Here is a 46,151-nt window from a genome sequence, read left to right as displayed (position 1 = left end):
CACCTAGACCCATCGCAACCGCCGGAACATCCACCACTGCCCCACCGCCAGCCCCAGCACGACGATGCAGGCGAACAGGAAGCCATAGGGGTTTTCTGCCCCCGGGATACCGCCGACATTGATGCCCAGCAGCCCGGTAATAAAGCTCATGGGCAAGAAGATGCAGGTGATGATGCCAAAGCGGTACATCGTGCGGTTCATCCGCTCGCTGCGCCGGCGGTCTTCGCTTTCCAGCACCAGCGCAGCACGCTCGCGGGTCAGCTCCAGCTCTTCGAGGTAGCGGATCAGGCTGTTGTTCAGCTCGTTCCAGTAATCGGCATCGGCATCGGCAAACCAGCTCCATTTGCTGCGCGACAGCTGGGCGTAGATGTCCCGCTGCGGGGCCAGGAACCGCCTCAGGCCCGCTGCACGCCGGCGGATCTGCTGCAGGCTGCCGTTTTCCGGGGTGTACCGTTCGTCGGCTTCGACCTTTTCTTCTTCCAGGTCGACCAGTTCGGACAGGTCGCTGACCAGGCCCTGGACCTTTTCAGTCAGCAGTTCGCCCATCAGCAGCAACAGCTCGGAAGCCGACTTCGGCCCCCTGCCCTGCTCCAGCAACTGGAGAATCTCGTCACTGGCGCGCAACGGCCGCAAGCGCAGCGAGATGACCCGCTGCGCCTGGGCGAAGATGCGCACCGAGACCATGTCTTCGGGCTCTGCGCCCGGGTTGAGGTTGACCCCACGCAAAAACAGCAACAGCTGTTCGTCAGCCATGGGCAGCAGGCGCGGCCGGGTGTTTTCTTCCAGCAGCAGCTCGCAGGCGAACTCGCTCAGGCCGCTGTCATGCAGCAGCCAGGTGCGGGTTTGTGGATGGCTGCGGTCCCAGTGCAGCCACAGGCTCTGCTCCGGTTGCAGCTGCAGGTCGTCCAGTTCGGTACGGGCAATCGAGCGCGCGCCGCCTTTACCATCGAGCACCAGGGCATGCACCAGCCCCCACTGCGCGTTGTCTTCCTCGAACATCAAAGCTCCATCAGCGCGTGCGGCGCATCACTCCGGCATTTTCAGCGGGCTTGGCGAGACCAGCACGCCATTGTTGTCGGCATACACATACTCGCCCGGGCGGAAGGTTACCCCGGCGAAGGTCACCGCCACGTTGAGGTCACCGATGCCGCGCTTGTCGGTTTTCATCGGGTGACTGGCCAGGGCCTGCACGCCGACGTCGGTCTGGATCAATACGTCCACGTCACGCACGCAGCCGTAGATCACCAGGCCTTCCCAACCGTTCTTGGCGGCCTTTTCGGCGAGCATGTCGCCCAACAGCGCGCGGCGCAGCGAGCCACCGCCATCGACTACCAGCACCTTGCCCTTGCCGTCGAGTTCGACCTGCTCCTTGACCAGCGAGTTGTCCTCGAAGCACTTGATGGTGACGATCTGGCCACCGAACGAGTCGCGGCCGCCGAAATTGCTGAACATCGGTTCCAGCACTTGTACCAGGTCCGGGTAGGCGTCACACAGGTCGGGCGTTACGTAATGCTGCATGGGAGGCTCCTGTCAGTCACAACGAAAGCGGGTATCGGCCAAGGCTACACCTTGGAGGCTGTCGCAGTCATCCGGGACCAAGCAGTCATTTGTATTCATCCTGTACCGGCCCTTGCGCGGGCACCCCCGCTCCCACAAGAACACCACTGCCCTCAAGGCCTGTGGAGTACTTGTGGGAGCGGGCCTGCCCGCGAAGGGGCCGGTACAGGCAATGAAAGATCAACTGGCTGGCAAGGGATCCGCTGCCACAGTGGACTCATGCACCGGCAGCAGCGGGTTGCGCAACCAGCGCTCCACCAGCGGCCACACCTGCACCTGCGCGGCCTTGCTCACCAGCATGTCGACATGCCCGAAGGCGTCGAAGCCTTCCTCACGCCCCAGCCGCAGGAACTGCTTGCGCTCACCCCCCAACTGCTCGAACAGCTTGCGGCAGGCCCACACCGGGTCCTGGAAGTCCCCCTCGCCAGCCACCGCCAGCAGCGGCACATCCACCTCTGCCAGCCCCGCCCACCAGTCGTTCTGCTTGTCGCCAAAGCGCCCGAACAGGCCGTGCCAGCGCATGCTCTCCAGCGCCAGGCCGATCGGCTCATCCTCCGGCCCACGCTTGAAACGTGGCCCGGATATCTGCCCCCAACGCTTGAGCACCAGCTTCGCGCCCCACGCCAGCGGCGGCACTTTCAACGGCCAATAGACGCGGCTGATCTGGGTGCCGAACAGCGCCACGCTGGCCACCTCCCCGGCAGCCAGAAAACCACCACCCAAGGCGGCCGCCAAGGTAGTGCCGCCCAGGGAATGGCCAATCCAGTGTGGCGCCTGGCCCGACTGCTCGCGCACGAACGCGGCAATCAGCGGCAGGTCATCACGGGCATAGGCGGCTACGTTGTTGTGCTGCCAGGCGTGGTTACGCGGCGACAGGCCATGGCCGCGCATTTCCGGGATCCACACATCGAAACCGGCACGGGCGAGGTAGGCGCCCAGGCCAACCCCTTTGGGCGAGTACCAGAAACGCCGATTGGAAAAACTGCCGTGCAGGAGAATGACCGGCACGCCCAGAGGCTGGCCCTGATCGGCCAGCCCCAGACGGGTAATGGCAAGCTCGACGCTAGGGTCAGGGCCATTGCCGGCCTTGATCCGGTACACGTCTTCGCTGAGGTCGCCGCGGCGCTCGGCACTGAGCAGGGCCACGGGAAATAGAATGCTGCTGCTTTGCATAAGGTTGCTTGGTGCACAAAAAAGGGCGGGAACCATTACTGGAACACGCCCTGGAAAAAACCAGGCGGGGGTACGCCAGACGTCCCCCCGCGTTTCACCGGGTCAGGCTGCGCCCTGGCCCTCGGCCAGGAAGAACCAGGTCTCGAGTACCGAGTCCGGGTTCAGCGACACGCTTTCGATGCCCTGCTCCATCAGCCATTTGGCCAGGTCCGGGTGGTCCGATGGGCCCTGACCGCAGATGCCGATGTACTTGCCGGCCTTGTTGCACGCGGCAATGGCGTTGGCCAGCAGCTTCTTCACCGCAGGGTTACGCTCGTCGAACAGGTGGGCGATGATGCCCGAGTCACGGTCCAGGCCCAGGGTCAGCTGGGTCAGGTCGTTGGAACCGATCGAGAAGCCGTCGAAGTACTCTAGGAACTCCTCGGCCAGAATGGCGTTGGACGGCAGTTCGCACATCATGATCACGCGCAAGCCGTTGTCGCCACGGGACAAGCCGTTTTCGGCGAGCAGGTCGACGACCTGGCTGGCTTCGCCCAGGGTACGCACGAACGGTACCATGATCTCGACGTTGGTCAGGCCCATCTCGTTGCGTACACGTTTCAGGGCACGGCACTCGAGCTCGAAGCAATCACGGAACGACTCGCTGATGTAACGCGAAGCGCCGCGGAAGCCCAGCATCGGGTTTTCTTCTTCCGGCTCGTACAATTTGCCGCCGATCAGGTTGGCGTACTCGTTGGACTTGAAGTCCGACAGGCGCACGATGACCTTTTTCGGGTAGAAGGCCGCAGCCAGGGTGCTGATGCCTTCGACCAGCTTCTCGACATAGAAGCCGACCGGGTCGCTGTAGCCAGCAATACGCTTGTCGACGCTGTCCTTGAGCTCCGGCGGCAGGCCTGCGTAGTTGAGCAGCGCCTTGGGGTGCACACCGATCATGCGGTTGATGATGAACTCCAGACGCGCCAGGCCGACACCGGCGTTGGGCAGCTGGGCAAAGTCGAAGGCACGGTCGGGGTTGCCGACGTTCATCATGATCTTGAACGGCAGCTCCGGCATGGCATCAACCGAGTTCTGCTTGATGTCGAAGCCCAGCTCGCCTTCGAAGATGAAACCGGTGTCGCCTTCGGCGCAGGACACGGTCACACCCTGGCCGTCTTTCAGCAGCTGGGTGGCGTTGCCGCAACCGACCACGGCCGGAATACCCAGCTCACGGGCGATGATCGCCGCGTGGCAGGTACGGCCGCCGCGGTTGGTAACGATGGCACTGGCGCGCTTCATCACCGGTTCCCAGTCCGGGTCGGTCATGTCGGAGACCAGTACGTCGCCCGGCTGGACCTTGTCCATTTCCGATACGTCGTTGATCACCCGCACCTTGCCGGCGCCGATGCGCTGGCCGATGGCGCGGCCTTCGACCAGTACGGTGCCTTTTTCTTTCAGCAGGTAGCGTTCCATGACGTTGGCGCTGGAACGGCTTTTCACCGTTTCCGGGCGTGCCTGGACGATGTACAGCTTGCCGTCGTCACCGTCTTTGGCCCACTCGATGTCCATCGGGCGCTGGTAGTGCTGCTCGATGATCATGGCCTGCTTGGCCAGCTCATTGACTTCGTCGTCGCTCAGGCAGAAGCGCGCACGCTCGGCACGGTCGACTTCGACAGTCTTGACCGAACGGCCGGCCTTGGCTTCTTCGCCATAGACCATCTTGATGGCCTTGCTGCCCAGGTTGCGACGCAGGATGGCCGGGCGGCCGGCCTGCAAGGTTTGCTTGTGCACGTAGAATTCGTCAGGGTTCACCGCACCCTGCACCACGGTTTCGCCCAGGCCGTAGGCGCCGGTAATGAACACCACGTCGCGGAAGCCCGACTCGGTGTCGAGGGTGAACATCACGCCTGCAGTGCCGGTTTCGGAGCGGACCATGCGCTGCACGCCAGCCGACAGGGCGACCAGCTTGTGGTCGAAGCCCTGGTGCACGCGGTAGGCGATGGCGCGGTCGTTGAACAGCGAGGCGAACACTTCCTTGGCCGCGCGGATCACGTTGTCGACGCCACGGATGTTGAGGAAGGTTTCCTGCTGGCCGGCGAACGAGGCGTCCGGCAAGTCTTCGGCGGTGGCCGAGGAACGCACGGCAACGGCCATGTTGTCGTTGCCTGCAGCCATTTCTGCGAAGGCGGTTCGGATTTCCGAATTCAGACGCTCCGGGAATTCGGCTTCCATGACCCACTGGCGGATTTGTGCGCCGGTTTTGGTCAGGGCATTGATGTCATCCACGTCGAGCGCGTCGAGCGCGGCGTGAATCTTGTCGTTCAGGCCACTCTGTTCGAGAAAATCGCGGTACGCCTGCGCCGTAGTGGCAAAGCCGCCCGGCACCGATACACCAGCACCGGCAAGGTTGCTGATCATCTCGCCCAGGGATGCGTTCTTGCCCCCCACATGCTCTACATCATGGACGCCGAGCTTATCGAGGGAAACTACGTACTCTACCAAGGTGATCTCTCCACTAACTGTGTTGGAAAAGCTCAAAAAGGCGCCCGCCTGTCTTCGGTGACTTGGCCGGGCGTTTGTGGCCTGTACCTGGAAAATAGCGCCTGCAAATGTGGCAGAATGTCGAAGCCGCATTCGGCAAACCGAACTTATCATATCCAAGATTCGTCATCAGCTTAAGGCCCAGATCGCAAATGAAACGAACCGCGTTCTTCATCTCCGACGGCACCGGTATCACTGCCGAAACCCTGGGCCAGAGTTTGCTCGCGCAATTCGAGAGCATTCCGTTCAACAAATTCACCCGTCCGTACATCGATTCGCCAGACAAAGCGCGGACCATGGTCCAGCAAATCAACGCTGCGGCCGAGCGTGACGGGGTGCGCCCGATCATCTTCGACACCATCGTCAACCAGGACATCCGGGAGATCCTGGCAACGTCGAACGGCTTCATGATCGACATCTTTTCTTCGTTTTTATCCCCGCTGGAGCAGGAATTGACCGCCCATTCGTCGTATTCCGTGGGCAAATCGCACTCGATTGGCGGCAATTCCAACTACATGGAACGCATCGAGGCGGTGAATTTCGCCCTGGACAACGACGACGGTGCGCGCACCCACTACTACGACAAGGCCGACCTGATTCTGGTGGGTGTGTCACGCTGCGGCAAGACCCCCACCTGCCTGTACATGGCCATGCAGTTCGGCATCCGCGCCGCCAACTATCCGCTGACCGAAGATGACATGGAGCGCCTGCAGCTGCCGGCGGTGCTGAAAAAGCACCACAGCAAGCTGTTCGGCCTGACCATCGACCCCGACCGCCTTACCGCCATCCGCCACGAACGCAAGCCCAACAGCCGCTATTCCAGCTTTGCCCAGTGCGAGTTCGAAGTGCGCGAGGTAGAGAGCCTGTTCCGCCGCGAGAACATTCCCAACATCAATTCCACGCATTTTTCGGTGGAAGAGATTTCGGCGAAGATTCTGGTCGAGAAAGGCGTGGAGCGCAGGTTCAAGTAAGCCTGAACCGGCCCTTTCGCGGGCGCGCCCGCTCCCACAGGTCCTGCGCCAATCTCGAACCCTGTGTGATACCTGTGGGAGCGGGCATGCCCGCGAAGAGGCCAGCACAGGGATAAAAAAACCCGGCATCTCTGCCGGGTTTTTCATTTCAGCTCAGGCTCAGGACGGCACCACCGCCGCCTGCCCGCTCATGGCCAGGTCGACCAGCTCGCGGTTGGCCACCGCGTACATCGCATAGTCGGTGCCGGTGGCATTGCGCAGGTCGTCCAGCATGGCACGCCAGCGCTCCACCATCACCCGGTGCTGCTCGGCCCACAGCGCCACACGGGCGTCCATGTCATCCGGCGCATCGGCCATCTGCAAGACCGAGATGGTGATCGCCCGCTGCTGCAGGTCGATGTCGTCGCGGAACGCTTCGCGGGCCAGCGCCTGCCAGTTGTTCTCCACCGGCAAGTTGCTGATTTCCTGCAGGTACCAGGTCAGGTCCAGCGAACTGCCCACGGCGAAGAACGCCTTGGCCACTTGCGCCGGGTCATGGCCGGTGACGTCGGCCGCTTCGATGATCGGCAGCAGGGTGTACAGGTGGCTGGTACCCGCCACCATGCGCGCCAGCAGCTCTGGCACACCGGCGTCGACAAAGCCCTGGTAGCGCACCATCCAGCGTTCGCGGGTCGGGCCTTCGAGCAGTTCATCAAGCTTGAGCCCGAGTTGCGCGATTTTCGGCCCGAAGTGCGCCGTATCACGGCCGGCGTCCTGCTCGTTGCGGCGGCTACGCAGGAACCAGCGCGTGGCACGGCGGCCCAGGCGCATCAGTTCGTCCATCAGGGTCAGCTGGACTTCTGCCGGTACCTGGTAGTCCAGTGCCTCGATCTGGCGGAACCAGTGTGGCAGGTGGAAGATGTCGCGCACGATCACATAGGCCCCGGCCACGTTGGCCGGGCTCATGCCGGTCGACTCCTTCAGGCGCTGGACGAAGGTGATGCCCATGTTGTTGACCAGGTCGTTGGCGATCTGGGTGCTGACGATTTCGCGCTTCAGGCGGTGGCGGCGCATGGAGTCGGCAAACTTGCTCACCAGCGACGGCGGGAAGGCGGTTTCCATGTCGCGGGTGAGGTAGTCGTCGTCCGGCACCAGCGACTTCAGCAGCTGTTCCTTGAGGTCGATCTTGCTGTACGAAATCAGCACCGACAGCTCGGCGCGGGTCAGCCCATGGCCGGCCGCCAGGCGTTCGGCCAGTTGCTCTTCGGACGGCAGGAACTCGATGGCGCGGTCCAGCTTGCCACGGGCTTCCAGGTCGGCCATCAGGCGTTTGTACTCGGCAATCCGCTCGCGGGCACGGCGGGCCGCCAGCGACAGCGCCTGGGTCTGCTTGTAGTTGTTGCCCAGCACCAGGGCGCCCACTTCGTCGGTCATGCTACCGAGCAGCTGGTTACGCTGCTTCTCGGTCATGTCTCCACCCTGCACCACTTCGTTGAGCAGGATCTTGATGTTGACCTCGTGGTCGGAACAGTCCACGCCGCCGGCGTTGTCGATGAAGTCGGTGTTGGTGGCGCCGCCGTTCAGGCCGAACTCGACCCGGCCAAGCTGGGTCATGCCCAGGTTGCCGCCCTCGCCCACCACTTTGCAGCGCAGTTCGTTGCCGTTGACCCGCAGCGCATCGTTGGCCTTGTCGCCGACATCGGCGTGGCTTTCGCTGCTGGCCTTGACGTAGGTACCAATGCCGCCGTTCCACAGCAGGTCGACCGGTGCCTTGAGCAGCGCGTTGAGCAGCTCGGTCGGGGTCAGGCGGTCGGCTTCGATGGCGAAGCGCTCTTTCATCTGCGGGCTGATGGCGATGCTTTTGGCACTGCGCGGGAAGATCCCGCCGCCTTCGGACATGATGCTGGTGTCGTAATCGGTCCATGCCGAACGCGGCAGGTCGAACAGGCGCTTGCGCTCGGCAAAGCTGGACGCAGGCTCCGGGTTCGGGTCAATGAAGATGTGCAGGTGGTTGAACGCCGCCACCAGTTGCAGCTTGTCGGACATCAGCAGGCCGTTGCCGAACACGTCGCCGGCCATGTCGCCCACGCCAATGACGGTGATCGGGTCTTCCTGCACGTTGATGCCGCGCTCGCGGAAGTGGCGCTGCACGCCTACCCAGGCGCCGCGTGCGGTAATGCCCATCTTCTTGTGGTCGTAACCGGCCGAACCGCCCGAGGCAAAGGCGTCGCCCAGCCAGAAGCCGTAGTCGATGGCGATGCCGTTGGCGATGTCGGAGAAGGTTGCAGTACCTTTGTCGGCCGCCACCACCAGGTACGGGTCGTCATCGTCGTGGCGCACCACGTTGGCCGGTGGCACCACGCCGCCGTCCTTGAGGTTGTCGGTGATGTCGAGCAGGCCGGAAATGAAGATGCGGTAGCACGCCACGCCTTCAGCGGCGATCTCGTCACGGCCGCCACCCAGTGGCAGGCGACGCGGCAGGAAGCCGCCCTTGGCGCCGACCGGCACGATGACCGAGTTTTTCACCTGCTGGGCTTTTACCAGGCCCAGTACTTCGGTACGGAAGTCTTCCTCGCGGTCGGACCAGCGCAGGCCGCCACGGGCGACGTTGCCAAAGCGCAGGTGCACGCCCTCGACACGTGGCGAATAGACGAAGATTTCGAACTTGGGCACCGGCTTGGGCAGTTCGGGGATCAGCTTGGGGTTGAACTTGAAGCTGAAGTACGACTTGTTCTGGCCGTTGGCGTCCGGCTGGTAGAAGTTGGTGCGCAGGGTGGCCTTGATCAGGTCCAGGTAGCGGCGCAGGATGCGGTCTTCGTTGAGTACCTGCACGTCGTCCAGCGCGGTCAAAATCGCTTGTTCCAGGCGCAGCTGCTTGTCGTCCAGGTCTTCCTGGGTGAGCTTGCGGGCCAGGTAGAAGCGGGTCTTGAACAACCGGGTCAGCTCGCGGGCGATGTCGGTGTGGTTGTTCAGGGTGCTGGCGATGTAACCCAGGTCGAAGCCCAGGCGGATCTGCTTGAGGTAACGGGCGTAGGCGCGCAGCAGTGCCACATCACGCCATGGCAGGCCGGCAGTGAGCACCAGGCGGTTGAAGGCGTCGTTCTCGGCGTCGCCGCGCACGATGTGGATGAAGGCGTCCTGCAGGGTATCGTTGAGCTGCTGGATATCCAGGCTCAGGCCTTCGCTGTAGGTGAAGGCGAAGTCGTGGATCCAGTACTCGCGGCCATTGGCATGGCGCAGGCGGTACGGGAACTCGCCAAGCACGCGCAGGCCGAGGTTTTCCAGGATCGGCAGCACGTCAGACAACGCCAGTGGCGTATCGGCGTGGTACAGCTTGCAGTGCAGGATGCGCTCGCCAACCTGGGTCAGCGGCTGGTAGAAGCTCATCGCCAGCGGCTTGCTTTCCGACAGGTTCAGCACGTGCTGCAGGTCGACCACTGCCGAGTGCGCGGCGAAGCGCTCACGGTAGCCCGCCGGGAAGCCCTTGGGGAAATCGGCCAGGATGTTGGTGCCCTGGGCTTCGCCGAAGTTCTCGACCACCAGCGTCGAATAGTCGTCATGCCACGAGCGGCAGGCCTGGATTACTTCACGCTCCAGCTGCTGCGGGTCGATGTCGATGCGGTTTTTCGGGTCTACCCGCAAAATCAACTGCACGCGTGCCAGCACCGACTCGGAGAAGAAGGTCCAGAACTCGCAGTCGCTGGCCTTCAGGCGCTCCATCAGCACTTGCTGGATCTTCTGCCGTACTTCGGTGGAGTAGATCTCCCGCGGCACATAGGCCAGGCAGTAGCAGAAGCGGCCGTACGGGTCCTTGCGCAGGAACACGCGAATCTTGTTGCGCTCCTGGATCTGCACGATCGCCATGACGGTGGTGAACAGCTCGTCGATCGGCGTCTGGAACAGGTCGTCGCGCGGCAGCACTTCCAGTACCTGGGCCAGTTCCTTGCCCAGGTGGGCCTTGGCGTCGAAGCCCGAGCGGCGCTCGACTTCAGCCACCTTCACGCGGATATACGGAATGGCATGCACGCTTTCGCCATACACCGACGAGGTGTACAGGCCCATGAAGCGGTGTTCCTTGATGACTTTGCCGTCGGCGTCCAGCTGGCGGATCGACACGTAGTCCGGGTAGGCCGGGCGGTGCACGCGGCTGGGCAGCGCGGCCTTGGCGAACGACAGCAGCAGCGGTTCGTTGAGGTAAGCCACGGCGTAGTCTTCGATGCGCAGCTCTTCGGCCGTCAGGCCTACGCGCAGGCGGCGCGGCAGGCCGAGGAACGACGGCTCGTCGTAGACCATCTGGCCGCCGTCGGCGTCGCGCTTGACGGTGAATTCTTCATAGCCCAGGAAGGTGAAGTGGTTGTCCAGCAGCCACTCGAGGAAGGCCTTGACCTCGCCCTTCTCGTTCTGGGCAGGGCCAAAGGCGGTCTGTTCCACCTGCGCCACAACTTCACGCAGCTTGGCCTTCATCGGTTCGAAGTCGGCCACAGCCACCCGTACCTCGGCCAGCACCTGCTCGATCTCGCGGGTCAGCACCGTCAGTTCGGCAGCGTTCGCGCAGCGGTCAATCTCCAGGTACATCAGCGACTCATGGCGCACGTCTTCGCCATGGGTACCCTTGGGCAGCAGTTCCAGCAGCTCGCCCTTGACGCCACGGCGCACGCTGAGCACGGTGGTTTGCAGGGTGTGGATGCTGTAGCCGCGGCGGTTGAGCTCGGTGCGCACAGAGTCGACCAAAAACGGCAGGTCGTGGTGCAGCACTTCGACCACGGTATGGGTCGACTGCCAGCCGTTGCGTTCGTAATCGGGGTTGTACACCCGCACTTGCGGATATTCGGGGTCGAAACGTTCGATGATGCGCCAGGCTGAGAGGGTGCAGCCGGCCAGGTCGGAAAGCCTGCGCTGGGTGAGTTCGTCCAGAGAGATGATGCCGAAGAACTGTTCGGCGAACAGCGCCACTTGTGGCAGGGACTGTTCGCTGATGTGCTGCGCCAGGGCCGCTTGCAGTTGATGCTGGAAGTCAGCTTTGCTGGCTGCGGTGAAAAACGCCATCTGTGGTACTCCGCTTGGGCTTTGTAATAGTTGAAGCGTCGCTGCGTGCGCCGTGTACGGATCAACGATAGCCAACCCGTGGCAAGGCGGACGGTAAAACCAGGCGTTGAACGTGCGTGGGCACGCCCAGGGCTCGCCGAAGCTTAACGACTGATCGGTCATCTACGCTTGCAGCGCTGCGACAATTTCGGTCAAGGGGCGGTAACTTTACGTTTATGCCTGTACGCAAGACTGTCAGAATTCCCTTCCGTTTCCTTTGATCCGAGCCTGCTCATGCAAATCAACACCGCCTTGCTGTTCGCCACCCCTTGCGATGACGAGGAAGACAACATGGCGACCCTGTGCTGCCACAGCGACAAGGGTCAGATGTTTCTGCTTACCCGCTACCCGGACGAAGACACCGTCGACCTGACCCTGGATGACGAGCCGTCGACGCTGGATGGGCTGAAAGTGACACTGAGTGCCAAGCGCCTGCTGATCGAAGTGGCGGCCGGCGACCAGGATGCGTTGAAGGGGGACGAGGTGCTGGAGATCAACCTGACCAGCGACCTGAGCGACCTGGATGAAGTGAAAGAAACCCTGGAAAACATCCTGGCCGGGACCGGCACCTTCGTCTGCGAAATTTGAACGCGGTCCCTTGTGGATACAACTGTCTTGCACATCACTCAGGCTGCCGCATCACTTTGTAGGAGCAGCCTTGTGCTGCGAAGAGGCCGGTAAGGCTCAAGACTATCTGCGGCTGCAATGGCCTCTTCGCAGCGCAAGGCTGCTCCTACAGGACTTGTGTTTGGCTTGAAATCAACACAGGTCAGGTGGGAGCACACCAGGCCTTAAATCAACGCTGCCTGCATCTGCTGCGCCTGCACCCGCAGCGCCTCGCAAAACGGCTCCACCGCTGCCGATGCCGGCCGGTGGTCCGGGCGTATCAGCATCACCTGGTACGGCACCGACACCCGCAACCTGCGGATCGGTAGGCCGCCCTGCGCCGCCTCCAGCCCGCTCAGCGGGTTGATGATCGCCACCCCAAGGCCTTGCCTGACCATGGCGCACACAGAGGCGGCACTGGTAGTCTCGATCACCGTGCGGCGGTTCACCCCCGCCGCACGAAAGTGCTGGTCCAGGCGCTGGCGGTAGGTGTCCAGGCTGGCCAGGTTGATAAAGTCGACCTCGTGAAAATCACTCAGCTCCAGCTCGGCCTTGGCCTGCAACGGGTGATGCTCGGGCAGCACGCACACCATGTTGGCGCTGAACAGCAGTTCACCATAAGCGCCGCGCGGTATCTGCTCGACCTCGGTCAGGCCAAGGTCGTGCTGCTGGGCAACCAGTGACTCCTCCAGCAGCGGCGATTCCTGCGCCACGATGCTTACGCTCACACCCCGGTGCTGCTGGTGAAAACGCTGGCAGGCCTTGGGTAGCAAAGTTTGCGAGAACAGCGGCAGGCAGGTGATGGCCAGCCGCCCCTGCTCGAAATTGCGAATGGCCTGGGCAAAGCGATCGATCCGCTCCAGCCCGACGTAGGCACGCTCGACCTCTTCGATCAACAGCAACGCCTGGGCCGTCGCCACCAGGCGCCCACCCTCGCGCTCGAACAGGTTCAGCCCGGTAACCTGCTCCAGCCGCGCCAGCTCGCGGCTGACAGTGGGCTGCGAGGTGAACAGCAGGCGCGCCGCCCCTGTGACACTGCCAGCGGCCATGATGGCGCGGAACACTTCGATGTGGCGGACGGACAGTTTCACGGCAACACCCGGTGAGTCGACAATTGGTATATCAGATATGAATAGATGGCAGAAAAATAGCTATTTTTCTGAATTCCCGGATTGATTCATCCTCGTGGCCTTCCTTATACGAGTACCGCCACCATGACCGCACCCTTCACCCTCCTGGCCGAGGCGGTTCGCCAGCACGGTTCGCCGCTGTGGGCGTACGACGCCAGCACCATCGCCGAGCGTGTCGAGCAACTGAACGTATTCGACACCGTGCGCTTCGCCCAGAAAGCCAACCCCAACCTGCATGTGCTGCGCCTGATGCGCGCCCATGGCCTGGTGCTGGATGCCGTGTCGCTGGGTGAAATGGAGCGGGCCTTCGCCGCGGGTGCGAGCGTGGACGGTGACCCTGCCGGCGTGGTGCTGACCTGCGACGCGCTGGACCGGCCAACCCTGGACCGCGTGGTGGCAGAGAAGATCGAAGTCAACGCCGGCTCCATCGACATGCTGCGCCAACTGGGTGAGCGCTCGCCCGGCCACCGCGTGTGGGTCCGCATCAACCCGGGCTTTGGCCATGGCCACAGCCGCAAGACCAACACCGGCGGCGAAAACAGCAAGCACGGCATCTGGCACGAAGAGCTGGACGAGGCGCTGGCGTGCATCAAGGCCCATGGCCTGCACCTGGTAGGCGTGCACATGCACATTGGTTCCGGCGTGGACTACCAGCACCTGGAACAGGTGGCCCGCTCGATGATCGAGCTGATCGGTCGCCTGGGCGTGGACATCGAGGCCTTCTCTATCGGTGGCGGCCTGTCCACCCCTTACCGCAGCACCGACAAGCCGGTCGACCTGCAACGCTACGCCCAGACCTGGGCGGTGGCGCGCAAGGAAATCGAAGCGATGCTGGGCCACCCCGTGCGCATGGAAATCGAACCAGGGCGCTTCCTGGTGGCCGAGTCGGGCTACCTGGTGGCCGAAGTACGTGCCGTCAAGCAAGTGGGCCGCAATACCTTCGTCATGATCGACGCCGGCTTCAACGACCTGATGCGCCCGGCAATGTACGGCGCCTACCACGGCATGACCCTGCTCGACGCCAGCGGCCAGCCGGTGGACCGCCCACGGCAGCCGACCGTGGTGGCCGGGCCATTGTGCGAATCGGGTGACGTGTTCACCCAGGATGACCAGGAACTGACCCCGCAGGACCTGCCCCAGGCACAGGTGGGCGACCTGCTGGTGATTCATGATGCCGGCGCCTACGGCGCGTCGATGTCGTCGAACTACAACAGCCGGCCGCTGCTGCCGGAGTTCCTGATCGAGAACGGGGCGCTGCGGATGATTCGCCGGCGCCAGACGGTGCTGGACCTGCTGAGCCTGGAGGCCGGGTTCTAACCACCGCGCTCCAGCATGCACGCAACCCCTTGTAGCAGCGGCCTTGTGTCGCGATAGGGCCGCAAAGCGGCCCCACAAATGTAGCCGTGATGCCGAAACCCGGGGGCCGCGTTGCGGCCCTATCGCGACGCAAGGCCGCTCCCACATGTACTGCATCAGCCTGAATCCTGCGCGGTACCTGTGGGAGCGGGCTTGCCCGCGAAGAATGCAACGCGGTGAATGGCACCGGCTGCGCCGGTGTTCGCGGGCACGCCCGCTCCCACAATGATCGCGCAAATTTTCAGAGTTTGAACAAGACAGTTGCTTCCACAGGGTGTGTGCTCGCGATCCTTGCATTAAGCCCCTTCTCTCGCGACAATGCGATCAATTCCCATTAATATTGCGGTCTTGACGCATGTCGACGCTCGATCCCCAGGCCCTGCACCAGCTGTACAGCGAAAACAACGGCTGGCTGAAGGGCTGGCTGCGCGCCCGCCTGGGCAACGCCGCCGATGCCTCCGACCTGGCGCATGACACCTTCCTGCGGGTAATGACCGCGCGCAATCAGTTGCCGATCCGCGAGCCGCGCAGCTACCTCAGCGCCATCGCCCGCTCGCTGCTGATCGACAAAGCCCGCCGGCGCGCCATCGAAAAAGCGTACCTGCAAGCCCTGGCCCTGCGCCCGGAGCCGGTAGAGGTATCGCCGGAGGTGCGCTTGTCGATCATCGAAATGCTGGTGGCCGTGGACACCCTGCTCGACGAACTCGGCGCCAAGACCCGCGCCATCTTCCTCGCCGTTCAACTCGAAGGCCTGACCTACGGTGCTGCGGCCGAGCGCTTCGGCGTGTCGGTCACCACCGTGAAGAACCACCTGATCAAGGCGATGACCCGCTGCCTGCTCGCAGTCGAAGGCTGAGGGCAATGGACCTCAAGACACTCGAAGCCGCTGCCACCTGGTATGTGCAGCTCAACGATGGCGCCAGCAACGAGGCCCGCACCCACGCCTGGCGGCAGTGGCTGCAGGCCAGCCCGCAACACGCTGCCGCCTGGGCGCGGGTAGAAAAACTGCAGCGGCAATGGGCCATGGTGCCACCGCAGGCGGCGCTGTCCAGCCTGGGCGCGGCACAAGCACAGCGGCGCGATGTGCTGAAGGTGCTGAGCCTGTTGCTGGCCATGGGTGGCGGTGGCTGGCTGGCAGCCGAGCAGGTGCCCTCTCGCGCCTTGCTGGCCCAGCAACGCACCCGTGGCGGTGAACGCCGCGCCCTGCAGCTGGAGGATGGCTCGCAGCTTGAGCTGAACGTGGATACCGCGCTGGATGTGCGCTACGACGCGAAAGTACGGGCGATCCAGCTGTACCAAGGGGAAATCCTGGTGCGCCCGATCAGTGGCCTTCAGCAGCGCCCGTTCATCGTGCACACCGAAGACGGCAGCGTGCTCGCCCGCAGTACCGAGTTCAGCATCCGCAAACTTGCCCAGCAGACGCGCGTGGGCGTGCTGCAGGGTTCTGTCGAAGTACGCCCGCAGCACCACCCTGATCGGGTGCTGCAACTGCAGGCCAGCCAGCAAGTGCGTTTTGACCGCGACGACTTCGCCACCGCCCATGCCCTGCCCGTCGATTCGACGGCCTGGCTGCAGGGCATGCTGAGCGTGAACGACTGGCAGCTGGGCGACTTTGTCGAAGAGCTGGGGCGTTACCGGCAAGGGGTGCTGCGCTGCGCCTCCTCGATCCGGTCCATGAGCATTTCCGGTGCCTTCCGCATCGACGATACCGATATTGCACTGGCCAACCTGCCGAAAACCCTGCCCGTGAGGGTGCGCTACCTCAGCCGTTACTGGGTGAGCGTGGAACCCGCCTGAGTAACCACCCAAAAATAATTTCACCCACACCTTGCTGATTTCGATTCTCGCCCGTCCCTGACACAAGCCGCGACGACAGCGACTTTCTGCCATGACACGGAAGGATCACGCAATGCCCCATCTGCACCCGACCCCTGCAACCAAGCTGAGCCAGGCCGTGCGCCTGGTGCTGTTCGGCATGTCCCTGGCCAGCGCGCCGGGGCTGCTGCTGATGCCTGCCCAGGCCATGGCCCAAAGCCAGACCGCCTACCACGTCCCCGCCGGCCCGTTGGGCAATGCCATCACCCAGTTTGGCGTCCAGGCGGGCGTGACCATTTCGTTCGACACCGCACAAACGCACAACCTGAGCAGCGCAGGCCTGGAAGGCAGCTACAGCGTCGATGAAGGGCTGATCCGCCTGCTGGCCAACAGTGGCCTGCAGGCGCAACGCCAGGGCAATGGCGGTTATGTGCTGATACTTGCAGACAACGGCTCGGCGATGGAACTGGGGCCGCTCACCATCGACGCCAACCGGCTGGACGCAACCAGCGAGGGCACCCAGTCGTACACCGCCCACGCAGTGACCATCGGCAAGGGCGTGCACACGCTGAAGGAGACCCCGCAGTCGGTCACCGTGATGACCCGCAAGATGCTCGACGACCAGAACCTCAACACGCTGGAACAGGTGCTGGACAAGACCCCGGGCATCACCGTGTACGACTCGCCCATGGGCGGCAAATATTTCTACTCCCGCGGTTTCAACCTGGACGGCCAGTACCAGTACGACGGCGTGCCGCTGGACGTGGGCGGCAACTACGTGCAGGCCAACAGCTTTTCCAGCGACATGGCGTTCTACGACCGCGTCGAAATCCTCAAGGGCGCGGCCGGCATGATGAAGGGCTCCGGCTCTTCCGCCGGCGGCGTCAACTTCGTGCGCAAGCGTGGCCAGGAAAAGGCCACCACCACCGTCACCCTGTCTGCCGGCAGCTGGGACAACTACCGCGGCCAGGTGGATGTAGGCGGCCCGCTGAACGCGTCGGGTACCGTGCGCGGTCGCGCCGTGGCGACGCTGCAGGACCGCCAGTACTTCTATGACGTGGGCAAGCGCCAGGACCAGATACTGTACGGCGCCATCGACTGGGACGTCACCGCCGACACCACCCTGGGCGTTGGCCTGGCCTACGAGGATGTCGATGCCACACCGTGCTATGCCGGCGTGCCACGCTACGCCGATGGCAGTGACCTGAAGCTGTCGCGCTCCACCTGCCTGGGGGCCAGCTGGAACGACCTGCAAAGCCAGCGCATTACCGGTTTTGCCGACCTCAAGCACCGCTTCAACGATGACTGGACGCTGAATTTCGCTTCGGTCTACACCCACAACAACCAGGACATCGAATACGCCTACTCTGAAGGCACGGTACCGGTCGGCGCCACCACCGCCAGCATGAACGTCCGCGCCGGGCGTTTCGACTACGACCAGGACGACTACGGCTTCGATAGCTATGTGGATGGCAAGTTCGAGGCGTTCGGCCTGCAGCACGAGCTGATCATCGGCGCCAACGCCAGCCGGCAGAAAACCCATGATTACTTCGCGCTGATGCTGCTGGACGGCAAACAGGACCCGTTCGCCCCCACCGCGAACTTCCCACACCCCTCCAAGGGCGATTACCTGGTCAACCCGACCCGCGGTGGCAGCGTGCCAACCGACTCCACTACCACCCAGTACGGCACCTATGCCAACCTGCGCCTGAAGCTGGCAGAGCCACTGACCCTGGTGCTGGGCGCGCGGGTCAGCTGGTACCGCAACAAGAGCGACTCCTATACCCAGTTCTACGATTACTGGGTGAATAACCGCAGCCAGGAAAACGGCCAAGTCACGCCGTTCGCCGCCGTGCTGTACGACCTGAACGACCAGTGGACCGCCTACGCCAGCTACGCCGACATCTTCCAGCCGCAGAGCGACAAGGTGAACGCCGAGCGGCAGTCACTTCAGCCCAAGACCGGTGCCAACTACGAGGTTGGCATCAAGGGCGAGCTGCTGGGCGGCGCGCTGAACACCTCGTTCAACCTGTTCCGCACTGTCGAGAAGCACCGCGCAGAAAGCGACTACAACGAAGCCTGCCCGTCAGGCGACGGCTATTGCTACACCGACAGCGGCAAAGTGCGCGCCCAGGGCTTCGAGGCCGAGATCAGCGGCTCGCCGATCGAGCGCTTGCAACTGCTTGCAGGCTACACCTACACGCAGACCAAGTACCTGAATACCATTGAAGACACCGACCCGACCGAGCTGACCTTCACCTCCAGCTTCATCCCGCGGCACATGCTCAAGGTGTGGGGTGACTACCAACTGGGCGGTGCACTGGAGCGCTTCACCGTCGGCGCCGGCCTGAACAGCCAGAGCGAAAACTTCCGTACTACCGGCACTACCCGTGTCGAGCAGGCAGGCTACACCGTGTGGAACGGCCGCGTGCAGTACCGCATCGACTCGAACTGGACTGTCGCCCTCAACGGCAACAACCTGTTCGACAAGAAGTACTACGCCACCATCGGTGCGCCGGCCTGGGGCAACTTCTATGGCGAACCGCGCAACTTCATGGTGACCTTGCAAGGCGCGTTCTGATACCCACGCTACGCCTTGCACCCACTATGAATGGGAGCAAGGTTCGTGGGGCAGCGCTCCATCACAGGCAAACGTGTTCCAGCACCTGGTCGATACCGTCCAGATCATAGATCCAGCCCAACGGCATGTCTGCCTGGGTGGGGCCAGGTGTAAGCACCATCAGGTCGCGGACGCCATGCAGCATCAGCGGCAGGGCCGAGCTGGCAGGCGCCAGTAGCACACCCCGCTTGCGGTTGACCGACCAACGCTCGGTGAAGGCCTTGCCTTGGCCGAAACGGAAGGTCAGCGGCCAGCTGTCGATCGACGCTGCCGACGGCGCCAGCATGTGCGGCAATGCATCGAGGCTGATGCTCCCCCTGCCCTGTTCGCACCTGAACATGAAGGCGCTGCGCGCCAGGCGCTCGGTGTCGATCATGTACATGGCCGGGATGTGGGCGACCACCAGACCGGCTTTGCCTGCACTGGCCTGGCTACCTTCAGGGGCCTGTTGCTGCAAGGCCCAGTTGCCGATGAATTTGACGCCGCTTTGCAGGGCGATGGTTCGGCATTCTGCTGCGCCCGGGCCGGCCATGATGTCGCAGAAATCGGCAGAAGCGACCGGCGAGAACAGCGCCAGGGCGGCGATCACGAATTTGAAGGGTTTCATGGTGTTTTCCAGGCAGGCCTCAACCGAGGGATTTCCATTGGTCTTGACCCGCTGTCGCCTCGGCTGGCTTGCTGCGTGCGCGCTTCAACACCGCAGGGATCCAGCGAGTGACAAAAAAGCCAATGTGCGCAGCCAGTGCGCTGCAGAGGAACATCGGGAGCAGGTTGTCCACGAAGGTGGCCAGCCAGTGGTGAGCGGCTTCGCCGTGGGCCACCAGTGCGGCGAGTATGAATGCGGTGACCAGCATGATGACGTATTGCCGATACAGCCCGCACAGCGCGCCCATTGCCAGCGCGGCCATGGCGAGGGCAAACCCTACGTGGTCCATTTGTAACATTCCTTGACGTCAAAAAGGCGTCAAAAATAGCATCAAAATGACATCAGTCAACCTTGAATGCCTTGCACTAGACACTGTTGTAAGCTGGCCCGAAACCGGCATCGTCTACTCGGCCGAATGCGCGCCGCAACCCCTGTAGGAGCGGCCTTGTGTCGCGATGGGCCGCAGAGCGGCCCCGGCAATGTGTGCAGCTTGGCTGAAACCCTGGGGCCGCTGCGCAGCCCATCGCGACACAAGGCCGCTCCTACAAGGGCCGCGTACGCCCATGAATTTTGTTAGCAGACAGGGAAATCGCTCATGCGTCCGAATAAAGCCTGCCCCGTGGTCCTTTCGTCCACGTTGCCTCCAAAAATCCTGCTGTTCCGCCACCCCTTGGCTGGCGTGCAACTGGTCAAAGGCACCATCGAACAAGGCGAGGCGCCGGCCGCAGCCGCCTTGCGTGAGTTGAGCGAGGAATCAGGCATCACCAAAGCCACGCTCAAGCAAGACTTGGGCTGCTGGGATGCCGAACACCTCGGGCAGGTGTGGTCGTTTCACCTGTGCCAGGTGGAAGGTGCCCTGCCCGAGCACTGGTCCCACCAGACACAGGATGACCATGGCCACCTGTTCACGTTCTTCTGGGCCGCGTTCGACAACCTGCCCTACAACGACTGCCATCCAGTCTTTCAGCGAGCATTGGTCTATCTGAACAACGCCCTGGAGCCCTTGCAAAGCGATCGCGGCTAGAGTCCGATGAGCAGGCTTGAGCCGCCAGTGTCGGTCCTTTCGCGGGTACCGCGCCATACCTGAGGGTAGCGCTGTACCTGTGGGAGCGGGTTTACCCGCGAAAGGGTCGGGACTGGCGAACTCTCTTCCGAAGCCCGACTCAGGCTGCATTGCCCCACCCTGCGCAATCCGGGTAACCTTCCGCATTCTTCCCTTCCGGCCTCCCCTGCCGTGTACCGCCCAGGCGTTAAATCGCGAAGCGGTCATTCATGATGCCGACACCCGCATGGCCGCCACCCAATGGCGTGCCCATCCGCCATCTATACATTCAGGATGACCCCATGATCATTCGCCAAGGCATTGCTGCAGACTACCCGCAGCTGCTCGACATCTGGCTGCGCGCCGTACGCGCCACGCACCACTTTCTGCAACCGTCCGACATCGACGCGCTGTTGCCACAGCTGCGTGACGTGTACTTCCCGGCCGTCGAGCTGTGGGTTGCAATAAACACCGATGACCAGCCGCTGGGCTTTATCGGTTTCAATGAAAACCACGTGGAAATGCTGTTCGTCGACCCCGAGCGCCATGGCCAGGGCATTGGCCGTGCACTGCTGGATTTTGGCCGCCAGTCGCGTAGCGCGATGAGTGTCGATGTCAACGAGCAGAACCCCCAGGCAACCGGGTTTTACCAGCACTACGGCTTCGTCCAGACCGGCCGCTCGCCGCTGGATGGCGAAGGCCGGCCGTTCCCCTTGCTGCATATGAGCCTGCCCACCCAGGCATGACCAGAAGGCGCACACCGCGATGGGCCGGTCCATCAGGCCATGTGTCGCAAAAAAAGGGCCGCAAAGCGGCCCCCCGAGGGCAGCCGTTCAGCGCAAGGTATTTTTGGTCAGTTCGACTTCGTTCATCAATGCCTTGGCCAACGCCGTGAGGTAATCGGCGGCGCCGAGGAATTTGTGGTCGTCCTCCATATCGCCTTCGCGCAGCAGATGCTTGATATAGCTCAGCAGGATCGAAACTTGCTCGTAGGCATCATCGATAGGAATGCCGGGCTGGACCCGCAGCAGATCCTTTGGCGGGTTGCCGACTTCCAGGAAGGTTTCTGCGCCGATGGTGACGATGACCTTGGGTTCGTCTGCCATGTTTTCACGCCTCTTCCTTTTGGCCGAACAGCCGTGCATGGGAATGTGTTACCAGCGAATGGGCGATTTCAGTTGCATGCAGGGCATTGCCCAGGCCGGCATCGCCAGCGTGGCTGCGGCAATGTTCGTCAAGGGTTTCGATCACGCCGCGTAGCAGTTCGATTACGTGCGCGAGGGCGAGGGGTGGGTAGATATCGGATTTGACGGTGAAGAATGGCGTGTTGATTGGGCGGCGGGGGGGATCGGGTACGAGCTTTTTCATGGCCATCACCTTTGTTCTGCTCAAGGAGACTGCCACTTCAATCTTTCTCACGGATTGTGGGTGGCAGCCGTGCGCGGGGTGAGAAACCGAGGAACAAAGGCAAAACTCGGCCAGGCCTAAGCCTGCCCGCGCACGGCCGCCATAACGACGGAGCTTTGTATCAGTCGGGTTCTCACGCCCGGTCGCCGGAGCGACGCGAAAACGTTATCCCTGAGGTACTTCCCCGACAACAGCGATAGTTCAGCAGCGCGCGTAGGATAATTCCTAAGCGGGTAGATTCTGAAGCATTTGGTTTCATGTTCAGAAATGTCTTACAGGGTATGGCTTTGAGGTGTCTGGCAGGGGATCGGGTCAGGGCTAGGCGATGAATAATTGCGCCGAACCACCAACCTTCGCAATCGAGCATCAATAATCCGCCGTATAATCGGATCCAATACCGAGGATGGCCCGCATGCAAGCATTGGAAATGGACTACGGACACGGCGAAGAGGTGGCCAGCCACTGCCACGCCGAAGACCAGCTGATCTACGCCGCCAGCGGTGTGATGCGGGTCGGCAGCGAGGGCGGCAGCTGGGTGATACCCGGCGGGCATGCGTTGTGGATGCCCGCCGGGGTCAGCCATGCCATCCGCATGGAAGGCGTGGTCTGCATGCGTACCTTGCTGCTCGAAGCACGTATCGAGCGCTGCCAGGTCATCGTGGTAACCGGCCTGCTGCACGAGCTGATCCTGGCTGCTTCACGCATGCTCGACCTGCGTGACGGCGAGCACGTGCGGGCACTGATCCAGCTTGAGTTGGCCACCGCCAGGCGCATCGATGCCTTTGTGCCGCTGCCACAACAAACGCGGCTGCGCACCTGGTGCGAGCGCTTCCTGCAGGACCCGGCCCAGGACCTGACCTTGGAGCAATGCGGCGCGCAACTGAACATGAGTGCTCGCAGCGTGGCACGGCTGTTCCAGCGCGAGGTGGGCATGTCGTATGGCGAATGGCGTGCCCGTGCCCGGGTGATGCTCAGCCAGCAATGCCTGGCCGAAGGCCAGCCGATTCTGAACGTGGCGCTGGAGCACGGCTACCAGAGCGCCAGCGCCTTTGCCGCCATGTTCAAGCGCATCCTCGGCTACGCGCCGAGCGATTGGCAAAACAGTACCGCGCGCGGGTACTGAGCCGCAGGTTGTCCCACTTGCGCGCAGGGTTGTCCCGCTTGCGGCAGCGGGGTGCGCCCCTCCCTCGTTAACCTCGCATCACCACCCTTGAGCGACATGTGTGATGCCCTTACTGCCTTCATTTCCCTTCCCTGCCCGGCTTGCCGCACTCGGCATGCTCGGCGTGCTGGCGGCGTGCACCCGGCAACCCGCACCTGCCGAGCCACCCGCAGCGCTGCAGGCCAACCCGCTGGCGATTGTACCGGCCGGTGTCAGCCGGCAACCATTGCCCGAACAATGGTGGGCGCTGTTCCAGGACCCGCAACTCAACCACTGGGTACAGCAAGCCCTGGCGCACAACCAGGACCTGGCACAGGCCGAGGCCAACGTGCAGGCCATGCTGGCCGGCATCGGCGAGTTCGATGCCAGGCGCTGGCCGTCAACATCAGCGGGCTTTGCCGCTACCTATGGCAAGAGCGCCGATGACCAGACCCTGGCCGAGGCCACCGACAGCCACGCGCCGTCGCAATGGCAATTCAACCCAGGTATCGAGTTGGCCTATCAGGTGGATGCCTGGGGCCAGGTGCGTTCTGCCATCGAGCGCGCCCGGGCCCAGGCCGAAGCCAGTGCTGCGGCGCTGGACCTGGTGCGCCTGCAAGTGGTCGCCCAGACCAGCCGCGCCTACATCGACCAGTGCGTTTACTCGGCGCGCCTGGACGAGGCAAGGCAGTCCTTGCAAACCCTCGAGCACAGCGTGCAACTCAGCGAACGCCAGCGCCAGGCCGGCGTAGCCACTGCCCTCGACAGCGAGCGCCTGCTAGGCCTGCGGGAACAGGTACGGGCGCAACTGCCGATGCTTGTAGCCCGGCGGCAGATAGCGCTTTTTGAGCTGAGCATGCTCAGTGGCCAGGCTTCGCTGGCCGACACCGCGACTTGCACAACCATACCCACGCTGTCGACGCCGTTGCCGGCTGGCGATGGCTGGCATTTGCTCGCACGCCGGCCGGATGTGCGCCAGGCCGAACGGGAGCTGCAGGCGGCCAGCCTGGAAACCGACATCGTCCGCGCCGACCTGTACCCGAAGGTCAGCTTCGGCGCTTCGCTGACGTCCTCGGACCATCACTTTGCCAACCTTGGCGACAGCCGCGCGGTGATGTTCGGCATTGGCCCGCTGATCCGTTGGGAGTTCCCCAATATCAAGGCCAACCGCGCACGGGTCGGCAAAGCCGAGGCGTTGCAGCAGGCACAGGTTGCCCATCACCGCGGTATGGCGCTGAGCGCGCTCAAGGACGTGCGCCAAGCCCTCGCCCGCTATGACGGTGAACGGCAGCGGTTGCAGGCGCTGGATGCCGCCCTGACGCACAGCCAGCGCGGTTATGCCCTGGCCCAGGGCAACTACCGCGCTGGCACCGTGGACGGGCTGGCCTTGCTCGACAGCGAGCGCGAACTGATTCGCCTGCGGGGTAGCCATGTAGAAGCCCGAGGGCGGCTGGCGCAGGCGCAGGTCAACCTGTTTCGCGCCTTGGGTGGGCGGTGGTAGCTCTAGGTAACAACAAATGGGGCCGCTTTGCGGCCCTTCGCGGGCACGCCCGCTCCCACAGGAACTGGGCAGCGTCTGAAGAAAACTCCATCCCTGTGGGAGCGGGCGTGCCCGCGAAGGGCTGCACAGCAGCCCCAAAAATCAAGAATGGAACCCGAACATGAATGTCGCCGTAGAACAAACCGCACCAGCCGAAACTGAACAGCAAGCAAAAGCCAGATCCCGTCGCCGCCTGGCCTACACCGCCAGCGGCAGCCTGGCAGCAATCGCGCTGCTGGCCTTCACCAGCTACTGGCTCACCACCGGCCGCTACCTGGAAACCACCGACGACGCCTACGTCCGCGCCGACTGGGTGGCCCTGAGCCCACGGGTGGCCGGTTACGTGGCCGAGGTCGCGGTGGCTGACGACCAGCCAGTGAAGGCCGGCGATGTACTGGTGCGCCTGCAAAGCCGCGACTACCGCGCCCGCCTCGACCAGGCACAGGCCGGCGTGGCCGAGGCGCAGGCGGCACTGGCCGCCGCCCAGGCCCGCCAGCAGGTGGCCAGCGAGCGCATCAACCAGCAACAGCAAGCCATCCTGCAGGCTGAAGCTGCCATGCGCAGTGCCACTGCCGAACAACGGCGCAGTGACTTGGACATGCAACGCTACCGTGGCCTTGTGCGTGACAACGCCGCGACCGTGCAGCGCCTGGAAACCGCCAGCGCCCAGGCCACCCAGGCGCAAGCCGCGCTGCAAGGCGCCCAGGCCGCGCTGCGTCAACAACGCTCACAACTGGCCATGGCCAAGGCCCGGTCAGCCCAGGCTGACGCCGAACTGCAACAGCGCGCGGCAGCGTTGACCCGCGCGCAGGCCCGCCAACAACTGGCCGAGCAGGACGAACAGGACACCGTGATCCGCGCACCGATCACAGGCGTGGTCGGCCAACGCCGCGTGCGCGCCGGCCAGTACGTGGTGCCGGGCCAGCCGCTGCTGGCCGTGGTGCCCCTGCAGCAGGCCTATGTGGTGGCCAACTTCAAGGAAACCCAGTTGGCCAACATGCGCCCGGGGCAGCCAGTGGAAATCCGCGTCGACAGCTTCGCCAGCCAGCCCCTGCACGGCCATGTGGCCAGCTTCTCCCCCGCCTCGGGCAATGTCTTCGCATTGCTGCCGTCGGACAATGCCACCGGCAACTTCACCAAGATCGTCCAGCGATTCCCGGTGCGCATCCTGCTCGACACACCGTTGGATGGCCCGCAGGTACTGCCCGGCATGTCGGTGGTGAGCACGGTCGACACCCGCCCCGCAGAGGTGGCCGATGCGCACTGAACAACCTGTCTCGCTGCGCGCCTGGGTGGCGGTGCTTGGCGGCTTGTTCGGCTGCTTCATGGCCGGCATGAATGTGCACGTCACCAGCGCCGCGCTGCCGGAAATCCGCGGCTCGCTGGGTGCCAGCTTCGAGGAAGGCTCATGGATTTCCACCGCCTACCTGGTGGCAGAAATCGTGATGATTCCGCTGACGGCCTGGCTCGTGGAAGTGTTCTCGCTGCGCCGGGTGATGTGGACCGGCTCACTCATTTTCCTGATCGCCTCGGTGGCCTGTTCCTGGGCCCCCAACCTGGAGGCGATGATTACCCTCCGGGTGATTCAGGGCGCCGCGGGTGCCGTGCTGATCCCCTTGTCGTTCCAGCTGATCATCACCGAACTGCCGGCCAGCAAGATGGCCATGGGCATGGCGCTGTTCAGCCTGGCCAACAGCGTGGCGCAGGCGGCCGGGCCGTCGATTGGTGGCTGGCTGACCGATGCCTATTCGTGGCGCTGGATCTTCTATCTGCAGCTGTTCCCCGGCATTGCGCTGCTGTTCGCCATCGCCTGGTCGATCGACGCCAGGCCGATGAAGCTTGAGCTGCTACGCAAAGGTGATTGGCTGGGTATCGCCGCCATGGTGATCGGCCTGGGTGGCTTGCAGATCGTGCTGGAGGAAGGCGGACGGCTGGACTGGTTCGGCTCACCATTCATCGTCGCCATGAGTGTTATCGCCGCCATTGCCCTGGTGGTGTTCGTGGTGACCCAGCTGTTCGGCCAGCGCGCCTTCATCAACCTGCGCTTGCTCGGGCGCTACAACTTCGGCGTCGCCAGCGTGGCGATGTTCATCTTTGGCGGCGCCACATTCGGCTTGGTGTTCCTGGTACCCAACTACCTGTCGCAGCTGCAGGGTTTCAGCGCCCGCGACGTGGGCGTAGCGCTGATCGCCTATGGCGTGGTGCAGTTGCTGCTGGCGCCGTTGATGCCACGGCTGATGGGCTGGACCAGTGCCAAGTTCATGGTTGCCAGCGGCTTTCTGATCATGGCCCTGGGCTGCTGGCTGGGTGCGAGCCTGAGCGCCGACAGTGCCGACAACGTGATCATCCCGTCTACGGTGGTACGCGGCATTGGCCAGCCGTTCATCATGGTGGCGTTGTCGGTGCTGGCGGTGGCCGGGCTGGACAAGCGTGAGGCTGGCTCGGCGTCAGCGGTGTTCTCGATGCTGCGCAACCTGGGGGGTGCCATCGGCACGGCCGGGCTGACGCAACTGGTGGCGAGCCGTGAGCGCTTTCACAGCGAACGCATTCACGAGCATGTGACGGTGTTCGAGCCTGGCGTGCAAGAGCGCATCAACCAGACAGTGCAGAGCTGGTTGCCGCACCAGCAGCAGCTGCTGGAGGGGTTGGCGGGGACCATTCGGCGGGAGGCTTACCTGATGGCTTACAGTGATGCGTTCTACCTTGCGTGCCTGGCGTTGGTCGGGTGCGCGGTAGCGGCATTGCTGTTACGGTCAAAACACCAGCTCTGATGCCGACACATCTCCCTGTAGGAGCAGCCTTGTGCTGCGAAGAGGCCGGCATGGCCAACAAATTTCTTTGGCAGTAATGGCCTCTTCGCAGCACAAGGCTGCTCCTACAGGAATTGCATAACGCCTACTGAATGGGCATGCGCTTAAAGTGCCGCCCCAGGCGCGCGGCCCAGCACCCGCGCATATTCTTCACGCGCGTTCTGCTCGGTAAATTCCCCGGCCCACTTCGCCACCACCACCGTCGCCACGCTGTTGCCAATGGTGTTGCAGGTCGCCATGGCCATGGACATGAAGCGGTATACCCCAAACAGCAATGCCAGCCCTTCCACCGGCAACACGCCGATAGCTGTCACCGTCGCAGCAAATACCACAAAGCTGCCACCCGACACCGCCGCCGCACCTTTGGAGGTCACCAGCATGATCGCCAGAATGCCCAGCTGCTGCTCCCAACCCAGCGGCACGCCGTAGGCATTGGCAATGAACAGCACGCACATCGACATGTAGATCGAGGTGCCATCCAGGTTGAAGGCATAACCCGTCGGCAGCACAAGGCCCACGCTCTGCTTCGAGCAGCCGAAGCGCTCAAGTTTTTGCAGCAGGCGTGGCAGTGCACTCTCTGACGACGCAGTGCCAAGCACGATGAAGATTTCGTCCTTGATGTACTTCAAGAAGCGCCACAGGCTGAACCCGGACAACCGGCACACGGCGCCCAGCACCACGAACAGGAAGAAGGCGATCGCCACGTAGAACATCAGCACCAGGTTGGCCAACGACATCAGCACGGCCGCGCCGTTGCTGCCCACCGCGTAAGCCACCGAGCCGAACGCACCCAGCGGGGCGAACTTCATGATCAGGTTGATGAATTCGAAGAAGCACTCCGACACCCGGTTCAGGCCGTCCTCGATCACAGCACGGCGCTCATGCTTCAAGGCCAGCAAGGCAAAGCCGAACAGCACGGCAATCACCAGCACCTGCAACAGCTGGCCACCGGCAAAGGCACCGACGAAGTTGTCGGGGAAGATGTTGTAGATGAAGTCCATGGTCGACGCCGGCGCGTGGCCTTTGGCGACGGCAGCGCTGGCGGCAGCCGAGGCGGCACTGCTGGCGTGTGCGCCGTGCATGCCCGAGCCGATCCCGATCAGGTTGCCCCACAGCAGGCCCAGGGCCAAGGCGAAGGTGGACAGCAGCTCGAAGTACACCAGTGCGCGCCAGCCCACTTTGCCGACACGCTTGATGTCACCGGCCGAGGCGATGCCGTGGACCACGGTGAAGAACACCAGTGGCGCGACGGCGGTCTTGATCAGCTTGAGAAAGATATCCCCCAGGATCTTGAACTTGGCAGCGAGCTCGGGGGCGAGGAAACCGAAGGCGATGCCCAGCAGCATCGCAGCGATGACCTGAAACGTCAGGTCTTTGTACAGCGGCTTTTTCGAAGTGGAAGACATGGTTGTTTTCTCATTGTTCTTGTCGAAAAGCAGAGAACGGGGCCCAGCAGCAGCCGGGCCCCGCGTGGATCAGCGGGCGATGGCACCCGGGCGGGCCAGCGCCTGGTCGACCATCTGCGGCGCCAGGCCCAGGTAATTGGTCGGGTCGCACAGCCGCTCAAGGGTGGCAAGGTCGACATGCGCGGCGGCCTCGCCCTGGGCCTTCAGCGCTTCCAGCAGGCTGATGCCCTGGTCATTGGCCAGGCGGCAGGCGGCGTAGACCACATCGTGGGCCACCTGGCGGCCCAGCGCCGGGGCCAGGCCCATCATCACCGCTTCGGCCACGATCAGGCCTTGGGTCATGTCGAGGTTCTTGCGCATGCGCTCGGTGCGCACGTCCAGGCCGGCCAGCATGAAGCGCGCCTGGCCCAGCGATGCAGCGGTCAGGGCGAAAGCTTCGGGGATGGCGATCCACTCGGCCTGCCATGGGCCGGTGGAGCGCTCGAAGTCCTGGATCATGGCGTCGAGCATCAAGCCGGCCTGCTGGCGCACGCCCTTGGCAGCGGCGTACATCAGCTCGCAGGAAATCGGGTTGCGCTTCTGCGGCATGGTGCTGCTGGCGCCACGGCCCTTGACGAACGGCTCGTAGGCTTCGCCCAGCTCGCTGGTCATCATCATCATGATGTCCAGCGCTACCTTGCCCAGCGAGGCCGTGACCAGGCCAAGGAAGTTCAGGGTTTCGGCCAGACCGTCACGGGCCACGTGCCAAGTGGCTTGCGGCACGCCCAGGCCCAGTTCGTCCATCAGCGCGGCTTGTACTTCAAGGCCCTTGTCGCCCAGCGAGGCCAGGGTACCGGCGGCACCGGCGAACTGCCCCACTTCCACCCGCGGGCGCAGCTCGACCAGGCGCTCGGCATGGCGGTCGAACATGCTCAGCCACACCGCGCACTTGTAGCCGAAGGTGATCGGCAGTGCATGTTGCAGGTGGGTGCGGCCAGCCATCGGCGTGTCGCGGTAGCGCAGCGCCAGCTCGGCCAGCAGGCCACGCACGGCCTGGATGTCGCGCTCGACGATCGCCAGGGCGGCACGCACCTGCAGGACCACGGCGGTGTCCATGATGTCCTGGGTAGTGGCGCCCCAGTGCACGTAGCGGCCCGCTTCGCCGCACAGCTTCGACAGCTGCTCGACCAGCGGCAGGATCGGGTAACCGACGATTTCGGTTTCGTGCTGCATCAGCGTCAGGTCCAGCGACTCGTAGCGCGACAACTCGGCAATCTGCACAGCAGCTTCGGCAGGGATGACGCCGCAGCGGGCTTCGGCCTTGGCCAAGGCCACTTCCACTTCGATGTAACGCTCGATCAGCGATTTGTCGGAGAACACCGCACGCATTTCGGCGGTGCCGAACATGTCGCGGAACAGGGTGGAATCGAAAACGGTGGTGGACATGGGCAGGGATCCTGAAATGTTATTTTTTGACCGGACATATTGTTTATGTCCGTACATAATTCTTGCCCCACCGCTGTTACACTGTCAACCGATGAAATTTGCGAGACAGACCAAAGGTATGAACCCGACGCGCTACACCACCGTGGCAAAGGACTTGATGGAAGGCATCGCCAATGGCCGCTACCCGGTGGGCAGCCTGCTGCCGACCGAGTTCGAGCTGTGCGACCTTTACGATGTGAGCCGGCACACGGTGCGCGCCGCGATCAACCAGCTGCTCAACCAGGGGCTGGTGTCGCGGCGCAAGCGCGTGGGCACCCGGGTAGAGGCCAGCAGCCCGCGCGGCGGCTACTCGCAGTCGCTGGCCAGCGTGGCCGACCTGGCGCACCTGGCCGAAACCCAGCAGCGGGAAATCCAGGACGTGCGCCACTTCGTCGCCGACCTGAGCGAGGCGGCGCGGCTGGGGTTGGTACCAGGGGAACACTACTTTTGCGTGTCGAGCATCCGCGTCGACCGCCTGCACAATGCCGCGCCGCTGTGCTGGACCGATGTGTACGCGCAGCGCGACTATGCCGAGGTCATCGAACGGGCGCGCGAGCACCCCGACCAGCTGATTGCCGGGCTGATCGAGCAACACTTTGGCCGGGCAATCGCGGTGGTCGACCAGCAGGTGCGGGCAGTGCTGCTGACGGTAGAGATGGCCAAGGCGCTGAAGGCCGAGGCGGGTTCACCGGGGTTGAAGATCATCCGCCATTACCGCGAGGAAAATGGTGATTTGATGGCCGTTTCCGAGACCGTGCACCCGGATGACCGCTTTACCCTGGTGACCCAGATGCGCCGGGATCGCTCACCCGCCTGACCCGCCCAGGCCGCACGCCCCCCTGTAGGAGCGGCCTTGTGTCGCGAAAGGGCCGCAAAGCGGCCCCAGGGTTTCAGCATCAAGGCAACAATCGAGGGGCCGCTTTGCGGCCCTTTCCGACCGGTCCGGCGCCCCGGCAAGGCCGCTCCTACAGGGTTCTGAGTTGCCTTTCGGCATCGATCAATTGCCGCGTGCGCACCGTGGTCACCCTGTGGTCCCGCGCCAGCCACCCATAGATCGTCGGCAGCACGAACAGGGTAAACAAGGTCCCCACCAGCATCCCGCACACGATCACCACCCCCAGTCCAAAGCGGCTGTTGGCCCCCGCGCCGCTGGCAAACAGCAGCGGCAGTACGCCGAAGGTCATCGCCGCGGTGGTCATCAGCACCGGCCGCAAACGTATCTGCGCGGCACGGACAATGGCGGCGGCACGGTCGAGGTTGTCGCGCACCTGGATCTCGTTGGCGAACTCCACCATCAGGATGCCGTGCTTGCTGATCAGGCCGATCAGCGTCACCAGGCCAATTTGCGTGTAGATGTTCAGCGTGGCCCAGCCCAGCGCCAGCGGCAGCAGCGCACCGCAGATCGACAGCGGCACGGTCACCAGAATTATCAGTGGGTCGACCAGGCTTTCGTACTGCGCCGCCAGCACCAGGTAGATCACCACCAGGGCAGCGAGAAACGCCCACATCAAGGCAAAGCCCTCCTGCACATACTGGCGCGATTCCGATTGCCAGTCGTGGCTGAAGCCCGGCGGCAGTTCGGCGGCGAGCTGTTCGAGAAATGCCACGGCATTGCCCATCGACACACCCGGCGCCGGGATCGCCTGCAGGGTACTGGCGTTCTGCTGATCGAACTGCAACAGGCGGTTGGGCGCCACTTCGATATCCAGGTGCACCACCGTGGCCAGCGGCACCAGGCTGCCATCTTCGGCGCGCACATACTGGCGGTTCAGCGCCGCAGGCGTCAGGCGCTGGTCCTGGATACTCTGCGGGATCACGTCATAGGAACGCCCGAACAGGGCAAAGCGGTTGAGGTACTGCTCACCCACCAGCACACCCAGCGACTCCCCAATGGCCTGCATGCTGATGCCCAGGCTGGCCGCCTTGGCCCGGTCGACGCGCACCTTGACCACCGGGTTGTTGTAGTCGAGGTCGCTGTCCACCACGGCAAACAGGCCGCTGTCGCGGGCGCGTTGCTTGAGCACTTCCATGGTCTGGTACAGCTCGGGGTAATCCTGGGCGCTGCGCAGCACCATCTGCACCGGCAGGCCGCCACTGGAGCCCGGCAGCGCAGCGACCTGGAAGGCGAAGATGCTGCTGCCTTCGATATCCGCCACGGCCTGCTGCAACTGCGCCTGCACCTGTGCGGCAGAGCGCTCGCGCGCCTGCCAGGCGCTGAGGTTGATCCCCCCGAAACTGGCGGCCGGGCCGTCGGTGCCGTTGATGATCCAGGTGTCGGTGGTTTCGCCGATGGACTTCATCACCTGATCCAGCTTCAGCGCAAAGTGTTCGGCATATTCGAGGCTGGCATGCTGCGGCGACTTGATGGCGGTCAGCACCGCCGCCTGGTCCTCGGGCGGCGCCAGCTCGCGTTGGGGCAGCAGGTAAAGCCAGGGCAGGCTCAGGCACACCAGCAGCGCCACACCCGCGCTGATCCAGCGATGCGCCAGGGAGTAGGCCAGCACCCGCCCATAGGCCCCGGTCAACGCAGCAAACAACCGATCGGCCATGTTGGCCATCGCGCCATGCTGCTGCCCGGGTTGCAACAGCAACGAGCTCATCACCGGCGACAAGGTCAGCGCCACAATGCCGGACACGATCACCGCCCCCGCCAAGGTCAGGGCAAATTCGCGGAACAGCGTGCCGGTCAGCCCGCCCATCAGCCCGATCGGCGCATACACCGCTGCCAGGGTCAGGGTCATGGCAATGACCGGCCCGGCGATTTCCCGCGCCCCGGCCAATGCCGCAGCAACCGGCGACTTGCCCTCCTCGATATGCCGGTGCACGTTCTCCACCACCACGATGGCATCGTCCACCACCAGGCCGATGGCCAGCACCATCGCCAACAGGGTCAGCAGGTTGAGGCTGAAGCCAAACAGCAGCATCAGGCCCGCGGCACCGAGCATCGACAGCGGAATGGCCACCACCGCGATCAGCACGCTGCGCAGCGAACCCAGGCACAGCCAGATCACCAGCACCACGATCAACATCGCCTCCACCAGGGTGCGCAGCACCTCTTGGATCGAAGCATCGATGAAGCGCGCAGTCTCATAGGCCAACGCCACCTTCACACCGGGCGGCAGGGTCTGCTGGATTTGCGGCAGCAGCTGGCGAATGCCCTCGACGATCACCAGCGGGTTGCCGGTCGGCGTGGGGAACAGCCCCAGGTGCACGGCCGGTTTGCCGTCCATGGTGGCGCTGGTCTGGGTGGCCGCCGCGCTCAGCTCGACAGTGCCGACATCGCGCAGGCGTACCAGGTCGGTGCCATCGTTGCGGACGATCAGTTCACGGAAGTCCTCGACGCGAGTGAGGTCGGTGTCCACCTGGATATCGGCCAGCACATACTGCCCGCGCACCTGCCCCGGCGTCGCCTGGTAGTTGTTGGCCCGCACCGCCTGCGCCACGTCCGCTGCCGTCACCCCGCGCCCGGCCATCTGTTCACTGTCCAGCCACAGGCGCATGGCCAGGCGCTGCCCGCCGAACGACTGCACCTTGGCGACGCCGTCGATGCCGGAGAACTGTGGCTCCACCACCCGCGACAGGTAATCGCTCAGCTCCGGGATCGACAGGCTGTCGCTGGCAAAACCCACGTAGGCCACGGCGGTGGAATCGCCTGCCGACAGCTCCACCACCGGGTCGTAGGCCTTTTCCGGTAGGCGATAGCGCACCTGGTTGACCTTGGCCATGGTCTCGGCCAGCGCCTGGGTCGAATCGCGGTTGAGCACCATGCGCAAGGTAATCAGGCTGCGCCCCTGCTGCGACGACGAGGACAGGTAGTCGATGCCCTCCACCGACGACACCGCCTGGGTAATCGGCTGGGTCACGAAGCCCTGCATCAGCTCGGCGGAGGCACCGGGGTACTCGGTGCTGATGGTAATGGTCGAGCTTGCCAGCAACGGGTACTGACGGATCGGCAACTTGCCCATGGCAAACAGCCCCATCAGGATGATCAGGCTACTGACCACCAGGGCCAGCACCGGGCGGCGCACGAAGACATCGGTAAACTTCACGACTGCCGCCCTCCCTGGCTGGCCTGCAGGCTGTCCTGTGCGACTGGCTCGACCGGCATGCCGTCGCTGAGCTTCAACTGGCCGGAAACCACCACCCGGTCACCGGGCGCCAGGCCGGAGGTGACCTCCACCCGCCCCTGCCAGCGCTCACCGGTGGTTACCCGTACCCGGCTGACCCGGGTGCCATACGCCGGGTCCTGGGTCGCAACGAATACAGTCTGGCCATAAGCGGTGTAGGTGATCGCGGTTTCCGGCACGGCCAGCACGGTCGACGGCTGCGCGGCATCCAGGCTTACGGCGGCGTACATGCCCGGCTGCAACTGCCCGTCCGGGTTCGGCAAGGCTGCCTGCACCTGCACCAGGCGCGCCTTGCTGACCACCGGGTCGACCGCCACCACCCGGGCCTGGAAGCCTTGCCCGCGCGCCGCGTCCACCGTCAGTGCCAGCACTTGCCCGACGTGCACTTCGGGGGCGGCCTGCTCGCCCAGGGCAAAATTCACATGCAACTGGCTGCTGTCAGCCAGGCTGACGATGGCCTCGCCGGCGCCCAGGTATTGGCCCTGATGTACCCGGCGAATGCCCAGCTTGCCGGCAAACGGTGCGCGAATGGCCTTCTGCGCGATCAGCGCCTCGACATGCTGCAGCTCACCACTGGCCACATCCACGGCAGTGGCGGCGTTGTCCAGCAGCTCTTGCGACACGGCATTCATCGCCCGCAGCTTGCGGCTGCGCTGCAGCACCACTTGCGCGTTTCGCAATTTCGCCCGCAACTGCACCCGCTGGGCTTGCTCCGGCGCGTCGTTGAGCTGCACCAGCAACTGCCCGGCCGTTACCGCCTGCCCCGACTCGAAGGCAATGCGGGTAATGCGCCCCGCCGTCTCGGCCGCTACCTGCACCTGGTTGACCGACTCCAGCTCCCCCGAAGCAAAGTTCTGCCGCGCCAGCGGCACCTGCTCGGCCGTGGCCAGCGCCACCTTGGTCGCCGGCCACGCCGCCGCAGCGGGTGGCGGCGAGCCGCTACCCACCAGCGCATAGGCAGCGGCCAGCACACCGGCTACAGCGCCGGCCCAGGCCAGTAACGTGCGTTTGTTCATGCAGAGCTCCGATCATGGGGAAAGCGGTTGCGGGGAAGATCGGGCAGGACTATAAGAGCTCAACTTAACTTTAGGTCAACAGGCATGGCAGCGGACAACACGCGGATGCTCACAGTGGGTGAAGTGGCCAAACGCAGTGGCGTGGCGGTGTCTGCGCTGCACTTCTACGAAACCAAGGGGCTGATCGCCAGCGTCCGTACGGCAGGCAACCAGCGCCGCTATCCCTCGCTGGTGCTGCGCACGCTGGCGATCATCAAAGTGGCGCAGCGCACGGGTATTCCGCTGGAGGAAATCAAGCAGGCATTCAGCCGTTATGCGCCCAACAGCAAGCTTACGGCGGCGCAATGGGGCGAGATGTCCACGGCCTGGCGCGAAGACCTCAATGCCCGGATTCGCACGCTGGAAGCGTTGCGTGACAGCCTGGACAACTGCATTGGTTGTGGCTGCCTGTCGCTGGAAGATTGCCCGCTGCGCAACCCCGAGGATGTGCTGGCCAAGGAAGGTACCGGGGCGCGCATCCTTGAGAAGAAGGCCCGCTAGCCTGCAGGCTTGCGAGGTCCCTGTGGGAGCGGCCTTGTGTCGCGAAAGGGCCGCACAGCGGCCCCCTGATTTCAGCAAAATGCAGAGATTGCTGGGGCTGCTTTGCAGCCCTTTCCGACCGGTCCGGCGCCCCGGCAAGGCCGCTCCCACAGGGGCGTGCAAGCTTTTTGGAACCATTGCGGCCTGGCAACGCCCTAAGCCTGTGCTGTTAACCCTAGCCGCTCACAGGAAGGAACTAAGCCATCATGAAACGCGAACAGATCGAAGGTGTTGCAGAGAACCTTGCAGGCAAGGCGCAGAGTGCTGTCGGCCGGCTGGTCGAAGACCCGGCGCTGGAAGCCGAAGGCGATGCGCGTCAGGCTGCAGGCCAGGTGACCAAGACCTATGGTGATGCCCTGGACACAGTGTCTTCGTTCGTCAAGGAAAAACCGATCGCCGCGCTGGCCATCACCGCCGCCGTCACACTGGTGATTTCTCGCTTGCTGCGCCGTTGACCCAGGGCGCAACAGGCGGTTCAGGGCCGGACATGTCGTCCGGCCTGCGCCATCACCAAATGGCGATATCGTAGGTAAGATACAGGCGATTGCTATCCCGGCCACGTGCGAAATCTGAACGATAGACATAGTTGCGCAGCTTCACGCCCAGCCCTTTCAGTGGCCCGGCCTGCACCACGTAGGCAATCTCGGCGTCACGCTCCCATTCTTTGATGCCCTCGCCTCCCGAACGGCCATTATCGCCACTCAGGTATCGCGCCATGAAGGTCAGACCCGGTACACCAGTGGCAGCGAAGTTGTACGCGTAGCTGGCCATCCAGGTTTTCTCTTTCTCCTCGATGAACTTGCCGATGCCGACGTTGCTGAACGAATACACGGTCGCACCACTGATGTACGGCAAGCCGGCGTCACCATCGAGCACCTGGTAGCCGGCACCGAGGGTATGGCCGGAGTGGGCATAGGCCACCTGCCCGCTGAACATGTCGTTGTCGATGGCACCACCGTGGGCGGCGCCGCTGTCGCGGCTCTTGAAGTAGCGCAAGTCTGTGGTCAGTACCCCGCCGGCCAGCGGCAGGTCATGTACCAGCCCGGCGAAGTCCTGGCGGTAGAAGTGCTCAAGCTGGCCATGGAAGTAGCTCAGGCGCAGTTGTTTGCTGACGGCATAATCGGCACCGGCGAAGTTGAAGTCACCGGACTTGCCCCCCGCGTACCCATCCAGGTACAGCCCGGTGCTGTCCGATGAATCACGCTGCTTGAAGCGGTCCAGGTGCCCGGCCGCCAGTGTCAGCCCGTCGATATCCGTGCTGGTCAGCTGCGTGCCCTGGTACGTCTGCGGCAACAGCCGTGCATCGTTGTAGACCAGCACCGGCGTTTTCGGCAGCAAGGTACCGTGCCTGACCACAGTCTGCCCGACGCGGGCCTTGGCCGTTACCCCGGCGCTGGCGAATTCGTCCGCCGCACGGCCGTCGTCATGCACCGGCAGCAGCCCGGTGCCGCTGCGCCCACGGCCAGAGTCCAGCCTGACACCCACCAGCCCCAGGGCATCCAGCCCTACGCCCAATGCGCCGGGGGTGAATCCGGATTGATAGTCCAGCAGAAAACCCTGTGCCCACTCCACCCGCTCGCTTTTGGCACTGGCGGCAGCACGCGCACTCATGCCCTGTTCGTCGCGGAAATTCTCGTTGAAGTAGACGTTGCGCAGTTGCAGCTTGAGCTTGCTGTCATCGACGAAACCGGCGGCGCCGGCAACAGGCAGCCAGCCGCAGAGCAGGCCACAAGTGGCCCCACGGAACACAGCACGGGACATGGTCGGTACTCTTGTTGTTGTTTTCAGGATGCACAAGGTGCGGGCGCCAGGCAGCGCCCGGTAACGCTCAAACGAAGAAGGACAAGGCCCCTGTGAGCAGCGCCAGCGCGGTGATCACCAGCGACGTGAGCACGGCCCACTTGAAGGTGGCCTTCTGGAAGTCACCAATGTCACGGTCGACCATGCCGACCAGCAGCAACGTCGAAGCCACCAGCGGGCTCATCAGGTGCACCGGTTGGCCGAGTACCGAGGCGCGGGCAATTTCCAGCGGGTCGATGCCATACGCCGCTGCGGCGTTGGCCAGGATAGGCACCACGCCGAAGTAGTAGGCGTCGTTGGACAGCACGAAGGTCAGCGGCATACTGGTCAGCGCCACCACCAGCGGGAACCAGTGGCTCCACTCTTCGGGAATCCAGTCCACCAGGGTTTGCGCCAGGGCGTCGACCATCTTGGTACCCGAGAAGATCCCGGCAAAGATACCCGCGGCAAACACCAGCAGCACCACCGTCATGGCGTTACCCGAATGCGCCAGAATGCGTTCCTTCTGCAGCTCCAGCTGGGGGTAGTTGATCATCAGCGCGGCGACGAAGCCGATCATGAACAGGATGGCGGCATGCATCAGCCCCATCACCAGTGCGGTCATGACGGCGATCACCAGCAACAGGTTCACATAGGCCAGGCGCGGGCGCTTGTAAGGGTTGTCGCCAAGGATTTCCTTGATGTAGCAGTTGCCACCACCGGACTCCAGGGCGATGTTGCCGATACGGCGGCGTTCGGTGCGCCCCAGCAGGAAGGCCGTGAACACCACCCAGGCCGCACCGCCGATCATGGTCGGCAGCATCGGGATGAAGTACTCGCTGGCGTCCAGCCCAAGCGCGGCGATGGCCCGCGTGGCCGGCCCGCCCCAGGGGCTCAGGCCGCTCATGATGCTCAGCGACAGCATCGACACCGTGGCCAGGATCATCGGGTTCATGCCGATACGCTTGTAGAGTGGCAGCATGGCGGCACAGGTGATCATGTAGGTGGTCGTGCCGTCACCGTCCAGCGCCACCAGCAGTGACAGCAGTGCAGTGCCGATGGCGATCTTGACCGGGTCGCCGTTTACCCGCTTGAGGATCTTGCGGATCAGCGGATCGAACAGGCCGGCATCGATCATCAGGCCGAAGAACAGGATGGCAAACAGCAGCAAGGCTGCCGATGGCGCGACCATCTTCAGGCCGTCGAGCATCATCTTGCCGAGTTCGGGGGCAAAGCCGCCGATGACGGCGAAGACGATCGGGACAACGGTCAGCGCAACGATAGGCGACAGGCGTTTGCTCATGATCAGGTAGGTGAAGGTCACCACCATGATCAGGCCCAGGAGTGCGAGCATGGTCTTTCTCTCTTGTTTTTATTGTGCGTGGCCGCCCGCCGGGCAGGCAGCCTCCAACCCCACTCGGCATCGCTGCGACGCTGAGTGGAATTCTAAGTCAATGTTCAGTAATGCAAAGGGCGTTCAGCCGTGGCGGCGCGGCTCGGCGGGCCAGGCGGCCTGTTCGGGAACAGCGCAGTCCGGCTGTACCGGTTGTTCACCATTGAGCGTGCGCAGCAGAGTCTCCCGCTCACAGGCATTCTCGGACAGCGAGATCACCACGGTGGCCACCGCATTGCTGGCAAGGCTGGTCAGGGCCCGGGCTTCGGACATGAAGCGGTCGACGCCGATCAGCAGCGCCAGGCCAGCCAGCGGGATGTCGTGGATCACGGTCAGGGTCGAGGCGAGGGCGACGAAACCACTGCCTGTCACCCCGGCGGCGCCCTTGGACGACAGCAACATGATCGCCAGCATGGTCAGCGTCTGCCCCAGGGTGATGTCGATGTTGCAGGCCTGGGCGATGAAGATGGCCGCCAGCGACAGGTAGATGGCTGTGCCATCAAGGTTGAACGAGTAACCGGTTGGCAACACCAGGCCTACCACACCCTTCTTGCAGCCCAGCTTCTCGAGCTTTTCCAGCATGCGTGGCAGTACCGGTTCGGTGGACGAAGTACCCAGCACCACCAGGAACTCCTCGCGGAAATAGCGCAGCAGTTTCCACAGGCTGAAACCATGGGCACGGCAGATGCCACCCAGTACGACCAGTACGAAGAACGCACAGGCGATGTACAGCGTGCCCACCAGCTTGGCCAGGGCACCGAGCGAGGTGATGCCGTACTGCCCGACGGTAAAAGCCAGCGCACCAAAGGCACCCACCGGCGCAAAGCGCATCAGGTAGCCAAAAATGCGGAACACCATGGTCGAGGCAGACTCCAGCACATCCAGCACTGGCTTGCCCTTGTCCCCCATGGACGACAGGGCAAAGCCGCTGAGCACGGCGATGAACAGCACCGGCAACACTTCGCCCTTGTTGAAGGCACCGATGAAAGTATCGGGAATGATGTGCATGAAGAAATCGACCACGCCCAGCTTGGCTGCCGAGGCGGTGTACTGGCTGAGGCCTTCGGTGCTGAGGGTGGCGGGGTCGATGTTCATGCCCGCACCTGGTTTGAACAGGTAAACCGCTGCCAGGCCAATCACCAGGCTCACCACCGTGAGGCCCAGGAACAACAGCAACGTCTTGCTCATCAAGCGCCCCAGCGAGCGCTTGTCGGTCATTCCGGCGATGCCGGTGACAATGGTGCAGAACACCACCGGGGCGATCATCATCTTGATCAGCTTGATGAAGGCATCGCCCAAGGGCTTGAGCGCAACAGCCTGTTGCGCCCAGAAGTGACCGACCAGTACACCCAGCAGGACGGCGCAGAGGATCTGGAAATACAGCGATTTGGCGAGTTTCATGGGGCATCACCATTGTTGAAATTGTGCGGATGCGCTTGGTGCATGTGTGAAGCAGGCAGCTGGGCCGCCTTTGACTACCCCGCCAGCCTGCGCAAGGTAGGCGCGTAGACAAAGCCTGAGAAGAGCCGCCGGGCAGTTCGCACTACCGACACCTGGGTCGTCTTGCCGTCGGCACCACTGCGCGACAGCGCCACATCGATACCGCCGCTCGGGTGCTCCAGGCGCACTTCGGTCAACTGCCGGGCACCCTCGCCAAGCAGGTCGGCGATTACCGTGCCGGGGCTGACGCAGGCAGTCGCCAGCCCTACCGCCCCGGTGATGGCCAACGCACGGTGGCAGTTGTGCGGCATGAAGTAACGCACCTGCAACGTGCCGTCGTAGCGTGGCGCAGACACCAGCACCGGCTTGGGGATTACCATGCCACTGACGTCGCCAAGGCCCATGGCCTTGCCCGCTTTCAGGCGCAGCGTTTCAAGGCGCTTGAGCAGTGGGTCATTGCCATCGAGTTCTGCAGGGGTTTCCGATCCGGTCACCCCCAGTTGACTGGCTTGCACGACCATCATGGGCATGGCCATGTCGATGCAGGTTACCGGTACGCCATCGATCAGATCCGTGGCCTTGCCGGTGGGGAACAGTTTGCCGGTCTTGCTACCCACTGCATCGAGGAAGGTCAGGTGCACCGGGGCGGCAGTGCCCGGTACGCCATCGATTGCCGTGCGGCCTTCGTAGCGCACGATACCGCCGGGGGTTTCCACCAGCGAATTGACCAAGGTACCGGTGTTCAGGTTGCGGATGCGGACCAGGGTCTTGCCATCCTGGCCTTTCACCAGGCCTTGCTCGATGGCGAACGGGCCCACGGCGCACAGCATGTTGCCGCAATTGGGCGCGGTGTCGACGCGGCGCTGGGCAACCATCACCTGAACGAACAGGTAATCGACATCAGCCTCGGGGTGCAACGAAGGGCTGACGATTGCCACCTTGCTGGTTTGCGGGCTGCCGCCACCGATGCCATCGATTTCCAGCTCATGGCCAGAGCCCATCAGGTTGATCAGCAACTCGTCGCGTTCGACCACATTGGCAGGCAGGTCCCAGGCGTGGAAGAACGGCCCTTTCGAGGTACCACCGCGCATGAGTACGCAAGGAATTCGTTGCATGATTTTGCACTCTTGTTGATCAATGGACATCATTGATGCTGTGAGCAAAAGAGTGACAGGCATGGATAAATCAATCCAATGCAAATATCGTAGCCATTATTGCGATTCAAACATCAATCAAGCACGGCGACAGTAGCGGGTTTTCTTATGGAATATGAGCTGCAAGACATCAGATCTTTCGTGAAAATCGCCGAACTGGGCAGTTTTCACGAAGCCGCCGAAGCGCTTCACCTGTCCCAGCCGGCCTTGAGTCGGCGGATCAAGAAGCTGGAGGAAGGCCTGGGCACCTCGCTACTGGAGCGCACCACCCGCCGGGTCAGCCTGACCAGCGTGGGCCGCGACTTCCTGCCCAAGGCCAGGCGCCTGCTGGATGATTTTGAAGACTCGATCCTGAGCATCCGCGAGCTGGCCGAGCGCCAGACCGGCCAGGTTACCCTCGCCTGCATTCCCACCGCAGCGTTCTACTTCCTGCCATCGGTGATCCGCGATTACAACGAGCAGTACCCGAAAATCCGCATTCGCCTGCTGGACCTTAGCGCCAACGACGGGCTCGAAGCCGTGTTGCGCGGCGAGGCCGACTTCGGCATCAACATGATGAGCGGCCAGCACCCGGACATCGAGTTTGTCACGCTGGTGCAAGAGCACTTTGTGCTGGCCTGCAGGCGCGACCACCCACTGGCGAACCGGGCCTCCGTTACCTGGACGGAACTGGCTGACTACCGCCTGATCGGCGTCGGCCGCCTGAGCGGCAACCGCATGCTGCTGGACCACGCGTTGTCCGGGCTCAACCTGCGGCCCAAATGGTTCTACGAAGTGCAACACCTGTCCACATCGCTGGGCATGGTCGAGGCCGGGCTGGGCGTGTCGGCCATGCCCAGCCTGGCCATGCCCGACGCCGACCACCCGACGCTGGTGAGCGTGCCGCTGATCGAGCCGCAGGTTAGCCGCACGCTGGGGTTGGTGTACCGCCGCGGCGCGTCGTTGTCGCCAGCGGCGGAGAAGTTCGTGTCGATCTTGCTGGAGAAATGGACCCATCGTTGAGGCTTGGCCAACCCTGCCGCTGCCACCTCTGTGACCACCCACAGGCTCAGCGTTGAGCGCAGCGATACGCTATCCCTGTGGGAGCGGGCATGCCCGCGAAGCAGGCTGTGGGGTGGATGGCACGGGCTTCGCCCGTGTTCGCGGGCACGCCCGCTCCCACAGGGATCGCGCAAGCTCTTGGCATTTGAACAAGACAGTTGCTATCACAAGGAATGCGGCGAGCTTTCGACCTGCAGCCTCAGTCGTTCTTGCCCAGCATGTACTGGTCAAAATGCTCGATATGCTCGTCGAGGTTGTCCTCGAGCATCATCCGGTACTGCTCGCAGAAGTACTTCAGAATCTCCTCGCGCGCGGCGCCAAGCTCGGCGCCGCTCTTGAAGCTGCGGGCGCTCATCCAGGCGCTGAAGCGCGCGGCACCGAAGGTCAGCGAGGCGCTTACCTTGCCCAGGTCCTCGAACTTTTCGATCTGCTGGTTTGCCAGTTCGATGTGCGCATCGGCACGGTCATAAAACGCCTGGTCGGTAGCTTTGGTCATTGCGGTTCACCTTGTTGCGGGATTCGAGCGAAAGGCCAAGCCTTGCATGTCGCGGCGCATACGTGCAAGGCTGAAAAAGGATCACCCATGACGAAAAGGAAGCAAAGCACCTTATGCTTGGAATCACACGTATCCATCGCTATTTGCGCCCACTGCCTGCAAAACCGACTGCAGCCAGTGGGCGTGACCTCAAGGCCAAACCAGCCGCCCGCCTTGCCTCAAAGGTTGCAAACCTCCTCTGCACTCCCCGCTCCGCCCCGCCTTATCTCTGCGTCACGCCTGAGCGTGCACCTGACAAACGCGTGCCCCCGACCTGACTGCCGACGCTGCAGCTCACACGCCGTACTCGCTTGCTACAGGCGAGATGTCTGACGCACCCACAGGGGCAACACTCAATGCTTTTATTTCAAGGTAAACAGATTCTCAGCGCCATCTTCGATATGGATGGCACCCTCTTCGACACCGAACGCTTGCGCTTCAAAACACTGAAGCAAGCCTCGCTGGAAATCTTCGGCAAAGCGCTGAGCGAGGACACATTGATCGGCTCGCTGGGCCTGAGCGCGACCAAGGCAGAAGCCCTGGCCAAGGCGCATAACGGTGAAGACTTCCCATACGCCGAGATCCGCAAACGCGCGGATGAACTTGAGCTGGACTACGTGCGCAATCACGGCGTACCGATCAAGGCCGGCCTGCTGGAAGTGCTCGAGCGCCTGCGCAAATCTGGCCTGACCATGGCAGTGGCCACCTCCAGCCGCCGTGCCATTGCCGAGGAATACCTGATCAACGCCAACGTGCTGAAGTACTTCGACATCACCGTCTGCGGCGATGAAGTCAGCCAAGGCAAACCCCACCCCGAGATATTCCTGAAAGCCGCCCGCGCGCTCAATTGCGAGCCGGGCCAATGCTTCATGGTCGAGGATTCGGAGAACGGCATGCTCTCGGCCATCCATGCAGAAGGCCAGGCGATTCTGATTGAAGACATCAAGCCACCCACCCCCGAGATCAAGGCAGCCGCGCTCAAGGCCTACCGCAGCATGACCGAGTTCCTGGCCGACCTGAGCGAGTGCGTTCCCGACCTGGGCATGCCCGAACTGAACGAAAGCTTCCCGGCCTCCATGAACCAGTTCCGCGTGGGCATTCATGGTTTCGGCGCCATCGGGGGTGGCTACCTGACGCAGGTCTTTTCCCATTGGGATGGCTACACCCGGCCGTGTGAAATCATCGCCGCGACACGCTCGCGCATGCTGCGCGAAAGCGTCAATGCGTTCGGCCGTTACAGCGTGCGCTACGGTGCTACATCGTTCGACCAGACCATCGACAACGTGCGCATGATCGACATGGACGATGACGATGCTGTGATCGGCATGTACACCACGGCCGAAATCATCGGCCTGAGCCTCCCCGAACAGGCCATCCGCAACCAGGCGAAGGTGATTGCCAAGGGGCTGCTGCAACGCTTCGAACGACGCGGCCGTGAGCTGACGTTGCTGATCGTGCTGAACAAGGTGGGCGGCGCCGCGTTCGTGCGCCGGCATGTGCAAGCGGAGCTGGCATTGCTGTGCCCGCCAGCCATCGGCCAACAGGTGCTGGAAAAAACCCATTTCGCCGAAACAGTCGTCAGCCGCATCGTCTCCAAGCTCAGCAACGACGCACTGGTGCGGCAACTGCGCATCAAGTCGCAGATGTTCCAGAACAGCCTGGAAGACGAGCCGGCAGTCGCCACAAAGGCATCCACGCCACTGCCTGAATACGAACGACTGATCGGGCGCTTCAGGCCCTTCGCCCAGCCCAGCAGCGCGATGAGCCAGCTGCACCTGATACTGTTCAACAGCGAACCCGACATGCCGCTGTACGTAGAGCACGGCAGCGACCTGCTCGAACGCCTGCGCCAGGTAAAGACGGTGCCGGACATCACCCAGATCCAGGTCATCAAGAACCGCCTGTGGAACGGCCCGCATGCCATCGTTGCCTGGTACGCAAGCCTCTTGGGCCATGACTCGGTAGGCCAGGGTATGGGCGATGCACGCGTGAGCGAACTGGCCGAACGCCTGATTCGCCAGGAAGTCGGGCCCGCGCTGGTGGCGGAGTACCCGCAGATGGCGGAGGTAGTCAGCCAGTTTGCCGATACCTTCCTGGAACGCTGTACAACCTCGTTCAAAGACCCTTGTGCCCGGGTGGGGCGCGACCCGTTGCGCAAGCTTCAGCGCAACGAACGCATCCTCAGCAGCATCGACCTTGCGCGCAAGCATGGCATTGGCACCCCGGCGCTGGCGTTTGGCGCGGCACTGGCCATTCACCATGCCCTGCACTGCAAAGACGACAAGGCGCTGGAAGCCCAGGCCATCAGGCAGGTTTACAGGGAAAATGACGCCAGCGTAGAGGCCGTGCTTACCCATGACATTGATTGCAACGGCAAGCGTTTTCCGGGGCTGGACCCGATCAGGGACGCGCAACTGATCACCGTCATTTCAGATGCCTTCCGGCAGTACTCGCAAAGGGATGTGGCAACCCGACTGAACGACCTTTGCATAGGCGCTTGACCCATTGACGCAAGAGCAACGGTCTATCCCCCTGTAGGAGCGGGTTCACCCGCGAAGAATCCAACGCGGTGAATGGCACCAGCTTCGCCGGTGTTCGCGGGCACGCCCGCTCCCACAGGTACTGCATAAGCCTGAAGCCTGCGATGTACCTGTGGGAGCAACTGTCTTCTTGTGGAAGCTGGCCTCGCCGGCGATGGGGGGCGTAGCGCCCTAGGCCCGGCTGTGCCGGGCAACGCCAGCAAGGCTTGCTCCTACGAGTGAGCTATTTGCTCCTTCCAGGGCGTTCCGGTCTTGAGCATCGCATTTAGCCGCACTATCAAT

General features: G+C 63.3%; 36 protein-coding genes. 17 read left to right on the top strand and 19 right to left on the bottom strand.

The features are described from left to right. Positions 1–3 precede the first annotated feature (3 nt). From AK81_RS22195 to ppsA, 4 genes are all read right to left on the bottom strand, one after another. Positions 4–999: a zinc transporter ZntB gene (locus AK81_RS22195; RefSeq protein ID WP_043202539.1), complete on the bottom strand. Its 996-nt coding sequence runs from the start codon at positions 997–999 to the stop codon at positions 4–6. A gap of 27 nt (positions 1,000–1,026) precedes the next feature. After that, on the bottom strand, positions 1,027–1,518 hold the full coding sequence (gene rraA, locus AK81_RS22190) for a ribonuclease E activity regulator RraA (protein WP_021785500.1): 492 nt from the start codon (positions 1,516–1,518) through the stop codon (positions 1,027–1,029). Between the two features lie 219 nt (positions 1,519–1,737). After that, complete coding sequence (locus AK81_RS22185) at positions 1,738–2,730, bottom strand: alpha/beta fold hydrolase (protein WP_241496111.1); 993 nt, start codon at positions 2,728–2,730, stop codon at positions 1,738–1,740. A gap of 102 nt (positions 2,731–2,832) precedes the next feature. Beyond that, positions 2,833–5,208: a phosphoenolpyruvate synthase gene (gene ppsA, locus AK81_RS22180; protein WP_043202530.1), complete on the bottom strand. Its 2,376-nt coding sequence runs from the start codon at positions 5,206–5,208 to the stop codon at positions 2,833–2,835. A gap of 191 nt (positions 5,209–5,399) precedes the next feature. Here ppsA and ppsR point away from each other — a divergent pair, with 191 nt between their 5' ends. Next, a complete protein-coding gene (gene ppsR, locus AK81_RS22175) occupies positions 5,400–6,218 on the top strand; it encodes a posphoenolpyruvate synthetase regulatory kinase/phosphorylase PpsR (RefSeq protein ID WP_016485587.1) in 819 nt (272 codons plus the stop codon). 159 nt (positions 6,219–6,377) lie between these two features. On the opposite strand, the gene AK81_RS22170 is transcribed toward ppsR, so the two are convergent. Then, positions 6,378–11,243, bottom strand: a complete 4,866-nt coding sequence (locus tag AK81_RS22170; protein WP_043202527.1) for an NAD-glutamate dehydrogenase — start codon at positions 11,241–11,243, stop codon at positions 6,378–6,380. A gap of 273 nt (positions 11,244–11,516) precedes the next feature. Between AK81_RS22170 and AK81_RS22165 the strand changes: the two genes are divergently transcribed. Continuing rightward, a complete protein-coding gene (locus AK81_RS22165; RefSeq protein WP_043202524.1) occupies positions 11,517–11,870 on the top strand; it encodes a hypothetical protein in 354 nt (117 codons plus the stop codon). 203 nt (positions 11,871–12,073) lie between these two features. On the opposite strand, the gene AK81_RS22160 is transcribed toward AK81_RS22165, so the two are convergent. Next, entirely contained in the window at positions 12,074–12,979 is a 906-nt protein-coding gene (locus tag AK81_RS22160) for a LysR family transcriptional regulator (RefSeq protein WP_043202523.1), read from the bottom strand. A 123-nt stretch (positions 12,980–13,102) separates the two neighbouring features. On the opposite strand from AK81_RS22160, the gene lysA reads away from it, so the two are divergent. From lysA to AK81_RS22140, 4 genes are all read left to right on the top strand, one after another. Further along, the gene (gene lysA, locus AK81_RS22155) at positions 13,103–14,335 is read left to right on the top strand and encodes a diaminopimelate decarboxylase (protein ID WP_043202521.1); all 1,233 of its coding nucleotides are present in this window, start codon (positions 13,103–13,105) and stop codon (positions 14,333–14,335) included. A gap of 394 nt (positions 14,336–14,729) precedes the next feature. Then, a complete protein-coding gene (locus AK81_RS22150) occupies positions 14,730–15,230 on the top strand; it encodes a sigma-70 family RNA polymerase sigma factor (RefSeq protein WP_043202520.1) in 501 nt (166 codons plus the stop codon). 5 nt (positions 15,231–15,235) lie between these two features. Beyond that, positions 15,236–16,171 (top strand): FecR domain-containing protein, encoded by a 936-nt coding sequence (locus tag AK81_RS22145; protein WP_043202519.1) that lies wholly within the window; start codon positions 15,236–15,238, stop codon positions 16,169–16,171. A gap of 112 nt (positions 16,172–16,283) precedes the next feature. Next, positions 16,284–18,770, top strand: coding sequence for a TonB-dependent siderophore receptor (locus AK81_RS22140; protein WP_043202517.1), 2,487 nt, complete (start codon positions 16,284–16,286; stop codon positions 18,768–18,770). Between the two features lie 61 nt (positions 18,771–18,831). Here AK81_RS22140 and AK81_RS22135 read toward each other — a convergent pair whose 3' ends face one another. Then, positions 18,832–19,416 (bottom strand): hypothetical protein, encoded by a 585-nt coding sequence (locus tag AK81_RS22135; protein ID WP_043202516.1) that lies wholly within the window; start codon positions 19,414–19,416, stop codon positions 18,832–18,834. Between the two features lie 19 nt (positions 19,417–19,435). Next, positions 19,436–19,744, bottom strand: coding sequence for a hypothetical protein (locus tag AK81_RS22130; protein WP_043202514.1), 309 nt, complete (start codon positions 19,742–19,744; stop codon positions 19,436–19,438). Between the two features lie 306 nt (positions 19,745–20,050). On the opposite strand from AK81_RS22130, the gene AK81_RS22125 reads away from it, so the two are divergent. Together AK81_RS22125 and AK81_RS22120 are read left to right on the top strand one after the other, a co-directional pair. Then, positions 20,051–20,479 (top strand): NUDIX hydrolase, encoded by a 429-nt coding sequence (locus AK81_RS22125; RefSeq protein ID WP_043202512.1) that lies wholly within the window; start codon positions 20,051–20,053, stop codon positions 20,477–20,479. 320 nt (positions 20,480–20,799) lie between these two features. Further along, positions 20,800–21,243 carry an acetyltransferase gene (locus tag AK81_RS22120; RefSeq protein WP_043202511.1) on the top strand — a complete coding sequence of 148 codons (444 nt, stop codon included), beginning with the start codon at positions 20,800–20,802 and terminating at the stop codon, positions 21,241–21,243. An 87-nt stretch (positions 21,244–21,330) separates the two neighbouring features. Here AK81_RS22120 and AK81_RS22115 read toward each other — a convergent pair whose 3' ends face one another. Further along, complete coding sequence (locus AK81_RS22115) at positions 21,331–21,603, bottom strand: DUF3077 domain-containing protein (protein WP_020191952.1); 273 nt, start codon at positions 21,601–21,603, stop codon at positions 21,331–21,333. A 4-nt stretch (positions 21,604–21,607) separates the two neighbouring features. Beyond that, positions 21,608–21,865 carry a hypothetical protein gene (locus tag AK81_RS22110; RefSeq protein WP_043202509.1) on the bottom strand — a complete coding sequence of 86 codons (258 nt, stop codon included), beginning with the start codon at positions 21,863–21,865 and terminating at the stop codon, positions 21,608–21,610. A 451-nt stretch (positions 21,866–22,316) separates the two neighbouring features. On the opposite strand from AK81_RS22110, the gene AK81_RS22105 reads away from it, so the two are divergent. The 4 genes from AK81_RS22105 (at position 22,317) to AK81_RS22090 (ending at position 27,356) form a co-directional block, all read left to right on the top strand. Continuing rightward, a complete protein-coding gene (locus tag AK81_RS22105; RefSeq protein ID WP_043202507.1) occupies positions 22,317–23,027 on the top strand; it encodes an AraC family transcriptional regulator in 711 nt (236 codons plus the stop codon). A gap of 103 nt (positions 23,028–23,130) precedes the next feature. Next, positions 23,131–24,546 (top strand): efflux transporter outer membrane subunit, encoded by a 1,416-nt coding sequence (locus AK81_RS22100; RefSeq protein ID WP_081042130.1) that lies wholly within the window; start codon positions 23,131–23,133, stop codon positions 24,544–24,546. Between the two features lie 160 nt (positions 24,547–24,706). Beyond that, positions 24,707–25,852 (top strand): HlyD family secretion protein, encoded by a 1,146-nt coding sequence (locus AK81_RS22095; RefSeq protein ID WP_043202505.1) that lies wholly within the window; start codon positions 24,707–24,709, stop codon positions 25,850–25,852. Beyond that, entirely contained in the window at positions 25,842–27,356 is a 1,515-nt protein-coding gene (locus AK81_RS22090) for a DHA2 family efflux MFS transporter permease subunit (RefSeq protein ID WP_043202504.1), read from the top strand. Before AK81_RS22095 ends, AK81_RS22090 begins: the two co-directional genes overlap by 11 nt. A 143-nt stretch (positions 27,357–27,499) precedes the next feature. Here the strand turns inward: AK81_RS22090 and AK81_RS22085 are convergent, their stop codons facing one another. Together AK81_RS22085 and AK81_RS22080 are read right to left on the bottom strand one after the other, a co-directional pair. Then, positions 27,500–28,801: a cation:dicarboxylate symporter family transporter gene (locus tag AK81_RS22085; RefSeq protein ID WP_043202503.1), complete on the bottom strand. Its 1,302-nt coding sequence runs from the start codon at positions 28,799–28,801 to the stop codon at positions 27,500–27,502. A 69-nt stretch (positions 28,802–28,870) separates the two neighbouring features. After that, complete coding sequence (locus AK81_RS22080; protein WP_043202502.1) at positions 28,871–30,226, bottom strand: class-II fumarase/aspartase family protein; 1,356 nt, start codon at positions 30,224–30,226, stop codon at positions 28,871–28,873. Between the two features lie 118 nt (positions 30,227–30,344). Between AK81_RS22080 and AK81_RS22075 the strand changes: the two genes are divergently transcribed. Beyond that, positions 30,345–31,082 (top strand): GntR family transcriptional regulator, encoded by a 738-nt coding sequence (locus AK81_RS22075; protein ID WP_043202501.1) that lies wholly within the window; start codon positions 30,345–30,347, stop codon positions 31,080–31,082. A gap of 148 nt (positions 31,083–31,230) precedes the next feature. Here the strand turns inward: AK81_RS22075 and AK81_RS22070 are convergent, their stop codons facing one another. Together AK81_RS22070 and AK81_RS22065 are read right to left on the bottom strand one after the other, a co-directional pair. Continuing rightward, positions 31,231–34,314: a MexW/MexI family multidrug efflux RND transporter permease subunit gene (locus AK81_RS22070; protein ID WP_043202500.1), complete on the bottom strand. Its 3,084-nt coding sequence runs from the start codon at positions 34,312–34,314 to the stop codon at positions 31,231–31,233. Next, a complete protein-coding gene (locus tag AK81_RS22065; protein ID WP_043202498.1) occupies positions 34,311–35,408 on the bottom strand; it encodes an efflux RND transporter periplasmic adaptor subunit in 1,098 nt (365 codons plus the stop codon). The genes AK81_RS22070 and AK81_RS22065 overlap by 4 nt, the downstream gene beginning before the upstream one ends. A gap of 84 nt (positions 35,409–35,492) precedes the next feature. Between AK81_RS22065 and soxR the strand changes: the two genes are divergently transcribed. Continuing rightward, a complete protein-coding gene (gene soxR / locus AK81_RS22060; protein WP_043202495.1) occupies positions 35,493–35,948 on the top strand; it encodes a redox-sensitive transcriptional activator SoxR in 456 nt (151 codons plus the stop codon). Positions 35,949–36,193: 245 nt separating this feature from the next. Then, complete coding sequence (locus AK81_RS22055) at positions 36,194–36,442, top strand: CsbD family protein (RefSeq protein ID WP_043202493.1); 249 nt, start codon at positions 36,194–36,196, stop codon at positions 36,440–36,442. A 52-nt stretch (positions 36,443–36,494) separates the two neighbouring features. On the opposite strand, the gene AK81_RS22050 is transcribed toward AK81_RS22055, so the two are convergent. From AK81_RS22050 to AK81_RS22035, 4 genes are all read right to left on the bottom strand, one after another. After that, complete coding sequence (locus tag AK81_RS22050) at positions 36,495–37,748, bottom strand: OprD family porin (RefSeq protein WP_043202491.1); 1,254 nt, start codon at positions 37,746–37,748, stop codon at positions 36,495–36,497. A gap of 67 nt (positions 37,749–37,815) precedes the next feature. After that, positions 37,816–39,120, bottom strand: coding sequence for a CitMHS family transporter (locus tag AK81_RS22045; RefSeq protein ID WP_012271247.1), 1,305 nt, complete (start codon positions 39,118–39,120; stop codon positions 37,816–37,818). Between the two features lie 123 nt (positions 39,121–39,243). Further along, on the bottom strand, positions 39,244–40,560 hold the full coding sequence (locus AK81_RS22040) for a dicarboxylate/amino acid:cation symporter (protein ID WP_043202488.1): 1,317 nt from the start codon (positions 40,558–40,560) through the stop codon (positions 39,244–39,246). 74 nt (positions 40,561–40,634) lie between these two features. Further along, a complete protein-coding gene (locus AK81_RS22035) occupies positions 40,635–41,714 on the bottom strand; it encodes a 4-oxalomesaconate tautomerase (RefSeq protein ID WP_081042128.1) in 1,080 nt (359 codons plus the stop codon). 147 nt (positions 41,715–41,861) lie between these two features. Between AK81_RS22035 and AK81_RS22030 the strand changes: the two genes are divergently transcribed. Next, positions 41,862–42,755, top strand: a complete 894-nt coding sequence (locus AK81_RS22030; protein WP_043202484.1) for a LysR family transcriptional regulator — start codon at positions 41,862–41,864, stop codon at positions 42,753–42,755. 238 nt (positions 42,756–42,993) lie between these two features. On the opposite strand, the gene AK81_RS22025 is transcribed toward AK81_RS22030, so the two are convergent. Beyond that, positions 42,994–43,290: a DUF3144 domain-containing protein gene (locus AK81_RS22025; RefSeq protein WP_043202482.1), complete on the bottom strand. Its 297-nt coding sequence runs from the start codon at positions 43,288–43,290 to the stop codon at positions 42,994–42,996. 395 nt (positions 43,291–43,685) lie between these two features. Between AK81_RS22025 and mtlD the strand changes: the two genes are divergently transcribed. Beyond that, a complete protein-coding gene (mtlD, locus tag AK81_RS22020) occupies positions 43,686–45,830 on the top strand; it encodes a bifunctional mannitol-1-phosphate dehydrogenase/phosphatase (protein ID WP_043202480.1) in 2,145 nt (714 codons plus the stop codon). Positions 45,831–46,151: the final 321 nt, after the last annotated feature.

This window comes from Pseudomonas putida W15Oct28 (genome assembly GCF_000708715.2).
GTDB lineage: Bacteria > Pseudomonadota > Gammaproteobacteria > Pseudomonadales > Pseudomonadaceae > Aquipseudomonas > Aquipseudomonas putida_R.
Note: the sequence above shows the minus strand (reverse complement) of the source record. Positions and strands in the feature narration are given on the sequence as shown.

What these genes read in the sequence shown, in the direction of transcription:
- AK81_RS22195 (WP_043202539.1), bottom strand. Translation starts at nt 999, where the DNA reads ATGTTCGAGGAAGACAACGCGCAGTGGGGGCTGGTGCATGCCCTGGTG.
- rraA (WP_021785500.1), bottom strand. Translation starts at nt 1,518, where the DNA reads ATGCAGCATTACGTAACGCCCGACCTGTGTGACGCCTACCCGGACCTG.
- AK81_RS22185 (WP_241496111.1), bottom strand. Translation starts at nt 2,730, where the DNA reads ATGCAAAGCAGCAGCATTCTATTTCCCGTGGCCCTGCTCAGTGCCGAG.
- ppsR (WP_016485587.1), top strand. Translation starts at nt 5,400, where the DNA reads ATGAAACGAACCGCGTTCTTCATCTCCGACGGCACCGGTATCACTGCC.
- AK81_RS22170 (WP_043202527.1), bottom strand. Translation starts at nt 11,243, where the DNA reads ATGGCGTTTTTCACCGCAGCCAGCAAAGCTGACTTCCAGCATCAACTG.
- AK81_RS22165 (WP_043202524.1), top strand. Translation starts at nt 11,517, where the DNA reads ATGCAAATCAACACCGCCTTGCTGTTCGCCACCCCTTGCGATGACGAG.
- lysA (WP_043202521.1), top strand. Translation starts at nt 13,103, where the DNA reads ATGACCGCACCCTTCACCCTCCTGGCCGAGGCGGTTCGCCAGCACGGT.
- AK81_RS22150 (WP_043202520.1), top strand. Translation starts at nt 14,730, where the DNA reads ATGTCGACGCTCGATCCCCAGGCCCTGCACCAGCTGTACAGCGAAAAC.
- AK81_RS22145 (WP_043202519.1), top strand. Translation starts at nt 15,236, where the DNA reads ATGGACCTCAAGACACTCGAAGCCGCTGCCACCTGGTATGTGCAGCTC.
- AK81_RS22140 (WP_043202517.1), top strand. Translation starts at nt 16,284, where the DNA reads ATGCCCCATCTGCACCCGACCCCTGCAACCAAGCTGAGCCAGGCCGTG.
- AK81_RS22135 (WP_043202516.1), bottom strand. Translation starts at nt 19,416, where the DNA reads ATGAAACCCTTCAAATTCGTGATCGCCGCCCTGGCGCTGTTCTCGCCG.
- AK81_RS22130 (WP_043202514.1), bottom strand. Translation starts at nt 19,744, where the DNA reads ATGGACCACGTAGGGTTTGCCCTCGCCATGGCCGCGCTGGCAATGGGC.
- AK81_RS22125 (WP_043202512.1), top strand. Translation starts at nt 20,051, where the DNA reads ATGCGTCCGAATAAAGCCTGCCCCGTGGTCCTTTCGTCCACGTTGCCT.
- AK81_RS22120 (WP_043202511.1), top strand. Translation starts at nt 20,800, where the DNA reads ATGATCATTCGCCAAGGCATTGCTGCAGACTACCCGCAGCTGCTCGAC.
- AK81_RS22115 (WP_020191952.1), bottom strand. Translation starts at nt 21,603, where the DNA reads ATGGCAGACGAACCCAAGGTCATCGTCACCATCGGCGCAGAAACCTTC.
- AK81_RS22110 (WP_043202509.1), bottom strand. Translation starts at nt 21,865, where the DNA reads ATGAAAAAGCTCGTACCCGATCCCCCCCGCCGCCCAATCAACACGCCA.
- AK81_RS22105 (WP_043202507.1), top strand. Translation starts at nt 22,317, where the DNA reads ATGCAAGCATTGGAAATGGACTACGGACACGGCGAAGAGGTGGCCAGC.
- AK81_RS22100 (WP_081042130.1), top strand. Translation starts at nt 23,131, where the DNA reads ATGCCCTTACTGCCTTCATTTCCCTTCCCTGCCCGGCTTGCCGCACTC.
- AK81_RS22095 (WP_043202505.1), top strand. Translation starts at nt 24,707, where the DNA reads ATGAATGTCGCCGTAGAACAAACCGCACCAGCCGAAACTGAACAGCAA.
- AK81_RS22090 (WP_043202504.1), top strand. Translation starts at nt 25,842, where the DNA reads ATGCGCACTGAACAACCTGTCTCGCTGCGCGCCTGGGTGGCGGTGCTT.
- AK81_RS22085 (WP_043202503.1), bottom strand. Translation starts at nt 28,801, where the DNA reads ATGTCTTCCACTTCGAAAAAGCCGCTGTACAAAGACCTGACGTTTCAG.
- AK81_RS22080 (WP_043202502.1), bottom strand. Translation starts at nt 30,226, where the DNA reads ATGTCCACCACCGTTTTCGATTCCACCCTGTTCCGCGACATGTTCGGC.
- AK81_RS22075 (WP_043202501.1), top strand. Translation starts at nt 30,345, where the DNA reads ATGAACCCGACGCGCTACACCACCGTGGCAAAGGACTTGATGGAAGGC.
- AK81_RS22065 (WP_043202498.1), bottom strand. Translation starts at nt 35,408, where the DNA reads ATGAACAAACGCACGTTACTGGCCTGGGCCGGCGCTGTAGCCGGTGTG.
- soxR (WP_043202495.1), top strand. Translation starts at nt 35,493, where the DNA reads ATGGCAGCGGACAACACGCGGATGCTCACAGTGGGTGAAGTGGCCAAA.
- AK81_RS22055 (WP_043202493.1), top strand. Translation starts at nt 36,194, where the DNA reads ATGAAACGCGAACAGATCGAAGGTGTTGCAGAGAACCTTGCAGGCAAG.
- AK81_RS22050 (WP_043202491.1), bottom strand. Translation starts at nt 37,748, where the DNA reads ATGTCCCGTGCTGTGTTCCGTGGGGCCACTTGTGGCCTGCTCTGCGGC.
- AK81_RS22045 (WP_012271247.1), bottom strand. Translation starts at nt 39,120, where the DNA reads ATGCTCGCACTCCTGGGCCTGATCATGGTGGTGACCTTCACCTACCTG.
- AK81_RS22040 (WP_043202488.1), bottom strand. Translation starts at nt 40,560, where the DNA reads ATGAAACTCGCCAAATCGCTGTATTTCCAGATCCTCTGCGCCGTCCTG.
- AK81_RS22035 (WP_081042128.1), bottom strand. Translation starts at nt 41,714, where the DNA reads ATGCAACGAATTCCTTGCGTACTCATGCGCGGTGGTACCTCGAAAGGG.
- AK81_RS22030 (WP_043202484.1), top strand. Translation starts at nt 41,862, where the DNA reads ATGGAATATGAGCTGCAAGACATCAGATCTTTCGTGAAAATCGCCGAA.
- AK81_RS22025 (WP_043202482.1), bottom strand. Translation starts at nt 43,290, where the DNA reads ATGACCAAAGCTACCGACCAGGCGTTTTATGACCGTGCCGATGCGCAC.
- mtlD (WP_043202480.1), top strand. Translation starts at nt 43,686, where the DNA reads ATGCTTTTATTTCAAGGTAAACAGATTCTCAGCGCCATCTTCGATATG.